This is a genomic window from Colwellia maritima, assembly GCF_022669015.1.
Classification (GTDB): Bacteria; Pseudomonadota; Gammaproteobacteria; order Enterobacterales; family Alteromonadaceae; genus Colwellia; species Colwellia maritima.
The window spans coordinates 229,115-286,785 of the sequence record NZ_JAKKSL010000004.1 but is presented as its reverse complement, the minus strand read 5'-3'; the positions used below and the strand labels follow the sequence as shown (position 1 = coordinate 286,785).

Below are 57,671 nucleotides of genomic sequence, written 5' to 3'. Positions count from 1 at the left end.
ATCATTGGCATCGGCCGTAAATGTTGAGGAGTCTATATTAATGATAAGAACGCCACCATCACCTGCAGCTGCAACTGCATAAGTACCCGTGGGATCTATTTTTATATCATAAAAAGTATCTTTTTTACTCGCCGTTATATTGCTTTTAACCGGCTGTAAATAGGTGAAGGCGTCGGTCAATATTTCTTGTTGACCTACCGTTTCTACACGAATGTCTGATAAGCCAAGCTGCCCTGGAGGGGTTATAAATTCTAGGGTTTGCTGATTAATAACTTTTATATTATGTGCTGAAACTTGCGTATTATTAACATACACTTGAGTCGATCCAACTCCCGCTTTAAAACCTCTACCTGTCAGTCGAACTGCTGTACCACCTACCACGCTGCCAACGACAGGAGATATATTTTCTAAAACAAGAGATTCTGTATATTGTACAGCCCCGAGCAGTGTTGCCTGTTTACCGTCAGGTTCAATAATGGATAAACTAGCCGAGCCTGCTAAATTCTCTGCCGGCTCTAAACTGTATTCAACTTTATTATCCGCTAAATTTGTTTGAGACAGAATCACCGGTGAATTAGCGACTAGAAAAGTCGGGTTTATACTATTCGATACAACGACGTTAACCAAGCCGCCATGAGTCTCAACAACATGAGGGATTACTGAATGAATAACAGGTTGCCCGCCAAAGCCACTACCTGTAGTAAAACTGATAACATGATCAAATAACCCCGTCGCTCGACGCCCGCCATCTGAAGGTTCACTTTTCAACACAATGCGATATGCGCTGTCACCCTCGAGATTTTCTGTAGGAATAATACTTACTTTGCGAGGGTTTTGTGAGTCGAGCACTACGTTGATATCAACTGATTTTCCGGTCTCACTAGAGTCATCATAAATTAGGGCAAGGTATCGCGACAAATATTGAGTGTCCGTTTGCCCGTCAGGAATAATAATTGCTTGAGAAAAGCTCAATTGCATTGAGCTATCTAAACTAATGCCTGCCTGTTGCTGTCTTGGGTAACTTGTTACCAAATCAAGCATGTGGGTATCAACAATGGTTAATGCGTCATAGCCATCATCGTATTGAGAAATAGTTACCACAAGACCGTCATCACTATAGACTAATGGTGCTTTATAAGTTGTTGGATATCCTTCATAAGTTATTTCTTCAAGCTTATTATTACACTCAGTTAACACCGACAAATCTTTAATACTGATATCTGCCTTTTGGCTAATATCAAATATGGCTAAATATCCTTTATGACAGAATAAACTACCATTTTTATTGATGTCTTCAATATTGAGATTAGCAACCAAAGACGTTAAACCAACTAATGCGTGCGGTTCTCCTTTTAAAGTAAAACCATTAGCCTTATAACTTCCTTCTATTAATGGATTTTGAACATTAGTATCATTTAATAAATTCACCCCGTCTTGATAAAAAGCAGTGCCTGTCTGTTGTTCAATACCTGCTAATACTCTTGTTCCTGCTAACGAATGATCTTGTACTTGGGGCAATCCAGGTTGGCTTAAGTCATAAATAATACGCATTGATTTTTCATCACTAGTTAAGACTGACAGAAAATTTTGCTGAATACTAATCGCTGCTACATTTAAATCACGCTCAATACCATTTTGGTTAAACTTTTTAACATGTTTAATCACGCTTGGTCGTTCTGACTCAGAAATACTGACAATCACAAGTCCCTCTGAACCTGCATGGGTAATTAATAACTGATCTTTTATCAATAACTCTGATGGCGGCAAATTAAACGGTAAAGGAATGCTAAATTGTATATCCCTATCTTTTGAACTATTTTGTGCATCTTGTCCGGTTAACTCACCTGGCAACCTGTCCTCTCTATCATAGGTTAGCAACCAAACCAAATCTTCATAAGGTGTATCTATATTAGGAAAATGCATGCCTTTGGCTGCTACATAAAGATGATTGTCGCCTAAAACTAAACCCGATGCATTTAAATCTTGAGGCAAGTCAAAGTACCCTAAACCAACCATTGGTGCCGTATCTTGCAAAACAGAGCGATCATAATGAATTAGCTCTAGCCGGCTAGGCGTGATGTACTGTCTAAACTGTTCTTGGTCAACGACATTTACGGGGTTTATGTCAGGCAAGCCAACAAGACCACTACCCCGACCTAACGCATAAACAAGACCTATTTCACTATCAACCGCTAAACCTACAATTTTACCCGCAGGTAATTTAGATGGATCTCGGCTAATCGTTGAGCTGACCCCACTCGCAATAGCAGATAATTCGTCTTTCATTTGTTCATATGAAAAAGGCGCTTCTAGATTGATATGAACATTAGCAGAGAGGTTTCCATAAAATAATGATTTAGGTGCATAATAGAATCGTCCTTGTTCATCGCTAATTTCTACATCAACATAACCACGGTAAATATTACCAAAATCTGGCACAGTCCAATACATTGATTGAGGTGTTAACAACGTTAACTGACCTTGACCAACGGATGAATACAAATAATTTTCATCCACAGTCGCAACAACCGCATTTTCTGGTTGGCCTACGGGGTAAGCTTTTAGAGTTATTTTTTGACTAAAACCGTAGCCAATAATTTCAACGTGATTATTTTCACCCTCTTGGTTAACGTCAACCACAGAGGGAGTAATATATGAAATTTTCAGTATATCTAGATAGGTATAAGCGCCAATAACTCTATCTTCTAATCCTTGTTCAGTAACAACTTGTACTGCTGCCGGACCCGCTTCATTAGGAATAGTGGTCGCTATAATTCTATCTAATTCACCTTCAGATTGTGCTAATTCAACGGAGTTAATCACCAAAGGCAAACCACCTAAAAACACTTTAGGATTACTGCCAAAATTATCTCCCTCAATTGTGATTTGATCTCCCCCAATTATCGAGCCAGAATCTGGTGATATCGCATGAATATTAGGCAGAGGTTGTGAACCCGCTAGAGAGGTATAAAAAGAATAAACATAATCACGACTAAGCGAATTACCTGATAATGGCGTTAGACCTCTTTTAACAACAACGACGTACTGTTGATTTGCCTGTAAATAATTATCCTTAATCTTTGGCTTTATATCAATAAATCGATAAGCCGGTTCACTGTTACGTTCTGCAAAAGAAAAAGTAAAACGTTCTGAAATATTTTCACCTACAGTATAAGAGCCTTCGCCATCTGCAAGTACAGCACCTTCATAAATCTCGACAAAATCAACTAAATTCGCATCATGAGAAATGACCGAAGACAACTCAATGGAAATATTACCTAAAGACGTACTAATAAAGTCTTCATCTACCGCCGGAGTGTGAGCAACCACAGTAAGTTCGGTTAATTCAATTCTATTGATACCTAATTTACCCGCAGCGACTTGAATAGCCCCTCGAGCAAGTGTCAAGTCACGAATAGCAAAGTTATCTTCTGACGCATGACGATTTATCACCACTGGAATACTTGCATCCACATGTGGTTTGTCGATCTGCTCAAGGTCTACTATTTCTACCACACTTTGAACTTGCTTATCTTCTTGATTAGAATAATGAACACTTAAATAAGCTTTATTTCCCGATACATGTACGTCATAAACACCATCACTTACAAAGTCTTCACGTGCCGGTTCAATCGCAATACTTCTTTCCATTTTTGGATGAAAAGGATCACTGACATTTACTATGTTTAATTGAGAAACCCTGCCAACGCCAGTCATATCGGTTACATATAGTTTACTGCCAACAATTTGTAATTTATTCGCTACGCCTTGGGTATCTAACACAGCAATTATAGGTAAATTAGGATCAGCAATATCTACTACAACAACTCCTTCATAGGAAGCAGCGATATAGGCATAATTACCACTAATTTTTACATCTCTCGCATAACCATTAGGTTTAACAAAACCAACCCTATAAGGAGCTTGAATATTAGAAATATTGATGACTTGAACTCCCCCTGCACCATTGGCAACAAAAACCAAGTCATCTTTTCTCGATAAACCAAAAACCTCTATGAAGGGTAAGTCAACACGGCCGGCCAATAAGTAAGGCAAACCGAATTGACCGTCACCATTTTGATTAGAAAACAATAACAATTCACCCGAATCATTATCGTAATAGGTATTCCCAGTATCCTCATCTTTCGCCATTTCTTCTTCAAGCAAATCTTTAAATAGATAATTTTGAAATCTGTCAACATCAAAAATTGGCATACCGTGTTTTGTCGTTAAAACAACATTTTCATCAGCATATATTTCTGATATCGTCCCTGAAAATATTTCACTCGAGCCGTTAAGTAGCTCAGAATAAAGTAGAATATCGCCAGAGTCTGATTGTTCCGAGGCAAAATCAGCTAAAAACAACCCCGTACACATTGAGCACTGTTCTGTCGTTTTATTTGCCGTAAATTTAGAGGCTACTGTTAAATTATCAAAACGAGCAGGATCGTGTGTTGACCAAGAGCCAACCATTGCTCCCTCTCGATCAGGACTAATAAACTGGGCAACAGATGAATAATAAACCGAATTTGCTACCTCTAGACCACTTATCTTTGTTGGCGCAAGAAAGCGTCGCTCGGAAATAGGCATTCCTACTTCATGTACTGTAGTATCTTTAATTATATGATTTGGCGTTTCAATACGTGTTTCAATACGTACTCTTTCTATATCGTGTGAGCCGCGTCGTAATATCGAGCCGTCAGAAAACCTAGCCCAATAAATATAAGAATACTGATCTGGTTCACTAACCGGAATATCTGGCCGTCCCGAGGGTGCGTCATTTCTAAATAATTCAATTTCCTGAGTATCAAGTGTTTGCCAAGTGCCGGTTTCATCCTGATACTCTCGTACCCATGTCATATATATACGACGCTCAGATTCGATACCAATATCAGTTACACTAACCGCAGCAACAAGCTGCTCACCGGTAGTTAAGATATCATTATCAAACGGTTTAATAATTGAAATTGTAGGTGCAACCGTATCGTCAATACGACCTATCTTAACTACGCTAGAGCTACCTGCTTGGTTAAGTACATCATAGGCAACCGCCTGTATAGAAAATCCATCTACACCTACTGGTGGTTCAATTAAGGCTGAAAAATAATTTTCATTTAATTCTGTATGTTGATATGCCGTATACACAGGTTTATTGTTAAGGTAAAAAACCACCCGGTCAATACCGCCCACACCAAGATCATCTAATGCCTCTACCTGAATATCGATACTTTGCCCATCGATAAAAACCGCATTATTAAGTGGCGTTTTTATTACTGCCGTCGGCGGTCTATCTTCAATAATGCTTAATGAGCGGATAAATGATAATTCAGAGCTATTACCATCGAGATCTAAAGCGATGGCACGGAAGCTTAATGTTTTACCCTCTTGATCTACTGGCGCTGATATATGAAATTGAAAGGGGGCAGAACCATCAGTTGAAACAGCTTGAAAGCCATCTTCACCACCGTCACCAACGGATTGATACAATGTTACACTGTCAACACCTACTTCGGGGTCATTTGCAACCACATCAACAACAAACTCTCTTCCTTGTGTTATTTCAGCAATTGAGCCAAGATTATTACCTCGTTGATCCAAAATTTTTATATCTGTTACTTCAGGGGGAGTTTTTAACCAAAATAACTGATTTTTTAACAAATGATTCATTACCTGCTCCATCTTGGGCATACATAACTAACTGCATATCCAGTTGGCTAGGTATATTGTCTATATGACCTTGGTAATAGTCTTTGATAGATTTGACATTAAAGCGGCCAACATACGGACTTGCAATCAATAATTGCTCACTTTCTTTTTCAGACGTGTCAAATTGACCATCACTATTACCATCGACAAAAAGCACTAACCTGACCGAAGAAACACTGACATTATCTGAGACATCAAATTGATAGGGAAAACTACGTTTTTCGGCTACGCTAGTGCCACCATCAGGGGGAAGCGCGACTTGAATGAATACAGGTGGTTCAACATCTTTGATAATATCTAGCTCAACAGAATTTGTAGCTGCTACTGTTCGTTTTGCACCACTAGCGCGCTGTTCAGTGGCGCTTGCGCTTAATGTTATAGTCTTTCCTGCTTGCCCGTAAGGAATATTCAAGAAAAACTCATAAGGATAACTAACGTCAGTAAAGGTACGATCGCCATTAATTAAGTTAGCTACATTTAATGTCACTCTATCTATAGCAACATCATCTATTGCATTAATTTGAACTAATACATTTGTACCTTCAATTACCGGATCATCACCATTTACAGGTTTAGATATAACCACTTCAGGTGGAACATCTTTTATGATCTCGACAATAATAGTTTCTAAAGCTGTATGTTTATCCAAATCACCAAAAGCGGCTCCATAGGTGTCGATAGCTTCAACCTTTAATACAACACGGTTTTTAGAGCTATCGTTCGTATTAAATGCCGGCATGGCAATGCTAAAATTATAAGGAGGTTGTCGCAATAAAACATTGTATATTTCAGTCTCATTCCCTAAAGAACCAGATAAGGCAACTAAACGGAGTGAATCAATACCAACATCATCATAAGCATTGGTATTAACTAATAAAGATGTTAATTCTACAACTTGGTTGCCATCCAGTGGTGACACAATATCAACTACGGGCCTTTCATCAATACGCACTGGAAAACTGAGTTCTCTACTGCGAATATTACCCGAAGGGTCACGAGCATCTATCTTAATCCAAATATCAAATCTCTCAGTATCCGCTAGTGGTAAATTATCAAATAAACCACCAATTTCAGCCAATTTTTCCACATGTACAATTTGTTTATAGATCAAGGTATCAATATTGTTAGTAGTAATAGGTTCATGATCAATAGCATTGATATCATTGATGGTACGTATCGGTAATTTATACCCCAATTTTTGATAGGTACCATCAGCAAGCTGAGCACCATAAGTGGTTGAAAATTCAAGCTGTTCAACTTTAACATTATCATATGCACGATACTCAACCGAAAAATCTGAGAACTCAGGTGGCCCGTAACCCACGACAGGTTTTATAATGGCAATTTCTGGCTTAATTTCATCCGCTGCACCAATAAAAGTAACCTCTGTTTTCCCTATTGAGTTATCAGAGTCTTTAACTTGTGCTGTTAGTACAATATTTTCATTAAATTTAATGAGCCCGCTCGGTACGTTGTATATCGCAACTAGGTTTAATAAGTTATCACTTGTTGAACGTGCATAGTCTTGCGCAACCTCTTCAGAATACTTGATTTCTAATGCATCATAAATAGAGTTTAACGCTCGTTCATTAGAGGCATCTGAATTACCTGTCACGCCTATATCTACAAATGTTAATGGCACCCCGTTTGCGTAAATCTCTATATCATTGATAGATATTTCGCGATCATCTGCAGCCAATAGCCCCACCTCTATTTGAAAGGTACCCGCTACAATAAATTGCCCTTCACTCGGAGAGGTTATTCTAATTTCCGGAGTTATATTATTGATAGGATGGATGATAAACCGTCGTGTTGAAACTTTTCCAGAGTTATCTTCAACTGATACTTCGTATTCTGTTGGCTCTACCTCATTAAATAATATCTCTGTTTTTTCAATACTGCTTAAGACGGGTAAAACTGGACACTGGTTAGCAAACTCATGTTCAAATTCAACACTAGTACTACCGTCACGGTTAAAGCGTATGATTTTGTAACGAATTAAAGCTGCATCATCAGATATCTCTGTTGATAATTCAAATTCTTCACCTGTGCGAAGCCAAAATTCGCCATAATTAACTCGCTCTGGCTCATCAACAATCTTGGTGAACTCATCACTATTCTTAGATTGGTTGAAAACTTTATAACTAGAAAATGATAATAACTTTAACTGAGGTGCTTGGTTTATTTCTATAGGTAGAGCAACACTAGCGGCACTACTTCGACCAGAAAAATCTTTTGCTGTTACACTTAAATGTATTTCACCACCAGGTTGATTCAATGGAGCAGTATATTGAAAAACGTACTCATCATTTTTTTGATATTCACCTGTCACTTTAGCTATATAACCAAGATTATCAGTCAAACTTAGATCGCTAATGGCTTGAGTATCATCAGTAACTTGAACTCTTACTTCAATGGTTTTTCCTGGCACCATGACAGAACCATCGACAGGAGATAAAATAGCTAAAGATGGGCTTTCTTCATCTGCCACATAGTTAAATGTACTTATAAGTGGCGTTATTTGCGCAGGTCGCTGAGCACTATACTTATCGCTCAATGCTGCAAACATAAAAATATCGCTATATGCAGGATCGGCTGAGGATGGAATAAAGTGGCTTAACTCTTCTTTTTTACTTTTTATACCAACTAAAGGTTCATGACTTAAAAAACCTCTTCCTTCTGTATTGTCAAAGTCTAAAATAGTTAATTTAATGACATTGTATGAGCGAACGGTTCGTTTAACTTCTTCGTCAGAATAGCTTAATATATCTGGTAGCTCTTGAAAACTCACGTGTATTTGCTTGAGAAATTGTTCTTCATCAGCCAAACCATCTATTATTGGTGTGACAATGACTCTTCCTGATGTTGGTTTGTAGGAATTGACATTAAGTACACCATTTTGAGCAATTAGATCTGCTGAAGCGACTTGGTATTGCAAGTATTGTGGGGAACACATATCGCGGAGTAAACATCTATTAGGTAGCTAACTGTATAACCGTCCACTGAAAACTGTAAAGATTCTACGTCTGAAATTTGGTTCGCTAAGAGCTCGCTTTTATCTTTAGTAAATAACCAATAATCTAGTTCATTAACTTGTAAACTACCTGATAGGTTACCGGCCTCAGGGTAGTTAAAGCTAAAACGGTTAAGTTCATCACTGGGGGTTACGATAATATCGTTAAGCAAATTACGCTTGTTAATATCATCTAGACCTTTCAGCGAGGTATATAACACAGATAGTTGGTTGGGATTATCAGAGGTAACATAATCATCAGTAACCTCTAAACGAGTATATTGTGTTGCACCATAAGTGAGATTACTTACAGGAAATCTACTTATCACCTTAACTATTGGTGGCTGATCTGGCATTAAACTTATTTGCAAGGTTTCCTTGGTTTTATTACCTGAGCTATCTTCTGCATGAGCAATAATACTGAACTTCATCCCTTCAAGAGGTAAAGGGTTATACCTCGACAAATCAATAACATCAGTGTTTGTTATAGAAATATCTTTTTTATCTAATCCTGTTTCTGATAACACTTCCCTCGATTCATTATCAACTAAATCTATACTATACTTAGCGACTGAAATATTATCCCTAATAGTTAAAGAGAGCGTAGATAACTGCCCTTCTACTAGGTTTTTATCAGGTGTGTTAAATTGTATTTCAGGTGCTTCATCATCTAACTTAAGCGTAATTTTTAAACTATTCGATTCAGAAATATTAATACCCTTATCTGAAGCCCGTAAAAGAAAGTCGAACGTTTCTCCTGCACGACTTTGCATTTCATCAGGAATACGAATACGACCACTGTAATCACTATAAAACCTCTCGGCAGCAACAACAGATCCAAAAGAATCTTGATTGTCTACTAGGATCTGTTCTAAACGATCTTCTCTGGTAAATACTTCCCAACTGAGTAGAATTTCTTCACTGCCTTTAATAAGTACTGGTGTGATTTTATCTATGTAATTATTATCATTAGCAATACCTGATAGTTTAAACGCCTCACCTGCATATATGGTTAGGTCATCAACTGGATTAGATAGATTAATATTAGGTTTTTCTGATCATCCATTATTTCTAAATCGAGTAATTTTTCTGTAACTAGACCTACACTATCTTGTGCTCGGACTCCGATTTTTAGCATTCCTGGAGCTGATTTATGAGGTACACGTAAATTTGCGCTGAAATATGCACCTTCATTAACAATATGTTCAGATTCGTATGTTGAAAAACGTTTTGAAAATGTTGAAATACCGTTTTCTTCTATAAAAATTTCAACCGATTGAATACTTCTATTATCGCTAACGAGTGCATTGATAGTAAAGCTCTCTCCTTCAACCAAGCGTGATCCTGCCGCAGGATGACGGATAGATATGTTAGGCTTTATATCAGTCGCAATTGTATAAGATTGATTTAATGTTGAGGAGTTTCCTAACACATCCGTCGAAATAATAGTTAAAACGAGAGAGTCAACATCTTGGGGAATATTATAATTAAAGACTTCATTAGCCTCTTTAGGTTGTTCACTAAAGTCAAAAACACTGACTTCTAAATCACCGTTCATGATCTTAATTTTCTGCAAACCGCTTCCATCACTAGCCCTGACAGAAAAAGTTACGTTATCTTCAGCATACAATATTGAGCCTGGCACAGGATTGGTAATCTTGGCAAGTGGGCCTTCGATATCCCCCGTTACTTTTATTTCAGACTCAAATATACCTGACTCTTGACCCAATTGATCAAATGCAACGACCTGAACAATTATCGTCTGTTTTTCGTTCAACAAAGGCAACTCCGATAAATTAAGTTTATCGTTTACCTGTAAAATTGGCATTGGCACTAAGCCACTTTCTTTACTAAAGATATGAGACGCAAGAATATCGCCATTAAGCTTATAAGAAGTTTCAACACGAGTGACTGCTCTATCGTCATTTGATAAAACTTGAATATCAACTGTGTCTTTGATGAAATATAGTGAGTTATTGGTGGTTACATCCGTTACAGTAGGTGGTTTATCTGGGTATACCCCAATGATAATACTAGCCGTAGAGCTATTTCCTGTTTCATCAAAAACGGTAACCGACACTGGATATTTGTCGTATTCTGCTGAGGTTTTATTTATATATTCTGGCGTTTTAGTTAGTTTTAATGCGCTATAAGCGTTTAATACGCCAGGAATTTTCTGAATAGGAAAATCATCTCCAGTTATAATATCTTCGGTATTCCCTGTTAATACAAATCCATTACCTTCGCTTTTAATACCTTTAACTTCTGCACGCTCAGCTCCAACATTATCAAAACCCGTCACTTTGAAGACAAACTCACTTTGAGCAATGACGCCTGCAATATCATCCCCTACATCAGAAGCAGAAATAAATGGTGAACTGATGTTAACAACAGGTGACTCTTCATCTTGTCCTAGTGTAACATCTACAGAGTTACTGACAGCTTCTTGTTCAGATGAATCATAAGCTATCGCGTGTATAGTCAACTTTTGTTCAACCAACAACTCTTTTTGCGTTTCATAATTATAGGCATAGGGTGGGATATGATCAGAGCCAACGAGTTGTGAGTTAACATAAAAGTCAACTCTGCTTATTTTTATGTCATCCACCGCATCAGCTCTTAATTGTATTGGCAACCCAGAAACAAATGAAGATCCAACCGATGGATTAGAGATAGCAATGGTCGGTGACTGATCACTTTTCACTGGGATGCGGACAATAGAAGATAGACTCGTTTCTTGATGAAAATCAGTTACTTTTGCTTGCAGTTTTAATGTTGACCCGACATCTTCTGCTAACACTTCATAAGAAAAATTTTGAAATGCTGACTGTGTCGTTAAGCTTTCAACATCAGGGGAGTCGTTATAATAACTTCTACTTGCAATAACCTTATCTTCTAGCAAAATCTCAATACTTGCACCTAGCATTAAGGAATCATCAATTACTTCTATCTTTATCGGTAATTTTTGACCTACGGTAACAATACCTCCGGTAACCGGAGTTACTATATTTACAATTGGTGCAATATTCTCTACCACTCGTATTATTTTCTTTGGTGCTAATTCCTGCCCCGAGTGGGTATAAATTATTGCACCAACAGCTATAGACGACTCATTTGTAGATATGGATGGAACATTTCCGCTCATACTCCATGTCTCAAACATTTCCTGATCTTCAGAACCTTCGACATCTCGTACCTCAATGCCAGGAAAACGTGCTTCACCAATTTTTTTACCATCAAAGAAAAACTCAACTCTTTTTATGCCACTAGCTCTAGCAGCATCTGGCAAAATACCTAACGAAGACTCAATTTGAATTTTCATAGGTGACGATTCAACAATACGCTGTCCATCAAAAGGTTTTACGAAGCTATATGCCGGAATTGTCGCTTCCGTTGGAGCGTTTACAGTAACCTCATAGTCAATGGATAACGTTTGTTGACCCGCAGTATCAGTGACTTTACTTGTCAGCTTTAAAACTCGCCCCTCCAATTGTGAAGATAGAGGTAACATCAATTCGTAAGGAGGTTTCAATACTGTACCGATACTCGCATCATCAAGAAAAAATTGTACCTGATTAATGCCAACATCGTCATTTACCACAGCACTAATAAGTAGATCGTTATCAGAAAAAATATTTGAAGGTACATCTAACTCTATTGAAGGAGCCTTATCTATAGCTTTTACACGGATATCAGCAAAAACGCCCGGCAACTCTTGCAAGCTAAGACGTAAGCCATAATCACTACCTTCAGTAATAATGACACTCGACTTTATTTGCTGATGAGTGTTCTTCTCTAAAAAAGCGCTCATTGAGGGATTCAGGCTGATAAGGGGAGTCCAGTGCCCGCTAAGACTAGTAGTACTTCCATCATCAAATACCCCCACCATTTCAGGTAAAGCATAATAAGTATTAAGGCTAGGAAGCGTCAGCGGGTTATTAACATCAACCCCTTCCAACGTTATACCCACCATTTCTTTAGAAAAATCCACTTCCACTGGTATAATGACACTTTCAAGCCCGGCATATGAAACAGTAATTGAAACCTGCTGCCCTGCAGTTTCTTTTAATGCATAAATAACACCTGCTGATGTTACATCAACGAGATCTGGGTGAGACGAAGCATATGAAATCCCATTTCCTGCACCAGGCAAACTAACCACCCCTCTAAACTGAAATTCTATAGCGGGTATAATGACAGGAGTCTGTAGCGCATTACTTATAACTATCTGTGTATTAGAAACAACTAAAGCATTAGCAGTTTCTTGAATGGAATCACCAGTAAAAGCCACTTTTGAAATGGAATCATGATTCCCAGAAGCATCAACTACAGTAATATCGGATAATATTAGAGTATCGAACGCTATTTGGTCCATCGATAGTGACTGATTTAACGGAATAGATAACTGGAATGTAGTTTGAGTATCGCTTATTGGATAAACACGCTGAGCCACAGTTGTACTAGCAAAAGAAGATTCTTTTGCTTCAGCGACAACACCTCCGGAATTCCTCAAAACTGCAGCACTTAGACCTACAACATCAAATGAGATGTAGGTTATATCTTGATTATCTGTAGCCTCAACTTCAATAATAAGACGCTGTTCGTTGGCCTCTCCGATTATACTGGCGCTATTAAAAGATAATTCAGGTGAAATATCTTCATAAGAAAATGATTCTGAATAACTTTCAGCATCTGAACCTTGGTATGTCAAACTTAAAACAGGGCTAAATCGACCGGCTCCTGACAATGAAAAATGGAGATAACATTGTGATGGTCGTGTCGGATTATAAACAATATCATCATGAGTATAATTGATTAACTTTGTCGATGTCCCGGCCTGGATTTGGGTTAAATCACCACACGAGGAAATACTTGCAACATAATCAACATCTACACCATTAGACAATGCTCTAACATCACTAACTCTAATATCAACATCTGCTTTAGAAAAGCTTGAAAAAAAAACAATAATAAAACTTAAAGCGATGAAAATTTTTCGCAAGTAAAAGCCGAACAACATTTGAGTTCCTTGATTGATCACTAAGATATTAATTAACAATAAAGAATGAATTACATAGTTAAAATTTATATGTAAATAGGCAGGTATTCGATGTTATGAAAAAATGAGGGTGCAAACCAAAATCCTTTTCGACAGCAAATAAAAAGCTTACAACTTATTATTAAATTTACAGTATATCCAATTACATACGGAAATATAGCACGGTAAATAGTCCAAGACAAGCTATTAGATCAGGACGCCTTCTAGGTCACTCTAGGATTATTATAAATTAAACTTGTTGAACATGTAGCAAACAGAACAAGGCATAATAACAACCTTCGTATACACAAATAAGCGCTCCTTCCTTGAAACACTTTGACTCAATCACAGCCCCTCGCATAGAACAATATAAAAAACATAATTTACTCGAACTTCAAACTTGAACACTTAAAAAGTGCAGTTCGTTTAAGCGAGCATTACATTCTGATGACACTATTACTCGTGTAATTTGTCGATTAATAGCAAATAAAATAATGGCACTTTATTAATGAAGCTTTGGTGTTAAAAAATTCTGTTCTGGATATTGGATTTAAATGGGAACCTAATTACTTTTATTGGTATAAAATGAGTAGTGAGTAATTTTTTAGATCAGCAAATAAATTAATATTTTATGTGACTTGATTTTACATCACACGACTCTAAATTAGAGAAAAATATGCATCTAAAATGATTGTTGTAAATTAATTTATAGAATATAACTTGTAGAATTTAAACAAGTAAAATTGGTTGCGGGAGCCAGATTTGAACTGACGACCTTCGGGTTATGAGCCCGACGAGCTACCAGGCTGCTCCATCCCGCGTCCGAATGAACTTCTTGAGAAACAAGAAGAAAGCCTCAATAGTTTTAATTCATATTGAAAGAATTGGTTGCGGGAGCCAGATTTGAACTGACGACCTTCGGGTTATGAGCCCGACGAGCTACCAGGCTGCTCCATCCCGCGTCCGAATGACCTCTATTGAGGTAAGCCACAATAATTTTACTTCATATTGCAAGAAGTTGGTTGCGGAAGCCAGATTTGAAACAAAAATGACGACCTTCGGCTATTCGTTTATATGAGCAGCCCGACGAGGTTGAACTTTTAGGCTGCTCCATCCCGCGTCAGAATGACCTTTAACATAAAGATAAAGGTAAGCCACAATAGTTTTATTTCATATTGTAAGAAGCTTCCAAAGATATTCTCCCTGAAATCGAGGCGTATAGTAAGGATAGAGCCTTAAGAAAGCAAGTGCTTTTTTAAAAAAAATACCTATTCGGTCAAATGTTCTGCGTTATGTGTTATTTGTAAGCTATTTAGCGACATTAGCTTTAACTTTTGTTTATGTGTGAGCGTACTTTCGTTATAATCGCGGCAATGTTTTTTCTGGAACCACACAATGACCTTGCCCATGCAACACTTTTTAGCCCTCACCTCTCCCGGTATTGAAGTTTTACTCGTAGAAGAATTAAAGAAACTTGGCGCTGATGCAGTAACTCAAAAGCCTGAAGGTGTTTATTTTTCTGCTTCTATGGCGCTCGGCTATAAAATTTGTTTATGGACGCGCCTCGCTACGCGCGTCATGTTAAAACTAGGTGAAGGCGAAGCAAAAAACAAAGATGAATTATTTAAAACGGCTAGTACAGTAAATTGGTTAGAACATTTTAATAGCGATACTACTTTCGCAATTGACTTTGTTGGTTACAGTGAAGAAATTCGCAATAGCCAATTTGGCGGTTTAACTATTAAAGATGCCATTGTTGATCAATTTAGAGAGCAAGGTTATGAACGACCGGATGTAGATAAAAAATCTCCACAAATTAGTTTTCAAGCTCGACTATTAAAAGACAACGTCAGCCTTTATTTAGATTTTTCTGGTCGAGGACTATTTCAACGGGGTTATCGTGAGCATTCTGGTGCGGCACCATTAAAAGAAAACTTAGCTGCCGCACTCATTTTACGGTCAAATTGGTTAGACGATACCAGTAAGCCATTAGTTGATCCTATGTGTGGCTCAGGCACTATTTTAATTGAAGCGGTTGCCATGGCAACGAAACAAGCACCTGGTATCACACGTGATCATTGGGGCTTTGATGCTTGGTTAAAGCATGATGAGGAATTGTGGCAGACTCAGTTAGAACAAGCTATAAGCAGTTCAACTACATCATTAGAACACGCCAGTATAAATAATCTTAAAGTGTTTGGTATTGATATAGACTCTCGTGTTATTAGTACTGCCCAACAAAACGCTAAAAATGCCAAATTACAGCGTTTTATTGAATTTAAATGCCAAAATACCAATGACATGAATAACGTTTATGGCTCTAGCGCTTCACCACAGGTAATGGTACCATTTTATTTAATCCCCCTTACGGTGAGCGTATTGGTGAACTGCCCGAGCTTGTAGAAAATTTTGTACTCTTTGGTCAAAAATTAAAAGCGCAATTTGTTAATTGGCGAGTTGCTATATTAACCGCCAATATTGATCTGCTTGCTATGCTTAAATTATCCGGCTTTAAACGCTATAAATTTAAAAATGGTCCTTTAGATTGTCAATTAGCACTTTACAATGTTGATGAAAAACAACTTGAAAAAGATGCGGTAAACCCACAGTCCTCCTTTGCAGAGCAAGACAGTGACTTTGCTAACCGATTAAAGAAAAACCGTAAAAGCTTAAAAGGTCAAGCTAAAATCCAATCAAATCGATTGTTATCGGCTGTACGATGCTGATATTCCTGAATATAACGTAGCTATCGATATATACGGCGATTACTTAGTTATTCAAGAGTATGCCGCGCCAAAAACGATAGACAGCGATAAAGCAACCAAACGTTTACAAGAAGTTATTTATTGGGCACCGAAAGTGCTCGGTGTGTCAACCGACAAAGTGGTACTTAAAACCAGAGCAAAACAAAAAGGCAGCAACCAATATCAACGCGTTGATAAATCAAAGCAATCCATTACCATCAACGAACATGGCGCCTTATTTAAAATTAATTTATGGGATTACCTTGATACTGGCTTATTTTTAGATCATCGTAAAACGCGTCAAATAATCGCGAAAAAAGCGAAAGATAAAACCTTATTAAACCTCTTCGCCTATACAGGTTCGGTGTCATTACAAGCTGCATTACATGGTGCTAGGTCCATTACCACAGTAGATATGTCAAACACTTACCTAAATTGGGCACAAGACAACTTTGCATTAAATAAGCTGAGTAGTCATAAGTATCAGTTTGTACAAGCAGATTGCTTAGATTGGTTAAAAAAGAACACCGAAAAGTATGATCTGATTTTTATTGATCCGCCCACTTTTTCAAATTCAAAACGCATGGAAGACAGCTTCGATGTTCAGCGAGATCATATTGCTTTGCTCGCTGATGCGTTAAAATCACTTAACCGTGGCGGCGAAATATTTTTTACCAACAATAAACGTAATTTCAAAATGGATTTTGAAGGATTAGACGCTTTAGGATTACAAGCAAAAAACATGTCTGATCTTACTCGAGACCAAGACTTTTCTCGGAACAAACATATTCATAATAGTTGGTCAGTTTCAAGAAAGGGATAGAAGAAAAATGATAAAAATAGAACAAATAAGAGTTAACCACCACCATGATAATGTATAATCTCTATGGCAGCGAAGGTTGCCATTTATGTGAGCAAGCATTAGCAATATGCTCTTTAGTATTATCTGAAAATCAACTGAACCAAATAGATATTGTTGATCAGGAAAGGGTCAGCCATGAAAGCCAAACGTTAGTTGAGCTTTATGGTGTACATATTCCGGTAATAGAAAAATTACACCCTGAAGACCCTACTTTGAACCAAAAATTATTTTGGCCGTTTACCTTAGAGCAACTTACCCAGTTAACACTGTGACAATTAACATATACCTAGTTAACTTAATCAGAGTTAACGCATAAGAGTTTAAAAACGAATGGAATTATTAAGAATAGCTAATGGCGAACTCGCTTTTGGTGAAGAGAAAATTTTAGATAAAGCAAATTTAAGCGTGCAAACTGGCGAACGTATTTGTTTAGTGGGTCGCAATGGTCTTGGCAAATCAACATTAATGAAAGTATTAATGGGGTTACAAAACTTAGATGATGGCCAAATATTAAAATCTAGCACCATGCAATTGGCCATGTTAGAGCAAGATCCACCAGAATCATCTGACCTTAGCGTATTTGATTATGTAGCCCAAGGCGTAAGTGAAAATGCTGACTTACTCAGCAGATATCATGCGTTGATTCATATAATTGGTGAAGATCCTAGTGAAAAAAATCTCAACAAATTAGCCAAAGTTCAAGATGAACTTGAACAAGCAGGAGCATGGCAAGACGAACAACGCATTGAACAAGCAATGAGCACTTTATCGCTAAATCCTGATGCTAAAATTTGCGATTTATCTGGTGGTTGGCTACGCAAATTAGCTTTAGCAAAAGCACTAGTAACTAACCCTGACATATTATTACTTGATGAACCAACAAACCATTTAGATATTGAAAGTGTGTTGTGGCTTGAAAAATTCTTAAAAGACTTCGGCGGCACTATTATTTTTATTAGCCATGACAGAGCTTTTATTCGCGGTTTATCAACCCGTATATTAGATCTTGATCGCGGCCAACTAAAAAGTTACCCCGGTGATTACGATTTATACATCGAACAAAAACAGCATGACTTACAAGTAGAAGAGCAGCAAAATGCACTATTTGATAAACGCCTAGCTGAAGAAGAAGTGTGGATTCGTCAAGGAATTAAAGCTCGTCGTACCCGTAACGAAGGACGTGTGAGATCATTAGAAAAACTGCGTTTAGAGCGTAAAGCACGCCGCGAAGTTCGTAACCAAAGCACCATGAATATTAGCCAAGGAGACCGCTCAGGAAAATTAGTGTTTGAAGCTGAAGATGTCACGGTGGCGTTTGACGAAAAAGTAGTGATTAACAAACTTAACTTACTGATCACCCGCAATGATAGGCGGCATTAATTGGGGCCAATGGTACGGGTAAATCTACGCTGATTAAGCTAATAATGGAAAAGTTAAAAGCGACTAGCGGTAAAATGCGTTCGGGTGTGAACTTAGAAATTGCATACTTTGACCAACATAGAGAAGCACTCGATATAAACAAAACCGTACAAGAAATTGTAGGTGAAGGAAAACAAGAAGTTGTGGTTAATGGTAAACCTCGTCATGTACTGGGTTACTTACAAGATTTTCTCTTCAGCCCTAAACGTGCGCGTACCCCTGTTCGAGCTTTATCAGGTGGTGAAAAAAATCGTTTGTTGCTTGCTAGGCTATTTTTACGTCCAAGTAATTTACTGATTCTCGATGAGCCAACCAATGATTTGGACATTGAAACCTTAGAGTTATTAGAAGAAGTTGTTGCAAATTATGCAGGAACCGTTATTTTAGTCAGCCATGATCGTGATTTTGTTAATAACTGTGTTAACACGTGCCTTTATTTTGATGGCACTGGTCACATTAATCAAATTGTGGGTGGTTATGATGATGTTGATGATTATTTAGCGTTAAAAGAAGAACAACGCCAACAACAGTTATCTGCAAGTAAGCCAAAAGAAATACCACAAAAATCTGTATCGACGGCTAAAAAAGAAGCAGCAATAACAGCGAAGAAAAAACTGTCGTTTAAAGAAAGTAAAGAGCTAGAAGAATTACCCAAGATAATAGATCATTTAGAAACTAACATTGCAGAATTACAAGAACAAGTTAATCAAAGCGATTTTTTTAGCCAAGATGAACAGCATACAAAAAATATATTGAACCGGACTTAGTGAAAATGAGTCAAAACTCGACATTGCCTACACAAGATGGCAAGAATTAGACGAAATGTAATTGCAGCAACCTAAAATTTATCCTAACAATTAATAAAGAGTTAAGTAGTAGAATGAGCAAAATAGTCAAAAATATTATCGCCCTAAGCATTAGCAGCGCTTTAAGTATCAGTACTGTCAGTAGTGTTAATGCCGCTACTTATCAACTGGTAGATAAAGGCGAAACAACTAATCAAAAGTATACTTATGCTCAACATCAGAATGAAAGTGGTGACATGGCCATTTCAGGTACGAGTAATTATAATTTTCCTGTTCAATTTCAGTATCTTGATGATGATGATTTTGTTTCTATTCAAATATTCGCGGCTAATAACTACCAAATTGTACATGAACTAGACAACATTGAAGATCCTGATGCCTTAAAAGCGGGTAATCCAACCGCTAATGATTTAGCTTGGGTTATTAAATGGTTGCAAAATACCAGTACTGGCAAAGGAATTAATATAGAGTATCAAAAAGTGGGTGATACTGTTGCTATGACAAACATCGGTAGTATTACCCAAGACTTTACTCTATGGGATACCACCTTTGAAGGAACTGATACATTAACACGATCAACCATTGACATCATTAGCGGTATTACAAATGATGGTATGTATTATGGTACGGCCACTGCCCCTTATTTACCAAGTGAAACCTTTACTGATACTAATGATATTGAACACATTTTTTGGCTTAGAGAGCATGGTTTAAGAGGTTTTTATTCTTATGACCAAGGTACACAAATCTATCAAATCCCCCCTTTTGAAACTGGATATGGCGGTGGAACCTCTTCCATAATGGATGTGAACGATGCAGGTATCGCTGTTGGTTTTAGCAGCTACAAACTCAACCAAACTTACAGCGACTTTATTGAGAATGAATCAAATGGTTGTGCTGATCCTGATATAGTGCCTGCAACAATGACCTTAGCTGCTTGTATAGCCAATGTACAATTGAGCTCTGGTATTACGCCATACCATACCATGGCACTTAAAGCGACATTAAACCCTAATGGTACTCCGGTAGTTGAACAATTGGGTTTATTGGTAACGCCTCACGAAGATGACGAACGGACCTATTCAAGTTATGCGTTAGCGATTAATAATAATGGTGTTGCTGTCGGTTATGCTGATGGTTTTTACGATGAAACGGTCACTGAGCCTGAGGAAGATGAAAGAAGGGTTTACTATAATGCTCTGGGTTCGTTAGAAAACTACAAATTTGCTGTCGTTTATAAAAACGGCGACGTAATAGATCTAACTGGCGACCATGCTGATAAAGGTAGCTCTATCGCCTATGATATCAACGATGCAGGCATAGCTGTGGGTTATATAGAGAAAACAGTATCAGGAAAGCTCGTGCAACAATTTTTTTATACAGATACTAATGCACCAAGCGAGCAAATTAATATGGTTACCCCTGATGGTTTCTTTGCCGGCTCAGACAGTTCAGCACACGCCATTAATAATAGTAATATCATTGTAGGTGAAGGGGAAATTGAAACCCATAATGAAAGCACTAGCAACCCTCGTAGAACGGCTGCCTTTGTTTACGATATGAATAACGATATTTTTACCAACCTCAACGAAACAATTCCTTGTTCAATACGTTTGACCTACGATATTATAGAAGCACGTGGTATTAACGATCTTGGCGTGATATCAGCAACGGCGGTTATAAAAGCAAATCGACGTGATGCACAAGGTAACGTTATGTTAGACAATAATGGTGAGCCGCTTACTGAAGATGTTGTCAGAGCAATCAGTCTAGAGCCGACCCCTGATGATAGTGAAGTCTGTAGCGCAGAGGAAGAAGAAGAAAAAGTAGAACGCAAAGGAGCTAGTGTTAGCTCTACAGGGCTACTGTGTATCATGGCATTATTTTCTTTACGACGTAGGTTCTTTAAAGTAAGTTACTTTAAATAAGCGTAATTTTACCTTTCGTTTTTGTTATACACTTATCGTTAACGCCTTTAAGCGTTGAAAAACTGCCGTTAATAAAAAAGCCCAAAGATTTGGCCGGGCTTACTTTTTAGACTCGGTATTAATCTTTTTTAGCTAATGGGTTAACTCGACCACCCGTTGTTTTATCCGCACGTCCTTCAAGTTTAGCTTTTTCAGCACGACGCTTCCTAACTTCTTTAGGGTCAGCAATTAAAGGCCGATAAATTTCAACTCTATCAAGATCTTCTACCACTGTAGACAACTTAACGGCCTTATTCCAAATACCTACTTTATTTTTACTTAAATCAATGTCAGGAAACAGTGTCAACATGCCAGATTCAATAATCGCTTGTTCGACTGTTATTCCCTCATCAACAGATAAAGATAACAACTTTTGTTTATGAGCAAGCCCATAAACCACCTCAATTTGAATAGTTTTACGATTAGGTTGTGCTTCCATCTAAACTGGCACTCCATAAACCTCTTTGGCTCGTTGTGTAAAAGCTTGAACCATGTTGTTGGTTAAATGATTAAATACTCGCCCAAAAGCGATATCAAACATTTTATTTGAAAATTCATATTCAAGTTCTAAACTCACTTTACAGGCTTCTTCTGACAAAGGGGTTAATAACCGTCCATATAACTTATTAAATGGTCCATCAACTAGTTCTAATTGCACTTGTTCATTAGAAATAAGTGTGTTCTTTGTTGTAAACCATTTTTTTAATCCCGCTTTAGACACAAGTAATGCTGCTGTTACTGAATGGTCATCCTCAGTAATAATTTTACTGTTACTGCAATCAGGTAAAAAAAGAGGATAGGCAAGTACGTCATTTATTAACTGAAACATTTGCTCAACACTGTACATAACGAGTGCACTACGACTTATAGATGGCATTCTTATTATTAACCCTTATTTTACGATGACGATATCATACCAAAACCAACAACCATTGGCATTTTAATCTGTCATTATTGCAAAATAGAACAACTTCCTCACTAGAAATATAGTTTACTAAATCAATTCACGTAGGGAGTAAATTATTCGTTAAAAACTGCTACGATCAACAAATGGTTTTGGTTGCTTATTTCTAGCTAAACCATTTTGCATCGCTATTCGTTGATTTTTTCTCCCTAGCAAACGCAACTGGGTAATGCGTTCCCAAAACAAGGCAGCACGAGTATCTTTTTTCCAGGTTTTCTTAAATAGATATTTCGCTGCCGATATCGCATCAGGGCTTTGTTGACATATTTTGGTGGCTAATGCCTGTGCTTGAATTAAAGGCGTTTCACTCACTTTAGAGACTAAACCATATTCCAATGCTTCAATGCCAGAAAAAAAGCGCCCCGTCATGGTAAGTTCTTGCGCTATATCAACGCGTGTTAATCTAGACAACGTTGCCATGCCACTCATGTCTGGAATCAAACCCCATTTCATTTCTAGAATCGATAAATTTGCGTCGGGCATAGCAATACGGTAATCACACCCTAAAATTATTTGCATGCCCGCACCAAAACAGTTGCCATGAACTACCGCAATTACGGGCACAGGCAAATCTCGCCAAACATGCGCGACACGCTGAAACATATTGTCCTTACGCCATGGCAGCTTTAAAAAAAACTGCGCAATCATACTCGGATTTTTAGCTACATAACTAAAATCTAACCCTGCACAAAATGAGGGTCCTTCACCTTGTAAAATAACACAACGTATTGATCTATCTTTTTTAATGTTTTTTGCTGCTTGTACTAAACCAACAATCAATTGCTTATCAAGGCCGTTGTGCTTATCAGGTCGATTTAACGAGACATAAGCAATACATTGTTCAACCTTATAAATTACACTGGAACTGCTCATAAAATTTACCCTATTTAATGAAATAAGAGCATCGAGTGTGCCACATTTTAACTGGTAGTACCACTTAACTTATCAGCAATGCTTTACATCTTTTGCTGTAAAGCAATCCAAAAGTTTTGCACTATGACATTATCTTGCGGACTCAATTCTGTTTTCGCAGCAATCAATTTTTGGGAAATCAGTTCAATAAGGGGTGTTGTTATAACTTCTTGTTCATCTGCTTTGTCACTCGCTGCTAATGAAATAAATCCTCGAAGATAACCACTTGCAAATAAAGTATCACTATCAACATTTTTCTCAAACAAGCTGTCTAAATAATGATAAACCTCGTTTAATGTGCTTAATTTTTCTAACATAGTAACCATTCAATTCGTTATGATAAGAATTGTATTATACCAAAAGATTAGACATTTTTAATTAACCATTTATCTGCTACATTACTTAAATAAGTTCAATATGCAGGGTTCAACAATCATTAAGGATCACTTATGCTTAAACAGGAAAATACAGGGCTTATTGTTATTGACATACAAGGTAAGCTTGCACGGTTAGTTCAAGATAGTGAAACCGTAATATCAAATTGTGAAAAACTCATTAGTGGTGCAAAGGTACTTGGATTGCCCATTATCTTTCTTGAGCAAAATCCAGATAAGCTTGGCGCCACAGTGCCTGAACTAAGCACGTTATTAGCACCTCAAACGCCAATCACTAAATTTACTTTTAATCTTTGGGGACGAACCTCAATTCATGGCTAAAGTTAATGCTGTAGAAGTAGATAATTGGCTTATTTGTGGTATTGAAGCCCATATTTGTGTTTATCAAACAGCTTTACATTTGCACCAGTCGGGCATAAATATTCAGCTTGTTTGTGATTGTATAGCTTCACGAACCCTTGAGAATAAAAATTTGGCTATCAATAAATTAGTTAATAAAGGAGTTGAGACCACGGGAGTGGAAATGTGCCTATATGAACTGGTTAAAGACTGTAGAAACACTGAGTTTAAAGAAATACTAAACTTAATTAAATAACCTCGGCTCAGGTTAAATAACAAAATTAATGAAATAACAGCATTAACTAGCTGACTACCGAGTTTAATAGCATATATGGAATAACTTCGCCTAACGTGGAGGATCAATATTATTTGCAATACTGTTATTTAAACGGAACCACCCTGCAATAGAATACCGATCACGTTTCTGCCGGTAGTACTTCATGCACAAACTCTTCACTTAAAAACACAACGATGGTGCCAAAACCCGGTATTACTGTCACTTTTTTATTATCAACAACGGGTGAGAAAGGTAATTTATTATCGTATATGACTAATTCACCACCATCAGCAGCAGACCAATTTTGATTAAGGTACACAACAACCGACAACACGCGGTTCCCTTCCCCCGTAAAAGCATCTTTATGTTTCTTATAAAAATCACCTTTAGCGTAATGAGCAAAATGGCTTTCAAAAGAAAACAAGCCAAGAAATAAGCGTCGATTTAAAAAAGCTTGCAGTGACTTTGCCCATGTTAACCAAGCATTACCTGCTTCACTATTACCCGTGATCCGGCAGATTTCATCAGTACGAATAAAATCATTTATATTATGATCTTTCGCTCTACCTACGCCGGCTCGTTTAAAATTACTCTCAGGCATTGCCGTAATATGCGCTAATATTGAAGCGCTTAGGTTTTCCGGTAAAGCATAAGGACAAATACTGTAACCCTTATTTATAATATCTTTGGATATTAATTCAAAAAGCGGTTCAAACGTAGAGGAGTCATTGTCTAAATGATATTGTTTAAGTAAGGTCATATATTATTATCGCTAACTGGCATTTGAGAAAGGAGTAAGCGCCTTGATAGGCAAAAGATAAAAAAGAAAAGTTTATTCATTGAGTTTCTCAGTGCTACTTGATAGATACAAATAGCTAAAATAGATCATCACGCTTGATTAGTGTAAAGCGCCAGTTCTTAAAATATAGATCGTAAGTAAAATAGCAATCTATTGATAGCAGATATTAACAGTAAACTCTTTGGATGTCTTTCTATTATTTAATATAAAAAATCACTATAATCAATTGAATTACAATAACTTTTTAACCATGAGTGGACGACTTATTATGCAAGAAAATAAAGTAGTGAAATTAACTAAGTCATCCCAATGTGCATCAGGGTACTATCAAGATGAAAAACTAGGGATATACGTTGGCGTAGGATCTGACATAACAATGATAGAAGCCGTAGTGTCCCATAGCTTTAATGCCTTTATTTATTTAATTAAAGGTGACGCCAAATTTGAAAATCAACAAATAGGCACAATTGAAACCGTTAAGGCGGATGATAGTTTTGTGATCCCCCAGGGCTATGACTGGCAAAAGTATTTACAAGGGAACTTGCAAAAGTTTTTAGTTATTTACCAACAAAATGCAGACATCCTGCCTGACGTTTCTACAAAAAAGCACATTATTTTTATTGATGAACAACATAAAATGCCTTGGCAAAAAACATCGGATGGTTTTCATAAAAAAGTGCAATACGAGAGCCACAACAAAAAATTTACCGGGGTATGGCAAGGTCAAAATTTTGAAACTGGTGTGATCAGGTTTCCTTATAATGAGTTTATTTTGCTAAAACAAGGTAGTCTTGTTTGTGTTGATGACCAAGGAAAAACGCATACAATAAACGTTTGGTGAAGCACTTTTTGTACCTCAAGGGGTATGTTGTTCTTGGCAAGTAAAAGGCAAAATCTGTATTCATTTTGTACAAATAAGATCCTAGCGAATGATGATTAATCTTCTTCGCGAAACGCCTCAGCCGTTAAATGATGACGATTTAATAATTTATAAAATTCAGTACGATTACGTTGCGCTATTCTTGCCGCTTGCGATACGTTACCCGCGGTAAGTTTCAATAGTTTAGCTAAATAATCTCGCTCAAATTCATCTTTAGCTTGTTGAAATGAGGGCAATGAGCTGCTTTCATCACGCAGGGCATTTTTAACTAAACTAGCGACAATAATATTTTCTCGAGACAAAGCAACACTTTGTTCAACCACGTTTTGTAATTGTCTGATATTTCCTGGCCAAGGTGCAGCAATAAGAATTTCCATCGCTTCTTGTGAAAAACCATTTATGTCTAAGCTTGATTGATGATTACTATGGTTAAGAAAATGCTGTGCAAGTAACGGAATATCTTCACGGCGTTGCGCCAGTGGTGGTAATTCAAGTTCGACAACATTTAATCGGTAGTAAAGATCTTCTCTGAAGGTTTTTTCTTTTATTGCCTCTTGCAAGTTCTTATGTGTGGCAGAAATAATTCTGACATCAACTTTCACAGCTTGTGTACTACCAACAGGACGCACTTCTTTTTCTTGTAATGCTCTTAATAACTTAACTTGAAAACTCATTGGCATATCGCCAACTTCATCCAAAAATAATGTGCCACCATCACTCGCTTGAAATAACCCTTGATGATTTTTCTCAGCGCCGGTAAATGCACCTTTGATATGACCAAAGAGTTCTGATTCAAGTAATTGTTCAGGGATGGCCGCACAGTTAATTGCCGTAAAGGGCTTGTCTGCCCTATGGGCGGCTTGATGAATTGCCTTAGCTAACAACTCTTTACCTGTACCACTTTCACTATGAATTAATAAGCTAAAATCGCTAACGGCTACTTGCTTAGTTTGCTGCAAAAGCGATTCCATAATGGCACTACGGCTTATTATTTTAGTTCGCCATAAATCTTGTTTATTCTTACTCTTGGCACCTAAAGGTTGTAATTGAATAGCTTTTTCTACTGTTTCGAGTAATTGCTGACTTTCAAAGGGTTTGGTTAAAAAGCTAAAAACACCTTGTTTAGTCGCATTAATTGCATCAGGAATAGTGCCATGGGCAGTCATAATAATCACGGGTAAATTAGGCGACTGTTGGCGGATTTGTTCAAATAATGCCATGCCATCCATTCCTTCCATGCGTAAATCGCTAATCACCAACTGTGGATGAAAGCTTTTCAACATACCAAGGGCAATTTTTGCATTGGCTGCCGATTCAACAACATAACCTGCAGCTGATAAACGAATACCCAATAATCTTAATAAGCTCGGGTCATCATCCACAATGAGAATTTTATCTTGCTCTAATGTTTCTTGAATGACACTCTGAGGAGTGATTGTCTTGGCCGATGGCGTTGATAATTTCATTATTTTATTGTCCGTGTTCGCTGATAGTTTGTTCAATGTTTTTAAGCTGAATTATTTTGTCAGTTAACTGTGCAACGGTTATTTCCAATGCGGCAATTTTATTAAGCAGTTTCTTCTCATTAATTCGATTCTTTGACATTTGCTCATCATGTTCGAGTTGTTGATTAATCACTTGCTGAAATAGATACAATTCTTTGGTTCAACTGATCTTTTAGCAACCGAATAAAAGCCTGATCATCCGAACTTAAATAGTAATTTTTATGTAGTTTAAGTTGCTCATTTAGCTGTGATTTGGCGCTATAAACATTATGCGTAGGTGAATTAGGTAAACTATGCAATAGTATTAAGTTAATCTCTGCCTCAATACTACCTTCCTCTTTTTTTAACCGTTGTTGTTTAATTTCAGTTTCTAGCTCAGTGTCTGATAAATTTTTCAGTGCTAAGTAATATTGACCAAAATTAACAGTATTTAACGCAACGACTTTGCTCGGTGAATTGGTCGTATTTTGACAGGCACCAAGGCATAAACTCGCACTGATAATTAAGACAGTATGAGCAAAATTAACACGACATATTCTATTGAATTTTTTGAGCATTAAACTCATTTTTGTTCTCCATTGACCATGCTTTTTAAACAAATCTTCATTGTTGTTCCACTGGGTTTTTTAGTTCTGCTAGCCAACGTAATATTACCATTAAGTCGCATTAGTAACTCTTTAACAATCGTTAAACCAAGCCCACTACTTTTAATGTTATAATCTTTTGCAGGCGTACCTTGATAGAAAGCATCAAAAACTTTGTCTTGTTGATCCATTTTAATACCAGTGCCTTCATCGGTAACCGAGAATACTAACTGATTTTCACCCACCTCCCCCGTCAAGGTAATCACACCATACTCTGGAGAATATTTAATGGCATTAGACAACAAATTATCGATAATTACATTGAGCTGTTTAGCATTACTTTCTATTGTTACATTAGGAAATTTCTTGGCTATCGTTAAACCTTTACGTTTAATATCTAATGTTCTTTCACTCAATACTTGCTCAACAATCTCTGGAAAATTAATGGTTTCTTTGTCTTGTAAACTCGTTGAGTCTAAAACGATATTAAAATTAAGTAATTCCTCAATCAATCGTTGTAAACGCGTTGTACTATTACGAATGATTTTCGTGACTTCTTGTTGATCACTATTAAGCGAGCCAACACTGTTGTCGTACATTAGTTCAGTGCCTTCTCTGATCGCTGCTAATGGTGTTTTTAATTCATGGGAAATATGCCTAATAAAACTCGACTTTTGTAACTCTAAAGCATGTAGTCGACCAATCATACGATTTAACGCATCATTGATTTCTTTAATTTCAATAAAGCCAAGACTAGGTTCTTCTTTTAAATCATAATCTTGCTGAAAATTACCTTGTTGTAATTGCTGAATTTTCAAAGTAAGTTGTTTCAATGGCTTTGTAATTAAAATAATAAAAAAACCGGCTATAAATAAAGAAATAGGAATGATAAATAAACTTTTTAACAGCGTATGACTTACTTGAGCTGTCGAATTTTTAATTGCTTGCGCTTGTTGGTTAATTAATTCGTTACTACGTGTATTAAGTTGCTCACTAATATTTATTAACTGTTTGAATTCTTTTTGCAAACCTTCTAATGAGGTACTCGTCACCTGGTTATCCGTAGTCGGCAACGCAGTTTCTGGTTTGACAATATCTTGATGCACCTGATGAATTGCCTCAGAAAATTGAGCTGTTAATTGTTTTATTTGAGTATCATTATATTGAGATAACTCCTCCGTACTTTCCAATAGCGCTCGCTGTTCAACAAAATATTTATCAATTAATTCAATTTCTTGCAACACAAAATATTGGCTAGCGTACCGTTCCATTTTTTTTAAGGTGTTATTAATTTTTTGATTTGTATTAATTAATTCGGCTACAGAAAAAATAGCGCTAGCCCCTTGCTTGGATAGTTGATTTACTTGGTTTGCGCTATACAGTAAACCCAAAACTAAAGGCAACGCGACAAGTGTGAACCCCAAAAAAGTCAGTTTTTTTATGGATAATGGTTTTACTTTATTTAGTGTATTTCCAAACTTTACCTGCAATTTATTTAGCCAAAGCACGTCGAGCTACCCCTTTTAATTAATTCAACGCCTTTTTAAGGCATTTTTATGGTAAACACAATGATGTCTCTAATTAGAGACAAGGCAACAATCAAAATACCACCATATTACCATTTGATTTATATAGCTTTATTTTAAAACATTACATTTTAACGCCTTAATTATTTATCTAACCTAATTACCTGTTGCCAATTGGAGACAGTCATAGTCTTCCAATAGGTCCAAAAATAAAATAATACACATAAAAAACAATGAGTTAAAACTTTGGCACAATGCATGCTATATCATAATCGGGCACATGATAAAGTTAAATGGTCTAACGTTGAATCTATATCAAATTAACGTAAGCCAAATTCATCCACTTTGTTATGTATTAATAATACCAAGTCTATTAAGTTATTTCTCGCTCAACGAGAGTAACAAATAAAGGATCTCAAATGAAAAATGTTAGTTTATTTAAAGTCTCTGCAATGGTAGTTTCTGTTGCCTTTGCTTCTAGCTTCGTTAATGCTGATGATAAAGTAAGCAAAACAATGGATAACGCTCAACTTGAAGCTGCAGAAGCAGTTGATGTTAGCAAACAACAGACTTTCCCAAGCTCTATTAGAAGCACTTGATACCGACAATGACGCTATGTTAAGTGAAGCTGAAGTATCAGTGGAGCACAGTCAATTCCTTCAAGATGAATTTGTTAAAATTGATGCTAATCAAGATAAAATGATTGATGAAGAAGAATTCAATAACTATTTAGCGGCAACTAAAGAGCAACCTATTAATGTTGCTAAACGAAAAATTTAGTTGTAAGCCTATAGAAATTTAAAAAAGGGTCCCCCTATTTTTTTGCCGGCTGCCTCCCAACTTTGCAGTCGGTTTTTTACCCAACTTTGTTTTTATTTTGTTTACACAACATTTAAAAACACTAGACGATAATTGGAATAGAAGAAGTCACCCTTGACCTTGTCTTAATAACAGTAAAGAGAAGCCCATGCACAACATTATTAATCAACATATTCAAATAGATAATTGGATTTTCGAAGTAAAAATGGTCAGAGCTTTGCGAGTAGAGAATTATGGAGAACCGTATAGCGCGATCGCTAATATCAAATTAAATGGAAGTAATGCGTACATTGATGGCATGATGCAAAAAGATTTAAAACAATTTAGCAATGAAGATGTACAGGTGATAAAAAAGTATTGTCAAAGAATGTCTATCCACGACATTAATATCGATTCAAACAATCGATTTTTACTCAACCAACCTACCGAACAACCTAATACCCTATTTAAAAGAGCTTAAATTTATAGTGACTTATATTGGTTAATAATAACTTACCTATTTATGCTAATAAATAGATTGAGTTGAACCACAAACCAATACACTAAAATTCAGCACAGCAGTACTATATGTTTCAAGTACTATAAGTTTCAAGTACTATAAGTTTCAAAAATAAAGTTACTATATTAGGCACTACGCATAGTAGTGCTCCATCCTTATTTTTTTGATGAATCTTCCGTAATTTTGCCAGGTATTCCTCTAAAAAAGCACATCACTTGTCTGATCAATCGACACAAGCACTACCCCATTTTTAACATCAACAGACACCTAATGAATTTCTAATAATTCAACTTCAAAAATAAGCAAAGCCCCTGGTTTTATTTTTCCTGCTGCCCTATTTCCGTAGCCTAGCGTTGAAGGAATGAAGAATTTGAATTTATCCCCAACAACCATTAGCTGAACGCCTTCAGTCCACCCTGATATCACTTGATTTAAACCAAAACTAATAGGGTCACCTCGTTCGACCGAGCTATCAAAAACAGTACCGTCTAATAAAGAACCATGATAATGCACTTTCACTTTCGAGCTCGCGTTTGGGTGTTCCGTGCCGTCACCATGATTCAAAACTTGATATTGCAAACCAGAAGCCGTTTCAACAACATTTTCTATCTTTTTATTTTCTTCTAAAAAGCTTTTACCTGCAGCAATATTTTCTATTGCGGCTTTTTTATTTCCTGAATTTCTCATAAAGAAGAAGACGACCAAGGCAATCACTATAATGATTAAGATAGTTCTCATGTTAACTATTTCTCTCTAATGTGGGGTGTATACTAAACTCACAAATATCTATCACGTGCAGAGTGTTATTTTTATCATGGGTTTAGCTTAATGTTTGGCTTGAGTGTATCACGATATTTATTGCGATATAAACCTAGAAAAAGCGGATAACAAAGTTTGTCATACGACTTACAACATTTAGCTAGGCAGTGCTTTTAATTTTGATTACACTTAATGTTAGCCAAACATAACAGCATATCATTATGGAAAAACATCAAGAGTTATTAATTGCACTACGAAAAGTTATTAGAGCGATAGATTTACATTCAAAACATCTCAGTAAAACATCAGGTTTAACAAGCCCACAATTGTTAATTTTACTTGAAATAGACAAAGCCTCTGGTGTCAATTCTAGTCAAGTAGCAAAAAGTGTTAACTTGAGTGCTGCAACGGTGACCAATATTCTAGATAGATTAGAAAATAAAGACCTTGTTTCCAGAATACGAAATACCCAAGACAAACGAAAAGTAGGATTATTTTTGACGGAAAAAGGTCAGGCGCTTTTACTTAACGCGCCACAGCCACTGCAAGAGCACTTTATAGATAAATTTTCTAATCTAGCTCAATGGGAGCAATCACAGCTTCTCTCTTCAATGGAGCGTCTTGCAGGCATGATGGATGCAAACGAATTAGATGCAGCCCCTTTATTAGAGCCGGACGCCATGATTTCCGACGAACAAAGACAATATTCCAAAAAACTAATTTATATACCCAAATTAGCGTAATAAATGTAAAAAGTGCAGATGTTTATGGTATTGATCAATAATATTATTAATCACTGCCACTTTTGACCACCCCATAATGTCATAGTCTTGCCCACCTTCCACTAAGTGAACTTCTGCCCGGTAATAACTTTGTTCATCTTCTTCAGCTTCTGTGTTTTCATGATTAAAATCAGGTTGTGAATATTTTCTCGCAAGTACTCTATATACAAATTTTTGCGACTCTCCGTGATCAACAACTAAGCTCAGTCCATTTTTATCTGAAATATTCACCTTTACCTGATTAGCCTGTAGTTCTTTTGCTACTGAATCAAAAGTTTGGCACTACCGTTTGACTAATAAATTTATTTACATTCGTTTTATTAGGAAAATCAACAACGTTTTTTAATCGTGTTTGCCAACTATCGTCATGTTCACTACTAGAATGTGGGATAGCGGTTATTAATTGGCTTTCCTGTTTACACGCTTCAACTCGTAAAGCCTTAATTAAACCAACAATGGCAAGTAATAAGACAATAGTAAAAGGTAAGGCACTGGCAATAGTCATGGTTTGTAATGCATTAAGCCCCCCGACCAACAAGAGTATTCCTGCCACGACCCCAATACCAATAGCCCAATAAATACGTTGCCAAAGTGGGGTGTCATTCTTACCATGTGAGCAAAGCATATCAACCACCATAGCGCCAGAATCACACGAGGTAACAAAAAATATGACGATCATTAGCACACTAAAAAATGATAATACGGCAGTAAAAGGAAAGCTTTCAAGAAACACAAATAACGCTACTGAGGAGTCTTTGCTTACCATTTCACCTAAGCCTACAACCCCTTGGTTATACACTAAATCAATTGCACTATTACCAAAAATTGTCATCCAAAATAAAGTAAATAAAGTCGGTATCAACATTACTCCTATAATGAATTCCCGTATCGTACGACCGCGAGAAATCCTGGCAATAAACAAGCCAACAAAAGGTGCCCAGGCAAGCCACCAACCCCAATAAAATATGGTCCAACCACCTATCCAATCTGTTTTCTTGTAGGCAAATAAATTAAATGTGTTATGCACAATGTCTGCTAAGTAATCTCCCATATTTTGCAAATAGGCTTGCAATAAAAATACCGTGGGGCCAAGCACAAAAATAAGCATTAATAAAATTACAGCGAGAACCATGTTTGTTTCAGAGAGTATTTTTATACCTTTATCTAATCCTGATGCGACAGAAATAACAGCGAGCCCAATAATCAAGCACATGATAATTATTTGGTTTGTACTAGATACATCAATATCAAATAAATATCCAAAACCGGCATTTACTTGAGAAGCGCCTAGGCCAAGGGAAGTAGCGACACCAAACACGGTACTTACTACCGCAAATATATCAACCAAATGTCCTGGCCATTGATAAATACGCTCTCCAATTAAAGGGTACAAAGCTGAACGTAAGGTCAGAGGTAAATTGTGCCGATAACTAAAGTACGCCGAAGACTAATGCCACAATGGCGTAAATAGCCCAAGCATGAAGGCCCCAATGAAAAAAGTCATTTTCATTGCTTCTTTAACCGCAGTAACGGTACCTGTTTCAGCTGTAGGGGGAGACAAAAAGTGCATTAAAGGCTCTGCGACACCAAAAAACATGAGCCCAATCCCCATACCGGCAGCAAATAACATGGAGAGCCATGAGGTCAACGAGTAATCAGGTGTTGCATGATCAGGGCCTAAACGAATGTCACCATAGCGGGACAGTCCGAGAAAAATAACAAAAAAGAAAATAAAGGCTACGCTAAGGACGTAAAACCAACTGCCATTTTCAATAATATTCGATTGAATAAGCGAGAATAAACTTTGCGCTTGCTTAGGTAGCACCGCTGTATAAAGTAAAAGTATTATGATAATTGACGAAGCACCAAAAAATACTTTCTTATTTAATTTACTTTCAACAGTCACAGACAATTTTCTTCCTAAAATTTAATTTGAATTGATATAATTTGAATTGATATTATATATGCTAAGCTTTGTTGTACACAAACAATACTCTAGCATCATAGCAAATAAACCCTAAGCAACTATAGTATTCCCTAAACAACCTTAATATTAGATAACTATTAACACACATCAATATTTGTTAAACTACCTCAAAAATAAAATATAGTTAGAACTCTAATCATATTATTTTAAAATATGATAAAAACACTAAGGGAAATAAATATGAAATTCACTAAGCTGCATATTGCTATGCTAGCAGCCATAACCACATCAGGCTCTCTCTATGCTGAAGAAGCTAAGAAGCAAGAAACAGGAAAAGTAGAAGTTATTGAAGTCACAGCAACTAAACGAACTGAATCAATTCAAGATGTGCCCGTTACAGTAACCGCATTAACTGGTGACAGCTTAGAAAAACTTGGTGTTGCTAATTTTGATCAATATGTAGAATTTCTACCTAACGTTGTTTTTCAAGGCACAGGCCCGGGTCAGAACGAAATCTATATTCGTGGCGCAGCAACCACACAAACCAATATTTCAGTTTCATCTGTTCAAGCACTACAACCTTCTGTTGCTTTTTATTTAGATGAACAACCGGTTTCCATGCAGGGGCGTAATTTAGATATTTATGCTACTGATGTTCAACGAATAGAAGTATTACCAGGGCCACAAGGTACGTTATTTGGCGCTAGCTCTCAGTCTGGCACAGTACGCTTAATTACCAACAAGCCAACACATGACGGATTTTCCGCAGGTTTTGATACCAGTACAAGTTCCACTCGTGGCGGCGATTTAAGTAACTCAGTTGAAGCATATTTTAATATGTCATTAACTGACTCACTTGCTGTACGTGTTGCTACTTACAATGATCACCAAGGTGGTTGGATAGATAATATTCTAAACACACCTGGTGAAGGCGGTTATATTGGTAGCGCTGAAGTTATCAGCCGAATTTCTGGCGGTGCACTCACCAATCCTGAAAGCGTACCCGTTACCATTCCAAAAAATGATGCCTTAGTTGAAGATAATTTCAATACTGCTGATTATGCCGGGTGCACGTTTTGGTTTATCTTACTTATTTAACGATGATTGGGAGCTTTTAGTTCAACATACCCAACAATCCTTAGATACTGAAGGTGTGTTCGCTTATGATCCGAACCTTGAGGGTGAAACATCAACCAACCGTTTTACACCAGAAAATAACAATGATGATTTTGGTTTAACCACGTGGACATTAGAAGGACGACTTGAGCATCTTGATTTAGTTTATACGGGTGGTTATCTTGACAGAGATATCAATTCGACTATCGATTACACCGGCTATACTAATGGTGGCTCTTTTGCCGCTTATTATGTTTGTAACTATGCAGGAATTCCTGAAACAGAACAAGAATGTCTTGACCCTACTAAGTTTTATAAAGAACAAACTAGTACTTCACGTATCACCCATGAATTTCGCATAAATACATCATCAGAGAATCGCGGCGTGTTACTGCAGGCGTGTTTTATGACTCGCAAGAATTATCAACAGTAGGTCAATTCAATATCGCTAATACTGAAAAATTTGATAATTTATCAACAACCCTTAAAGGCACAGAAGGTATCAACAGTAATGGTGGACCTTTTCCAAGAGAAGTGAGTTTTGTTAATGATATTACCCACACAATCGATCAAGTTGCTTTATTTGGCCAGATTGAATTTGATATCACTGATACCATTACTGCAAGTTTTGGCGCTCGTTGGTATGAAATAGAAGACTCTTATAAAGGCTCTACTTCAACCGTTGACGTGAGTGGTAGGTTACGAGCCTTTGGCGATGGTAGCGAAACGGCGTTAACTGAATTTTTCGGTGCTCAAGAGGCCGCCGCCATTCAAGCCGCTGTAGCCAGTGGCCAATTAGACACCAACTTACTTGATAATGATGGTAAGTTAACGGTTGACGATACTATTATTAAAGCGTCACTTGATTGGAAGATATCGGATGACGTTATGTTATTTGCCTCATATTCTGAAGGTTTTAGACCGCCGGTTACCAACCGAGTTGGCGGCGGTTTAGCCAAAAACCAAGAAGGTGCATTTGACGGTTTCCGTATACCGGTATATTCAACAACCGATAGTTTAGACAATATTGAAATTGGTTTTAAATCCACACTTTTTGACCAAAGTTTACGCTTTAATGCTACCGCATATTATTCAAAAATTTCAGATCTACAAACGTCACGATTTGATCCAACGAATATCAGTTTCTTAGTGTTTACTGATAATGTGGGTGATGCTGAAATAAAAGGTATTGATGGTGACTTTACTTGGGCAGCCACTGATAACTTAATTATTAGCGGTGCTTTTAGTTTTATCGATTCTGAATTAACGTCAATTAACAATGAACTTAAAGGTATAGCCCCTTCTGTTGGTAGTCAATTACCTTATTCAGCTGAATTCTCTGGTAACTTACAAGCCCAGTATTTCTATTCACTTGGAAAAGATTTAACAGGGTATATTAATGGCTCGGTCAGCTACACTGGTGATAGATTAGCCAGTATGACAATGGATGCATACGTACTTGAAGATACTACTAACTTAGTTTATGGAACGGGAACAGGCTTAAGTATTGAAAAAGAAGCGGACGTTTATTCAGGTGTTAATTACAAAGACAGTAACGGTGAAACCTTTGTCGGTGGTCGTTATGTGCAAGACAGCTACATCTTAGCTAATCTCAGCTTTGGGGTAACTAATGACTCATGGAAAGCTGAAGTTTTCATAGATAATTTAACTGATAAGAGCGCTGTATTATATATTGATTCACAACAATTTACACCAAAGGTTGTAACCAATAGACCACGTACTATCGGCTTTAGATTTTCATACGACTTTTATTAAATAGTTGTTTTTGATTAATCGCCGATAAATATAAATATCATGACTATATTCGTATTTATATTGAAGCCGTTTGATATGTATCAAACGGCTTTTTATTGATAGAGTATCAGCAATAATAATAGGGTCTGTTGACCTTTCATGTTTAAATTTTGTTCGAATTAAATGCTTTTTGATCGCGGCGCTAGGAATGCAGCATAGTTTTTCTATGTAAATTCCTTGCAGCAAAGATCAATAAACCCTAATTAAATACAAATTTTTCTGGAGAAAAATCGTTGAACCAAACCACTACTTCTACAATTGAAACTCAATTAAAAGCTATTCAACAATTAATCCAAAGAGCTAAATTTGACGACGCTATAGCACAAGGTCAGATATTGCGACAAAACACAATGGATACACAACACAAAATTCAATTGTGGTATTTAATTGCTGTCGCCCAACGCTACACTAAAAAATATGATAACGCGCTAGATAGTATTAACAATTTACATAAACTTGACAAAAAACACAGTAGAGCTCGTCAAGAACAAGGCTACAATTTTCTCGCTTTAAATCTACCTGAACAAGCCAAAAGTGCCTTTGAAAAAGCAGTACAGCTAAACCCGAGCTTAGTAGCCAGTTGGCAAGAGCTAATCGAGCTTTATAGAAGCTCAGGGCAGCAAGAAAAAGTGCAAAAAACAGCCAACCAATTAGAAAAACTAAAAAAATTCCCACCTGCTCTACTTGCAGTAACAGAATACATGCATGAGGGGAAACTCTTAAAAGCAGAACAAATTTGTCGACATTTTTTACAAAATAACAAGCACCACGTTGAGGGAATGTGTTTACTTGCTGAAATAGGCATGGAACTAAAAATATACGATGACGCCGAGTTTCTACTTGCCAGTGCGTTAGAATTAGCGCCAACACATATTTATGCCCGCTCTCAATACCTTAATTTACTTATTCAATTAGGTAAATATAAAGCGGCAGAGCAACAAGTTGACATGTTATTACTAAAGCAACCTAATAACCTCAGCTTTAACATAGCTAAAGCGAACACATTAACTGGCTTAGGTAAAACAGAGCAAGCCATTGCGTTATATGAACAAACGATAGCGCAAGCGGAAAATGACATGGCACCATTAAGCATGGAAAAAAATATCCAACTCGCACACGTTCAACTGCAACTTGGCCATGCGTTAAAAGCTAAAGGTGACATCACTAAAGCAATTACTTCTTACCAAAAAGCATATCAATTAAACCCAAGTTATGGTGATGCTTTTTGGAGTTTAGCGAATACCAAAACTTATCGGTTTAGTGATGAAGAAATTAGCCAAATGCAAAGTCAACAAACCAATATAGACTTACCCGCAACAGATAAAATACAGTTATTCTTCGCAACAGGGAAAGCTTTTGAAGACAGACAAGATTACAAGCAAGCTTTCCAGTCTTACCGGAAGGAAACAAGCTACAACATGATATTAGTGGCTTTGACATTACTAAAATAGAGCAACAAGTAGAAGAACAAATAAAATATTGTACTGCCGAGTTATTTGCAGCACGAGGAAATTTAGGACATAAAGCAAACGATCCTATTTTTATTGTTGGTTTACCCCGAGCAGGCTCGACCTTACTTGAACAGATACTTGCCTCACACAGCCAAGTTGATGGCACCATGGAATTGCATAATATTTTAGGTTTAGCCTCTCGATTAAAAGGGCGGCAACCATCAACAAAAGAAAGCCAGTATCCCAAAAATTTAAACGAGATTAATCCCGAATATTTTCAACGTTTTGGCCAACAATTTATCAATGAGACCCAAACATACAGAGAACAAGCTCCATTATTTATTGATAAAATGCCTAATAATTTTCTGCATATAGGATTAATCAAATTAATACTCCCTAATGCTAAAATTATTGATGCAAGACGTTCTCCCATGGCATGTTGCTTTAGTGGCTTTAAACAGCTATTTGCACAAGGACAAGACTTTAGTTACAACCTTGAAGATATTGGTCGTTATTATAACGCCTACTTAAAGTTGATGGCACATTGGGAGAAGGTATTACCAGGCTTTGTTTTAACAGTAAACCATGAAGATGTTGTGGAAAACTTAGAAACACAAGTGCGAAGAATGCTTGATTTTTGTGGTATTGATTTTGAACAATCTTGTCTTGATTTTCATAAAACCAAACGGACGATAAAAACACCAAGTTCAGAACAAGTTCGCCAACCTATTTATAAAAGTGCCACAGAACAATGGCGACACTTTGAGCAATATTTAACGCCCTTAAAAAAGTATTAAATGCTAGGGTCTGTTGACCTTTCGCGGTTAAATTTTGTTCGAGATAACAGCGTTTTAATCGCGGCGAGTAGTGTGTAGCCTAGTCATTATAAGCAAATACTGCTCAACAAAGAGTAAAACGCTTTTAGCCGAATCCTTCGGACAGCGTTTGTTGGTCATTAGTTGCTGAGATTGATAGTACGCCCTACATGATTTCGCTTACTACTCTACCTCATTCGCTTCAGCGATTCGTTGCAAGCGATCTTGTTCTTCAATAAAAGCGGCTTTTATTTCTTCAATAACGTTATCAACATCTGCTGAAACATCGCTTTCTTTAAACAAGCCAGTGAGTTTTGTTTCAAACGTTAATTCACCACGTTCATATAATGCCCACATTTCTTGCGCATATTTACTTAAAAGCAGCTCAGGCGCAAATTGGCCATAATATTGAGTCATATTATCAACATCACGAATTAACATGGCTTTCGCATTATTGTTAGCTGAAGCGTCTATCGCTTGTGGTAAATCAATAATAACGGGACCATATTCATCAACAAGCACATTAAATTCTGATAAATCGCCGTGAACAATGCCCGCACATAGCATACGTAACACATACAACATCACCAATTGATGATCTTCAATGGCTTGCTCTTTAGACATCACCACATCGTTTAGCCTAGGCGCAACATCACCCGATTCGTCAGTGATTAATTCCATTAACAAAACACCATCAAAACATCCGAATGGATGTGGTACTCTAACACCGACCTCGGCAAGTGTATAAAGTGCATCAACTTCTGCATTTTGCCATGCTTGCTCTTGTTGATTACGACCATATTTAGAGCCTTTTTCCATGGCTCTTGCACGTCGGCTATTTTTACTTTTTCTGCCTTCTTGATATTGCGCTGCTTTTTTGAAACTACGTTTATTGGCTTCTTTGTATACTTTAGCGCAACGAATTTCATCACCACAACGAACCATAAACACAGTCGCTTCTTTACCACTCATTAGTTGACTGATCACTTCATCAACTAATCCATCATCAACTAATGGTTGTATGCGTTTTGGGATTTTCATCGCAAGATCAAACTGTAATTTATCAAAGGGTGAAACATTTAAGCTCTCTGTTTTTCAATTTATTAAAAAGGTGACTTCGTAAATAACCTAACAACTTAGGCAACTTTCTTTGTATTAACTTGACTGGCAAGATATTCGTCTAATGACCCTTGGAAATCAACTAGTTTTTTCTCTTTAATATCAATAATACGTGTTGCTAAGCTAGAGACAAACTCACGGTCATGGCTAACAAAAATCAAGGTACCTTCAAATACTTTAAGTGCGTTATTTAAAGCATCTATCGCTTCAATATCCATATGGTTTGTTGGTTCATCCATAATCAATACATTTACATCTGCCATCATCAGCATACCAAATAATAGACGATTTTTCTCACCACCGGAGCAGTTTCTTGCTTTTTTATTCGCGTCGTCATCGGTAAATAGTAAGCGACCCAACATACCACGAACACTTAAGTCGTTGTGACAAGGTCTGCGCCATTGTGACATCCAATCCATCAACGTTAACTCATTATCAAAAAAGCTACCGCTGTCTTGTGGGCAGTAACCTAATGAGGCATTTTCAGACCACTTAACCACGCCCTCAGTTTGCACCAATTCGTTCATTAAACAACGTAGCAAAGTGCTTTTTCCGACACCATTTTCACCAATAATAGCTAACTTAGCACCTGCTTCTAATAACAAGTTACCTTTTTCAAATAGCATTTCACCATCAAAGCCGTGACTTAAATCTTCAAGCTCTAATGCTTGTCTGTGCATTTTTTTACCTGGTGCAAAGGTGATTTTAGGCGTAATACGACTTGATGATTTTACTTCATCTAATTTAATTTTATCCATTTTCTTGGCGCGAGAACTGGCTTGTTTAGCTTTTGAAGCATTGGCACCAAAACGGTTGACAAAATCTTGCAATTCTTCAATTTCGGCTGCCTTTTTAGCATTGCCTGATAATAACTGTTCACGTATTAAAGCAGACTGCGATAAGTAAAATTCATAATTACCAGGATAAATACGTAATTCTCCATAATCAATATCAGCCATATGAGTACAAACTGAATTAAGGAAATGTCTATCATGTGAAATAATAATCATAGTACATTTACGTTTATTCAATTCACCTTCTAACCAAGTAATGGTATGAATATCCAAGTTGTTAGTCGGTTCATCCAACAATAAAATATCAGGGTTTGCAAATAACGCTTGAGCAAGTAGTACACGTAATTTCCAACCCGGTGCCACTTGTTGCATTGAGCCGTAATGAAAAGACTCTTCTATTCCCGCTTCTAATAGTATTTCACCGGCACGACTTTCTGCGGTATAACCGTCCATTTCAGCAAATTGACTCTCTAAGTCACCCACTCGCATGCCATCGGCTTCACTCATTTCAGCTTGCGCGTAAATAGCATCACGCTCCTGCTTTACTTTCCATAATGCCATATCGCCCATGATGACAGTATCAACAACATTATGTTGTTCAAAAGCAAACTGATCTTGCCCCAAAGTGCTAACTTTATAACCACTACTAACAGACACATTACCTGAAGTTGGTGCTAAGTCACCACTGAGTATTTTCATAAAGGTAGATTTGCCACAGCCATTTGCACCGATCAAACCATAACGGTTGCCGTTGCCAAATTTAGCAGATATGTTTTCAAATAAAGGCTCAGCGCCAAATTGCATGGTGATGTTCGATGTAGTAATCAATTGATCTTCCTGGGTTTTTCAAACGAATATTGAATAATAACTTGTTAGAAAACCCCATTTACAAAAACGTAGGAAAACAACAAAAACACTCAAAATAATAAGGTCGCATATTATACAGGAATTAATCGCAAGCCTACACTTAATATTGAACTTTAGTGGTTATTTTTTCGCCTGCACGTAGCAAAATGGCAATATTGCTACGTTTATGGATGACATAATGCGGCAATAGTATTCATTGAGCATACTATGCATTAAGAATGTGGCTAATATCCGCTAATGTTGCAGAGTAATTTTGATAATTAATGGCAATAGAATGTCTAACACCATTATGTTCGAGTACCAGAGATGGAAAACCTTGCTGCGTTAGCTCTCTAGCAAAACGAATTTGCTGCATTAATGCTTGCTCAGTTTCCGTTGACGAGAGATCAGTAATAAAATGAGGTAGATCTAACGACAATTCTTTTGCCAAACCGGTAAGTACTTCATTATCCGATGGATTTAAAGCACGCAAATAATAAGCTTGTTGGATCGCCCCAACCATAGCGACTTGATAACCTTGATTATCAGCAGCAATAGCTGCTCGGCATGCATTATAAGTTGAGCGTCGTGGTGTATTTTTCTCCCAAAAGTCATAATTAAACTGCGTACCAAGCTTTTTTTCAATAGTATGCCAGTGTGCTTTTACCATGGCTTGCTGCTCAACTGGCATTGGACTATTTGAGTCTGGTGCTAAGCCTCCCGCAACATATTCTATTTGAATAGTATTAGGTAAGTTTAACTTCAAATCATCCCAAACTGGTCTATAGCCCCAAGACCAACTGCACATAGGATCGTGTATGTAATATAAAAAAGTGTTCATAAATATAAGCCACCTTAGCCAAATAGCTTTTTAAGCTTATCTTTGACTTTATCTTTCACTTTTTCTTTTAATTTATCTTTCGCTTCTGCACTGACATCAGGTCGTATTTTGATTTGATGAAATGGCCCAGAAATTTTAATTGGAATTTTAATACCAGAGCTAGCTTCTTGCGCGGCTTGTCCTTCAACTGAAGCCACCATTTCAGTAACAATTTGCATTTTCATTTTGGTTTGTGGTAAGTCAATATCCCCTGCCCCTGATACACGAATAAAAGGGTTCAGCAAAGAGATATTGTTAGTGTTAGCCAAGCCTTTAGTTATTTTAAACGTTCCTGTTAAAGCCGCAAAATCGGTTTTTTCTGCATTACTAAAATCACTGTCTAAACTGACCGCGGCTAAATTACCCGTCATGATATTATTAGCACTTTTAGCAACAGCCGCTAAGTTAACGCCTTTAATGGCACCATCAACAAAACTAAAACTCAGCTCACCATTAAGTTGTTCAATAAAACTTTTTTGGCTAAGACCAATGGTTGATAAATCCCACGCCAATTGACCTTTACCCATCAATTTGTCAAAACCTGCAGCATCAGTAAGTAGGGGTTCGGCATTGATATTTTCTAGCAAAAATTTACTGTTAACCTGATATGGTTTTTTATCAGCTAACACTTGTATAGTACCTGCTCCCTCGCCTTCGTATGCTTTAAAATTAAGTAAATCAATCGTAGCTTTTCCTTTTTGGAGCTTAATCGCTAAGTTATTCTCTCCTAGCTTTATTTCTCGTACGCGTAGTTCGCTTGATTTAATCGCCAAGTCGGCGTTGATTAATGCTAATGAAGAGAGATCTATTTCACTATCATCCCATACCAAAGGTTCATTCTTAGCTTCCTTTTCAACTTTAGCCTGCTCAGTTTCTGGTAAATATGGATTAAGGTTTAAAGCACCTAAATCAATATCCGCTTTAACCATTAAAGGCTCAGACAAAGTTATTGTTGATGAACCAGTAAAGGCTAGTTTATCTAACGCCATAGCGATGCCGTTCAATGATAATTTGCTATTAGCAAAATGCATGTTCGAAGCGAGTGAGAACTGGTTAAATGCTTCATCTTTAGCAACTAAAGGTATATTTTGCCAGGCTAATATATCTTTAGCAACTAAAGGTATATTTTGCCAGGCTAATATTTGTTTAACAGAATCACCTGAAATAGATAATGCTCCTTTAATATCCTGACCTTGTTTTTGTATTTCACCTTCATAATTCACATTTACTAACGCTGATAGTAACGATAATTCCACTTTAAATGGTCAAGTTATTAATAGCGTTCGGGTGTGGTTATGTTTGATTCGAGTTCAAAGACTTTATCCATATAACGAACGCTGCCTGAAACCGTAAGCGTTTGTCTAAGTGATGGTAATAAAACAGCCAAACTTAACTGATCGATAGCTTTTGTTGTTTTGTTTTTATGATCAATAATAGTCAGCTTACCGCCTTGTATTTCTACTTGGCCAAGCGCAATATCAAACCCTTCAGGTAGCACAACGTCTGAGTCCTTACCTGTGTTGTCACTAGGTTTAGTCGGTCGGGCAGTTTCATTATTATTTGCAACAGAAAATTGCCAATTAACATTACCTTCTGCTGTTGTTTCTAATAAAATATCAGGGTTAACAATGACAAATTTATCAATTGTTAATTCCCCAGAAAAAATAGACAGCCAAGGAATATGAATATTCAACTCATCCACAGTTGCCATATTAGGTCTTGAGCCGAATTGCGCATTAGCAAAACGTACTTTATTAAGTACGATAGATAAAGAAGGGAAAAAGCTCAGTTGCTTATCACCATCAACCGATAAGGTACGCCCAGTAGCTTGCTCGACTTTAGTGCTAACTTGATTAACAATATCATCTGTGGAGATTAATTGTGTTGCAGCCACAATAACGATAGCCATTAAGGCGATTATGATTATGAAGACTTTGAGGAATATTCGCATAATTGTATTTTATTTCACTTATAGTTCAGAAGATGACCGCAGTTTACGATAACGGCTTATGAGTAATACTATAGTAAACAAGTAGGTTCAAGTCAGTTAATATTACTAAAAAAAGATGTGTTAACGCCCCACTTAAAGACATCCCTTGCACACTACCATGACACGTCTTTTCTTAATTTGTAAATTTATATGTCAATTTACAACCAATTAACAGGATCAACTTGATAATACTGTTTTAGTTGCAAGTAGAGTTTGGGATGCTCATGGTAGAATTCGCGTGACTTTTCAAAAAAAACTTCACTAGCAACAGCAAAGAATTCAGCGGGGTTGGTTGCACCATAATAATCAAATATTGAAGGTTTTCCTGTTTTAGCTTGCTTTTTCAGTAATGCAAACTGTTTAGCAAACACCTCAGACCAACATTGATAACTTTGTCCTTTTTCTAATAAAGGTGCGCCATTTGCCCGACCACTTTCTTGATCTAATTGATGTGCAAATTCGTGTATTACTACATTGTGGCCATCGTCCGTAATTTTAGCTCCCGCTATTGTGTCTTGCCAAGATAAAACAACTTTACCAAAATCCCATGACTCTCCTGCCAATGCTATTTTTGTCGTAAACTGCACGCCCCCTGCATCTTTACTAAGTTGTGATTTAACAAAAGCGCTAGGATAAACCAATATGGTTTGTAATTTGGGGTAAAAATCTGTTTTACGATTGAGTAATAATAAACATGCTTGTGCCGCAACCGTTACTTTTATTTCATCAGTAATTTGAACGCCGTTACAACCAACAAAATTTTTCTCTGCCAAAAACACCTGAATATGCTGCTTAAGCTGTAACTGTAAGTCTGTTGGCATCTGCCGGAAGTAAGGCATTCGTTGTTGAATAATTTTGCGCCACTCTTTTTTAAATGGCTGACGTGTGATTTTACCCCGTTGATAGTTACGCCAATACGGTTTACCGACAGAATAACCAATGAGGATAACGCCGATTAGTATAGGTAATAGATAAGACAACATAATAAACTTTGTTAGTTAGGGTTTATTATGAAGTAGGTACAAACTTGTTAAATAACAAGCTGTTTTTGATATTAAAGGTAAACAGCTAGGTTAAACAACAAGTAAAAACATCATATAACGTATTTTAACTTGTTGTCTAACCTAGCAAATATAAACTGAGGTAAAAAATAACAAGGTTAACTATTTTTTTGTGCTGCTTCACAGGCTTGTGTTATTTTAGTCCACTCTTTATTCTCAACCCAAGATGGGTTAGCGATCCAAGTACCGCCGACAGCAAACACATTATTTAATGAAAGAAAGTCTTGCTGATTATTTTCATTAATACCACCTGTTGGGCAAAAAATAATATCCTTAAATACAGCCCCCATCGCTTTTAAAAATGGCGCACCTCCAGATAATGAAGGCGAAACAATTTAACCTCTTTGTAGCCAAATTCTTTTGCTAACAAAATATCAGATGCATTTGACACACCGGGAAGAACGGGTACTGTGCAATGAGATAAATGCGTTAACAATGCGGTTGATATAGTTGGGGTAATAATAAAATCACTTCCTGCATCTAATGCCTGCTTTAATATATCAGCATCCGTTACCGTACCTGCACCTACTTTTATCGTAGGTAACTCACGCTTAATCGCAGTGACAATATCAAGTGAGGCGTTAGTTCTTAACACCACTTCAACCAAATTTATACCCGCTGCCGACATAGCTTTCGCTATTTCAACACCATCGGTGACTGTGTTTGCTTGGATAATAGGTAGCAAAGTTTGCGTTCCCATTAAGTTAGAAAATAAATTCATTAAGATACCTTTAAATTAAGAGCGTGTTTGACGTTAAGAAAATAAAATATCGTTATTCTATTTTCTTTTGCTAGGTTGCAATGAGGCTTTTATCGATACACAAAACACTTTTAGCGCTCTTCGGACTCTATAAAAATCACCACACAATTGCATTTAACCAATTACCACAAGCATTGTCAACCAACAACCATTACCAATAAAGCATAGCACCAACTAAATTGGTAACAGAGAGCAGTAATAAAGCGACCTTAAGCAGCTCCTCACGCCTAGACCAAAATATAAAAAAAACAACGAAAGTTCACTTAATAATTTTGCTATAAGCATAAGAAAACGCTATGATGGTGACTAATAAACACCGTAGATAATTAAAAGATATTCGTTAAGGAAGTAATATGAGCAGCAACCGTAGGTTGTTTTGGGGCATCGTAGATAAAATAGAAGCCTTAATTGATTCTAGTATGTACTCACCCGGAAGCCGATTACCGCCCGAGAGAGAACTGGCTGAAACATTTAATGTCAGTAGACCCACTATACGTGAAGCAATCATTGCATTAGAAGTTAGGGGTAAGGTTGAAGTAAAAACAGGCTCAGGTGTTTACGTTCTAAAACCAGTTAATCAGTTAGACTTGCAAGAAAAGGTAAATGCCTTTGAAGTAACGCAAGCACGCGCATTAATTGAAGGTGAAGTTGCCGCTATTGCAGCTACAACGATTACTGAGGATGAATTAGCTCGCTTACATCAAACCCTGGTTGATATGGAAAATAGTAATTTTATTGCTGCTGCTGACAAAGAATTTCACCAAATCATTGCCAATGCAACACGCAACAATGCCATGATATTATCAGTAACAAACCTTTGGAATCTTCGTTCTTCAACGCCTGAAATAATCAAAGATTATGACAGTGTTTGTAGTAAGGATAATTCTAAAACACTCAGCGAACACAAAGCAATTTATCAAGCATTAAAATCTGGTGATGCTTCCCAGGCAAGAAGTGCTATGCACAGCCATTTCAATCGACTAATCAATGTCTTATTTGACGCTGTAGAGTCACGTGCTTTAGAAGAAATAACACGAAAAAACAATGAAAAACGTGGATTATACTCTATTCCTAACATTGCCAGTTAGCTTGATCTTTTTGATTTAACTATCACAGTTCAATTGCTATGCAACATGCAACACTTCAGTATTCTCGGTAGTTTATAACTAAGGTTTATGACTAAAAAGTAATTTAACTATAGAGAATACAAAGTACAGTGCCTACCTAGCAATAAAATCAGCTACGAAAAAAGTAAACCACCGTTAATATCAATGCAATTACCTGTCATGTATGATGAAGATGGACTTGCAAGAAAGGTAACAAGCTTAGCAACTTCTTCAGATTCACCTTCACGTTTCAATGCCGTTGCCCCGGAACAATTTCACGCACACTATCTTGTGTAAACGTATCATGAAAGCCTGTTGAAATCATACCTGGGCAAACACTATTCACTCGAATTTCTGGTCCTAATTCTTTTGCTAAACCACGCGTAAATGTCATTACTGCACCTTTAGATGCCGCATAAGCAACAGCACCTCCTCCTCCGCCATCACGCCCCGCTTGAGAAGCAAAAGTAATAATAGTACTACCTGTTTTCATATGCGGAATACAAGCGCGACACATCATAAAGAGTGACTTTAAATTAACGTCCATAACATTGTCCCAATGTTCATTAGTCATGTCAGCAATCTTCACTCGATTAATTAAGCCACCTGAAACATGCACAAGCGTATCAATTTGACCAAAAGCATCTACTGTCGTGTTAATAACGCTTTCCACACTTTCTGATTGGGTTAAATCTGCTTGTAAAGCTAAAGCTTTACAACCAAGCGCTTCAATCTCTTTAACCGCAGATATAGCTGTTTCACTACTTGCATGATACGTTAAAACAATGTTTGCCCCCTGTTTAGCTAAATCTATTGCACACGCTCTGCCTATATCTCTACCACCACCAAGAATAATTACCACTTTTCCATTCATAGTCATTATTTTCTCTCCTACGATAAGTTTCATCATTCAATAATAAATACCGAATGATGAAAAAAGTTTATTTAACCTGAACTCTATGTATAGACAAAAAAAAGAGCCTATAAATAGGCTCTTAATATTTTAGAACTTAGCGCGAACACCTATTGTGAATCTGCGATCTGCTTCGGTATACTGCCAAGCGCTACCTAACTCAGATTCAAATATAGACGCCTCACCAGTTAAGTTCGTTGCATTAGCAACAACCGTCATGTTTTCACTAACATCCCAACTTGCAGAGAAATCTAACTGTCCTCTATCTGCACGATAGTTGTCAGAAAAGTTTAAAACACGTTTTTCACTTTCTGTTGCTAAGAAACCATCGCGGTAGTTATATGCTAAACGAACCGCGTAATCTTCATACTCCCAAAAACCCTGTAAGTTATACGTGTTTTTAGAAATTTCTAACAATGGGTTACCGTTAGGTTGTTCACTATCAGCATACGTATAGTTTGCACTGATACCTAAACCAGAAAATGCACCCGGTAAGAAATCAAAATGTTGTTGATAGCCAATTTCAAAACCTTGAACTTTACCGTTTTCACCATTGGTATCTTTTTGTGTATCAATACCTGTAAGGCCAAGATCTCTTAATGTTTCAAGATGAGCTTGTCCTTCTGCATCATTAAATTCTGAACTGTTGGAGAATACCATATCAGTGTTATCAACACCTGCAGTGTTAAGCTGACATACCGCATACCATTCTGTAACATTTTGCCCTGCAGTAGATGAATCAGCAACACAAGTATTTACAGAACTTAAGAATGATTCAACATCTTTATAGAAGATAGCAAACGAAACCATGTTACCTTCACCAAAATAATGCTCTACCGACAAGTCAAATTGTGTTGCACGGTAAGGTTCTAATCCAATAGCACCTTGTGTCGCTTTAGTTGTATCATTATTCACATCAAATGCAGGACTTAATTCACCAAAATCTGCACGACGCATTACTTTAGCAGCAGCAAAACGAACAAGGGTCTCATCATTTAAAGTATAAGTTACGTTAACGCTAGGTAAAAAGTCACTGTAATCGTTTTTACCCGTTACTTTGGCATCATTAAGATATACAGCTGATTCAAGATCCGTTGTCACATAACGACCACCAACAATAGCGGTAATATCATCAAAGTCTAAGTAAGCTGAAAGATATATTGCTGCGGTATCTTCTGTTATTTCACGGAAAGCACCATTTTGAAATTCATAATTATCCGCTAAAGTACCTGTTGATGCTAAGCTAGTGCCGGCAAGTAATTGCTGAAGTTGGCTATACGTATTTGCAGGGTTTGATAAACCGTTATAAATCACAGATGTTAATAGATCATTTTGACCTGACAAGCCTATTTGATCAAAAGAGTTATCATATCTATTCGCGGCAAAACTACCAGGGAATGCTTCATTGTAGTCATCAATCCATAAAGTCGCTAAAGAACCATCTTCATTTTTTGCATTTTTGTAAATATCTTTTACTTCTACTTTATATTGCTCATAACCATATTCACGTTTGGTTGCACGAACACCCGCTTTTACTTGAGTAAGCCATTCTACGCCAAGCGGTTCATCCATCACAATATCAAAACGTGCTGCAGTTTCATCATTGGTAGTCTCTTTTAATTCGCTTTTAAAAGTACGTAATGCTAAGTTTTCAGCACTGGTAAATGCGCCAGGATCTGAATGAATAATACTTGGCAGTTTATCGCCTGACTGAGAGAATGTACCGTTATATAAATGAGTGCTTACACCATCTGATTGTTCAATAGGTCGTAAAGTAAATTCAGAATCAGGTCGAGTACTTTCTGAAGAGGCAACGGCAATTTCACCTGAAACTCTTACTGTATCAGAAAGTTCCCATTCAGCACCAAGTGCGTGAGAATAAGAGTCAGTGTCACGGAAATCACTATAAGTTTTAGGAATTGCGTATTCGCCTTCTAAACTATAATTATTAATTTGACCACCGCTGTCTTGTGTCGTGTTAGCGTCAGTTACTAACACACCACCAACACCAATAATTGAAGTACCCGCTTGTTTACCGCTACGCTGTGTACCATTTAAGTCAAGGTATACCATGCCACGACCAGACTCAGGAGCCCATTGAAGTGATAAGTTAACCGCTGTACGCTCACGATTTTCTACATATTGTTCAATTGTGTGCTGATCTCTAACAACAAAATCACCGTTCGGCGCATTACCTGTTAAACCTTCAATATCAATATCATTAAGCAAAGTTCGTTCTATATATTGATCTTGGCGAATTTCACGGTCTTGGTATGAAAGCATCGCAATAGCACCAAAAGTACCTGCATCACCTAAATCCCAGTTATTACCAATTGAGCCACTAAAGATAGGTGCCCAATTTTCAGTTTTATCAGCATACTCGGCGTCTATAGACATAGCACCAGTTAATTCATCTAACTCTAATGGTCTAACTGTTTTCATACTAACGGTACCACCTAAGGCACCTTCAATCATATCGGCTGTAGGAGATTTAACAACTTCAACTGTTTTTAAGAAGCTTGAGGGGAAATCTTGAAGACTGATACCATCACGAGAATCACCGATAGTAGATCGACCATTTAACTCCACACGGTTTTGGGGTAAACCACGGATAGAAACACTATCACCAATACCAAAATCGCTGTTGATTGATACGCCCGTAATACGTTGTAGAGCTTCAGCGATGTTGTTGTCTGGTAATTTACCAATATCTTCAGCAACAATGGCATCAACAATACGTCCATCAGTACGTTTCACTAGTGCTGCTGCTTTCATACTACCCGATACCTGTTACTTGAATCACTTCAATCTCTTGCTCTTTAGCTGTAGTCGCTTGCTCATCGGCAGCCAAAGCAGCAAAAGGTAGAGCTAAACCTAAACAGGCAACTGATAAATTATTACGAATACCTTTTGCCGTAAACATTTGCTGAACAGTAGTTGCCAGTCTTGTTTTCTTAGTAGTAATTGTTGTTTTCATATTCCCCACCATTAGTATGTAGTTTTTAAGTTTTAATAGTTATGTAACGTTTTTGATATGTGTTTTGTACATGAATCAATGACACCATAAGCTAACCAATGGAAAGCAACTTGTCAACAACATATTATTACCAATACCATTAACAAACCTTTACAGGAGCAATATAATTGGTAATAACACAGGGTAAAACAAATAAATATCATTAGCTTAACTATCAGTATTTTTTATATTTATTATCAAAATAAATTGTAAGCTAGTGATGAACATTGCACTAAGTGCAATGTTTAATGGTAGGATTGCTCGAAAGGTCTTAGTTTAGAAGGACCTATGGAATAAAAGTGATATTTGCATTAACGTGAACAAAACAAGTATGTAATTTAGGACTTTGCCAAAGGTTCATTGGGTAGGGCTTGCGTGAATTTGGCTTCTTTTTCTAACGCTTCTAGATCTTTAATGATCAATTGATTGCGCTTTTTATCAAGGGTGTCTTCTTTTTTCCAAAGCTGCAATTGCTTATTGATCACTTGTCTCACTGACCCCGCCATGCGCGCTAATACTTCATCATTTAATCCATTAACCAAATGATAGTGATGCTCTGCTTCCTTCGCTCCGCTATAAAACTTAATTTTATTAATATGATCTAAAATAATACGACTTAACCGTGTCGGTACATCATGTAGAATAAGGCTACTTGCTTGTTGCTCTTTTTCGCGCATCTTTTTTGCTAAATAAGGCATGAATTGTTGGTTGAATTCAGGGTACGTCCATAACCAATGACGCATGGTAGACAATTTAACCGAAAGTAACTTAACTGTTGTTAAGGGTGAAATAATAACGTCATGGGGTTGATCATCAAATAACACCATTAAATCAAAACAATCACCGGCATAGAGCATGTCTAAAGTAGCCTCTCGGCCCGTTTCAGGGTTACTTTGTTTAATTTCTAGTTGGCCATCAATTACCACAAAAAAACGCTTGGTTAGCACATCTGAATTTATATAATCTCCCTTGTGCCACTCATTAAGCTGAAACTCTTGTTGGAAATCTTCAATGAGCTTTGTCGGTAAATCAGCAAATAAGTTCGCTTGCTTTACTAACACAGGGTTTGCTTTTTGAGGTAAATTTACTGACTTTTGCGGCATAAATATCAAGTTAATGGGTCGTATCTACGAGTAGTTTTATTTTACCTAGTTGTTTGTATATAGCAAAACTAATACAACGAATACTGTTACAACTAATGTAAATAATATGAATAAAACTAAATTGCTAGAACTGTCATATTTATGACAGAGCGCTTATCTATTCTCCCTTATCATAGCTCCACTAACAAACAGCCTAGGTTGTTTATCTGGTCAAACTACTTCATTGGTAATAACCATAAAGCAGCAGGCCTTTTTATTAAATGCTTTTTAGTAAGCAATTTATTCAAGTAACAGGTGATTATTATGACTAAGATTATTGGTATTGATTTAGGAACAACAAATTCATGTGTAGCAGTTATGGAAGGTGGTAAAGCCAAAATAATCGACAATGCCGAAGGCAGTCGAACTACCCCCTCTGTTGTTGCTTACGCTAACAACGAAACATTAGCCGGTCAACCGGCCAAAAGACAAGCGGTGACAAACTCTGAAAATACACTTTTTGCAATTAAACGGTTAATTGGCCGTAAATTCGACGATAAAGAAGTGCAAAAAGATATTAAATTGGCGCCTTATAAAATTGTTAAAGCAAAAAATGGTGATGCGTGGGTTGAGGTTAATGGCAAAGCCATGTCACCACAAGAAGTATCGGCTCAAGTATTACGTAAATTGAAAAAAGATGCTGAAGCTTATTTAGGCGAAGCAGTAACAGAGGCCGTTATTACTGTGCCAAGATACTTTAATGACTCTCAACGACAAGCAACAAAAGACGCAGGAAAAATTGCAGGTCTTGATGTTAAACGTATTATTAACGAACCTACTGCAGCAGCATTAGCATATGGTGTTGATAAGAATAGTAAGTCTGACCAAAAAGTTGTGGTGTACGATTTAGGCGGCGGAACCTTTGATATTTCTATTATTGAAATATCCAATGTTGATGGTGAAAAACAATTTGAAGTATTAGCAACCAACGGTGATACATTTTTAGGTGGTGAAGATTTTGATTTACGCTTAATTAATTACCTTGCTGACGAATTCAAGAAAGACAGTGGTATTGACATTCATAACGACCCTTTAGCTTTACAACGTATTAAAGAGTCAGCTGAAAAAGCGAAAATTGAGTTATCATCTGCACTGCAAACTGATGTTAATTTACCGTATATTACTGCTGACGCCAATGGACCTAAACATTTAAATGTGCAAGTTACTCGAGCCAAACTGGAGTCATTGGTAGAAGATTTAGTTAAAAGTACTATCGCTCCGTGTAAACTCGCATTAAAAGATCTTGGTTTGAGTAAAGCAGATATTGACGAGGTTATTTTAGTGGGTGGTCAAACACGCATGCCAAAAGTACAAGAAGCAGTAAAAACCTTCTTTGGTAAAGAACCACGTAAAGATGTTAATCCAGATGAAGCTGTTGCCATGGGTGCAGCAATTCAATCAGGTGTGCTATCGGGAACAGTGAATGACGTTTTATTACTTGATGTAACACCATTGTCACTGGGTATTGAAACCTTAGGGGGTATTATGACTAAATTGATAGATAAAAATACCTCTATACCAACACGGGCTTCAGAATCGTTTTCAACCGCTGAAGATAATCAAGCGGCAGTGACTATACATGTATTGCAAGGACAGCGAGAAATGGCAACAGACAATAAATCGTTAGGGCAATTTAACTTAACGGATATTAACCCTGGTCCACGCGGTTCAGTACAAGTTGAGGTTACGTTTGATATAGATGCTAATGGTATTTTAAATGTGTCGGCAAAAGATAAAGCGACGGGCAAGGAGCAAAGCATTAAAATTACCGCATCAAGTGGTTTAACGGAAGATGAAATTAATAGCATGGTGCAAGATGCTGAAAAACACGCAAATGAAGATAAACAAAAGCGTGAGTTAGTTGAGCAGCGTAACCAAGCAGACCAATTAATTCATACCGTACAAACCTCAATGACGAGTATGGCACAAGAACAACAAGAAGCGCTTAAAACATTAATTGAGCAACTAAAAATGGCAGTTAATGGCAATGATAAAGCGGCGATTGAAATGCGACAAAAAGCATTGCAGGATGCTTATAGTCAACTAATGCAAGCTCAACAATCACCAAATCAAGGTAATACAGAGGATGTTCAAGCAGCAAACGATGCCAACAGTGATGATGACATTATTGATGCTGATTTTGAAGAAGTGAGTAACGGTTAACCCGTTCTGATTGATTAACGATAAAGCGTTAAATGCTAAAACCCCCTACATTTTGTGTTGGGGGTTTTCCTTTTTTTAACCAAAATTTAGGTTAAATTACTGCTTGTGACCCACCAGTATGCATCATATGATAAGCAGGAATTTACACCTACCCATAAATAATAAAGGAAAGATAAATGTTTAGTCATATCATGATCGGGGCCAACGATGTTAATGCATCTAAAGTTTTTTACGATGCTATTTTAGGTGAATTAGGCCATAAACCAGGTATTATGGACGATAAAGGCCGCTGCTTTTACTTTACTGACACAGGTATTTTTGCCCTCACACCACCGATCAATGGTGAACCTGCAAGCCATGGTAACGGTATAACAATAGGCTTTTCTGCTATTTCTGGCGAACAGGCTGATGCATGGCATGCCGCCGGCATTGCCAATGGTGGTATAAGTTGTGAAGATGCTCCGGGTGTACGTGAATCGGGAGGAAGACAACTTTATCTTGCCTACTTACGTGATCCATCGGGTAATAAAATTTGTGCACTGCATCGTAAGAATTAGGTTCATAACGCAGTAACGTAATTGAAATAGATTCCTCCCCAGATAAAAAACAAACCGCTTTTATGGGGAGTTAAATGATAAATAATATCAATTATTTATTGTGAAATCAGTGTTTCTCGTTTGGTAACAGCATGTTAAGTAAAATAGCTGATATAGCGGCCAAAGCAATTCCTTTTAACTGAAAACTACCAAAGCTAAAGTGCATTCCCCCCAAACCAAACACTAACACCACAGCAACAATAGCCAGATTTTTACTTTTTGATAAGTCAACCTGAGCTGTTACCAATGTTCTCAAACCAATCACCGCAATGGTACCAAACAATAGCACCATGATACCGCCCATTACAGGTACAGGTATGGTTGATAACACAGCACCGGTTTTTCCCATAAAAGACAAGGCAATAGCAAAAAAAGCGGCCCAAGTCATGATAACGGGATTAAAAGACTTGGTTAGCGCAACAGCGCCGGTCACTTCTGAATAGGTAGTATTGGGTGGGCCGCCAAGCATGGCAGCAGCTGATGTTGCTATACCATCACCTAATAAAGTTCTCTTTAAGCCAGGTTTTGATAAAAAATCTTTTCCCGTGATATGTGAAATAGCCGTTATATCACCAATGTGCTCAACGAGTGGCGCAATGGCGATAGGTAAAATAAATAACACGGCTTCCCAATGAAATACAGGTGTAACAAAATGGGGAATAGCAAACCAAGGGCTTTGGTCTACAATCGAAAAATCGACAATACCAAAAGCTAACGCTAACCCATAACCCACCACTAACCCTGCTAATATAGGTATTAACTTAAAAATGCCTTTCCCCAATAAAGACACTAAAATGGTTGTTGTTAAAGCAGCCATCGAAATAATTAAAGCAATTGTCGGGTCAACAAGTTGCAAAGCTCCGTCACCTGACTTTCCTAAAGCCATATTAACGCCAACGGGTGCTAAATTTAACCCAATAACCATAATAACTGGTGCGACTACAACAGGTGGCAGTAACCTATTAATAACACCGTCACCACGCCATGCAACAACAAAACTTAATAATACATAAAACAAACCCGCAGCAACCAAGCCTGACATGGTAGCAGCTATTCCCCAACTTGCTACACCATATGAAATAGGCGCAATAAAGGCAAAAGATGAAGCAAGAAATATAGGCACTTGTCGTTTTGTAACGAGTTGAAATAAAAGTGTACCTATGCCTGCGGTAAACAACGCTACGTTTGGATCTAGTCCAGTTAAAATAGGTACTAAAACTAACGCCCCAAAAGCAACAAATAGCATTTGAGCACCGAGCAAAGGTGTTTTTAAATCTATCATCTTCTATTTGGTTCCAAAGATTTTATCACCCGCATCACCTAAACCAGGCACGATATAGCCATTCTCATTAAGGTGATCATCAATGGATGCTACAAATATATCAACGTCATCATGCGCTGCTTGCAGTTTTTCTATTCCCTCTGGTGAAGCGACCAAAAACAAACCCATAATATCCTTACATCCCTTTGATTTTAGTAAGTCAATCGTTGCAATCAAGGTTCCGCCTGTTGCCAACATAGGATCAACAATTAATGCGGTTCTTTGCTCAATATCACTGACGACTT

General features: G+C 37.1%; 41 protein-coding genes, 2 tRNA genes and 6 pseudogenes (2 of these 49 running past the window's edge). 19 read left to right on the top strand and 30 right to left on the bottom strand.

The genetic code is table 11. From position 1 onward, the window contains the following. The 6 genes from L3081_RS19910 to L3081_RS19885 all read right to left on the bottom strand — a co-directional run. Nucleotides 1–5,667 carry the 5' portion of an IPT/TIG domain-containing protein gene (locus L3081_RS19910; RefSeq protein WP_242287996.1) on the bottom strand. The gene continues 1,683 nt to the left of window position 1, outside the view, so 5,667 of the gene's 7,350 nt are visible here — the first part of the coding sequence; the start codon lies at nt 5,665–5,667; its stop codon lies off the left edge, out of view. Further along, on the bottom strand, nt 5,618–8,662 hold the full coding sequence (locus L3081_RS19905; protein ID WP_242287994.1) for a hypothetical protein: 3,045 nt from the start codon (nt 8,660–8,662) through the stop codon (nt 5,618–5,620). The genes L3081_RS19910 and L3081_RS19905 overlap by 50 nt, the downstream gene beginning before the upstream one ends. Beyond that, a complete protein-coding gene (locus L3081_RS19900) occupies nt 8,614–9,492 on the bottom strand; it encodes a hypothetical protein (protein ID WP_242287992.1) in 879 nt (292 codons plus the stop codon). Before L3081_RS19900 ends, L3081_RS19905 begins: the two co-directional genes overlap by 49 nt. A gap of 239 nt (nt 9,493–9,731) precedes the next feature. Further along, nucleotides 9,732–13,739: an Ig-like domain-containing protein gene (locus L3081_RS19895; protein WP_242287990.1), complete on the bottom strand. Its 4,008-nt coding sequence runs from the start codon at nt 13,737–13,739 to the stop codon at nt 9,732–9,734. 762 nt (nt 13,740–14,501) lie between these two features. Next, nucleotides 14,502–14,578, bottom strand: a tRNA-Met gene (locus L3081_RS19890). A gap of 64 nt (nt 14,579–14,642) precedes the next feature. Next, a tRNA-Met gene (locus tag L3081_RS19885) sits at nt 14,643–14,719 on the bottom strand. A 433-nt stretch (nt 14,720–15,152) separates the two neighbouring features. Between L3081_RS19885 and L3081_RS28620 the strand changes: the two genes are divergently transcribed. From L3081_RS28620 to L3081_RS19865, 6 genes and pseudogenes are all read left to right on the top strand, one after another. Then, nucleotides 15,153–16,160: a THUMP domain-containing protein gene (locus L3081_RS28620; RefSeq protein WP_338027427.1), complete on the top strand. Its 1,008-nt coding sequence runs from the start codon at nt 15,153–15,155 to the stop codon at nt 16,158–16,160. Continuing rightward, nucleotides 16,106–16,483, top strand: coding sequence for a hypothetical protein (locus tag L3081_RS28615; protein ID WP_338027436.1), 378 nt, complete (start codon nt 16,106–16,108; stop codon nt 16,481–16,483). The genes L3081_RS28620 and L3081_RS28615 overlap by 55 nt, the downstream gene beginning before the upstream one ends. Next, on the top strand, nt 16,455–17,324 hold the full coding sequence (gene rlmKL / locus L3081_RS28610; RefSeq protein WP_338027435.1) for a bifunctional 23S rRNA (guanine(2069)-N(7))-methyltransferase RlmK/23S rRNA (guanine(2445)-N(2))-methyltransferase RlmL: 870 nt from the start codon (nt 16,455–16,457) through the stop codon (nt 17,322–17,324). The genes L3081_RS28615 and rlmKL overlap by 29 nt, the downstream gene beginning before the upstream one ends. Before the next feature lie 44 nt (nt 17,325–17,368). Further along, nucleotides 17,369–17,635 (top strand): glutaredoxin family protein, encoded by a 267-nt coding sequence (locus tag L3081_RS19875; RefSeq protein WP_242287988.1) that lies wholly within the window; start codon nt 17,369–17,371, stop codon nt 17,633–17,635. A gap of 58 nt (nt 17,636–17,693) precedes the next feature. Beyond that, nucleotides 17,694–19,610, top strand: a pseudogene (gene uup / locus L3081_RS19870) (ATP-binding cassette ATPase Uup). 52 nt (nt 19,611–19,662) lie between these two features. Next, nucleotides 19,663–21,516 carry a DUF3466 family protein gene (locus tag L3081_RS19865; protein ID WP_242287986.1) on the top strand — a complete coding sequence of 618 codons (1,854 nt, stop codon included), beginning with the start codon at nt 19,663–19,665 and terminating at the stop codon, nt 21,514–21,516. A gap of 118 nt (nt 21,517–21,634) precedes the next feature. Here L3081_RS19865 and L3081_RS19860 read toward each other — a convergent pair whose 3' ends face one another. The 4 genes from L3081_RS19860 to L3081_RS19845 form a co-directional block, all read right to left on the bottom strand. Next, nucleotides 21,635–21,994, bottom strand: a complete 360-nt coding sequence (locus tag L3081_RS19860; protein ID WP_242287985.1) for an RnfH family protein — start codon at nt 21,992–21,994, stop codon at nt 21,635–21,637. Further along, nucleotides 21,995–22,432 carry an SRPBCC family protein gene (locus tag L3081_RS19855; RefSeq protein WP_242287983.1) on the bottom strand — a complete coding sequence of 146 codons (438 nt, stop codon included), beginning with the start codon at nt 22,430–22,432 and terminating at the stop codon, nt 21,995–21,997. A 150-nt stretch (nt 22,433–22,582) separates the two neighbouring features. After that, on the bottom strand, nt 22,583–23,392 hold the full coding sequence (locus tag L3081_RS19850; RefSeq protein WP_242287981.1) for a crotonase/enoyl-CoA hydratase family protein: 810 nt from the start codon (nt 23,390–23,392) through the stop codon (nt 22,583–22,585). A gap of 83 nt (nt 23,393–23,475) precedes the next feature. Next, on the bottom strand, nt 23,476–23,748 hold the full coding sequence (locus tag L3081_RS19845; protein WP_242287979.1) for a YfcL family protein: 273 nt from the start codon (nt 23,746–23,748) through the stop codon (nt 23,476–23,478). Nucleotides 23,749–23,880: 132 nt separating this feature from the next. Here L3081_RS19845 and L3081_RS28605 point away from each other — a divergent pair, with 132 nt between their 5' ends. Both L3081_RS28605 and L3081_RS28600 read left to right on the top strand, forming a co-directional pair. After that, nucleotides 23,881–24,147 carry an isochorismatase family protein gene (locus L3081_RS28605; RefSeq protein ID WP_338027426.1) on the top strand — a complete coding sequence of 89 codons (267 nt, stop codon included), beginning with the start codon at nt 23,881–23,883 and terminating at the stop codon, nt 24,145–24,147. Then, the gene (locus L3081_RS28600) at nt 24,140–24,421 is read left to right on the top strand and encodes an isochorismatase family protein (RefSeq protein ID WP_338027425.1); all 282 of its coding nucleotides are present in this window, start codon (nt 24,140–24,142) and stop codon (nt 24,419–24,421) included. The genes L3081_RS28605 and L3081_RS28600 overlap by 8 nt, the downstream gene beginning before the upstream one ends. A gap of 90 nt (nt 24,422–24,511) precedes the next feature. Here L3081_RS28600 and L3081_RS19835 read toward each other — a convergent pair. Next, nucleotides 24,512–25,202, bottom strand: a pseudogene (locus L3081_RS19835) (2OG-Fe(II) oxygenase). A 289-nt stretch (nt 25,203–25,491) separates the two neighbouring features. On the opposite strand from L3081_RS19835, the gene L3081_RS19830 reads away from it, so the two are divergent. Beyond that, on the top strand, nt 25,492–26,082 hold the full coding sequence (locus L3081_RS19830) for a hypothetical protein (protein WP_242287977.1): 591 nt from the start codon (nt 25,492–25,494) through the stop codon (nt 26,080–26,082). Nucleotides 26,083–26,177: 95 nt separating this feature from the next. Here the strand turns inward: L3081_RS19830 and L3081_RS19825 are convergent, their stop codons facing one another. Genes L3081_RS19825 through L3081_RS19815 form a run of 4 tightly spaced genes read right to left on the bottom strand, consistent with a single transcriptional unit; the run spans nt 26,178 to nt 29,634 of the window. Continuing rightward, nucleotides 26,178–27,587, bottom strand: a complete 1,410-nt coding sequence (locus L3081_RS19825) for a sigma 54-interacting transcriptional regulator (protein ID WP_242287975.1) — start codon at nt 27,585–27,587, stop codon at nt 26,178–26,180. A gap of 4 nt (nt 27,588–27,591) precedes the next feature. Next, nucleotides 27,592–27,726 carry a hypothetical protein gene (locus L3081_RS27370; protein ID WP_274620668.1) on the bottom strand — a complete coding sequence of 45 codons (135 nt, stop codon included), beginning with the start codon at nt 27,724–27,726 and terminating at the stop codon, nt 27,592–27,594. A 25-nt stretch (nt 27,727–27,751) separates the two neighbouring features. Next, a complete protein-coding gene (locus tag L3081_RS19820; protein ID WP_242287973.1) occupies nt 27,752–28,192 on the bottom strand; it encodes a hypothetical protein in 441 nt (146 codons plus the stop codon). Next, on the bottom strand, nt 28,189–29,634 hold the full coding sequence (locus L3081_RS19815; RefSeq protein WP_242287971.1) for a sensor histidine kinase: 1,446 nt from the start codon (nt 29,632–29,634) through the stop codon (nt 28,189–28,191). Before L3081_RS19815 ends, L3081_RS19820 begins: the two co-directional genes overlap by 4 nt. 521 nt (nt 29,635–30,155) lie before the next feature. Here L3081_RS19815 and L3081_RS19810 point away from each other — a divergent pair. The 3 genes from L3081_RS19810 to L3081_RS19800 all read left to right on the top strand — a co-directional run bounded on the left by L3081_RS19810 (nt 30,156) and on the right by L3081_RS19800 (nt 31,015). Next, complete coding sequence (locus tag L3081_RS19810) at nt 30,156–30,335, top strand: hypothetical protein (RefSeq protein ID WP_242287969.1); 180 nt, start codon at nt 30,156–30,158, stop codon at nt 30,333–30,335. After that, on the top strand, nt 30,289–30,516 hold the full coding sequence (locus tag L3081_RS19805; protein WP_242287967.1) for an EF-hand domain-containing protein: 228 nt from the start codon (nt 30,289–30,291) through the stop codon (nt 30,514–30,516). The genes L3081_RS19810 and L3081_RS19805 overlap by 47 nt, the downstream gene beginning before the upstream one ends. A gap of 187 nt (nt 30,517–30,703) precedes the next feature. Next, nucleotides 30,704–31,015, top strand: a complete 312-nt coding sequence (locus L3081_RS19800; protein ID WP_242287965.1) for a hypothetical protein — start codon at nt 30,704–30,706, stop codon at nt 31,013–31,015. A gap of 306 nt (nt 31,016–31,321) precedes the next feature. Here the strand turns inward: L3081_RS19800 and L3081_RS19795 are convergent, their stop codons facing one another. Then, nucleotides 31,322–31,792, bottom strand: coding sequence for an FKBP-type peptidyl-prolyl cis-trans isomerase (locus L3081_RS19795; RefSeq protein WP_242287963.1), 471 nt, complete (start codon nt 31,790–31,792; stop codon nt 31,322–31,324). Between the two features lie 242 nt (nt 31,793–32,034). Between L3081_RS19795 and L3081_RS19790 the strand changes: the two genes are divergently transcribed. Continuing rightward, the gene (locus L3081_RS19790; RefSeq protein ID WP_242287961.1) at nt 32,035–32,556 is read left to right on the top strand and encodes a MarR family winged helix-turn-helix transcriptional regulator; all 522 of its coding nucleotides are present in this window, start codon (nt 32,035–32,037) and stop codon (nt 32,554–32,556) included. Here L3081_RS19790 and L3081_RS19785 read toward each other — a convergent pair. Continuing rightward, nucleotides 32,548–34,501 (bottom strand): annotated as a pseudogene (locus L3081_RS19785) (BCCT family transporter). The gene L3081_RS19790 and the pseudogene L3081_RS19785 sit on opposite strands and share 9 nt — an antisense overlap. A gap of 261 nt (nt 34,502–34,762) precedes the next feature. Here L3081_RS19785 and L3081_RS19780 point away from each other — a divergent pair. The 3 genes and pseudogenes from L3081_RS19780 to L3081_RS28590 all read left to right on the top strand — a co-directional run bounded on the left by L3081_RS19780 (nt 34,763) and on the right by L3081_RS28590 (nt 39,701). Further along, nucleotides 34,763–37,414 (top strand): annotated as a pseudogene (locus L3081_RS19780) (TonB-dependent receptor). Between the two features lie 272 nt (nt 37,415–37,686). After that, a complete protein-coding gene (locus L3081_RS28595) occupies nt 37,687–38,904 on the top strand; it encodes a tetratricopeptide repeat protein (protein WP_338027423.1) in 1,218 nt (405 codons plus the stop codon). After that, nucleotides 38,877–39,701 (top strand): sulfotransferase family protein, encoded by an 825-nt coding sequence (locus tag L3081_RS28590; protein WP_338027434.1) that lies wholly within the window; start codon nt 38,877–38,879, stop codon nt 39,699–39,701. Before L3081_RS28595 ends, L3081_RS28590 begins: the two co-directional genes overlap by 28 nt. A 201-nt stretch (nt 39,702–39,902) precedes the next feature. On the opposite strand, the gene L3081_RS19770 is transcribed toward L3081_RS28590, so the two are convergent. The 7 genes and pseudogenes from L3081_RS19770 to eda form a co-directional block, all read right to left on the bottom strand. Further along, nucleotides 39,903–40,760, bottom strand: coding sequence for a PA4780 family RIO1-like protein kinase (locus L3081_RS19770; RefSeq protein ID WP_242287959.1), 858 nt, complete (start codon nt 40,758–40,760; stop codon nt 39,903–39,905). A 95-nt stretch (nt 40,761–40,855) separates the two neighbouring features. After that, nucleotides 40,856–42,460: an ABC-F family ATPase gene (locus tag L3081_RS19765; RefSeq protein WP_242287957.1), complete on the bottom strand. Its 1,605-nt coding sequence runs from the start codon at nt 42,458–42,460 to the stop codon at nt 40,856–40,858. 244 nt (nt 42,461–42,704) lie between these two features. Beyond that, nucleotides 42,705–43,319, bottom strand: a complete 615-nt coding sequence (locus tag L3081_RS19760; RefSeq protein ID WP_242287955.1) for a DsbA family protein — start codon at nt 43,317–43,319, stop codon at nt 42,705–42,707. 14 nt (nt 43,320–43,333) lie between these two features. Next, nucleotides 43,334–44,614: an AsmA family protein gene (locus L3081_RS19755; protein ID WP_242287953.1), complete on the bottom strand. Its 1,281-nt coding sequence runs from the start codon at nt 44,612–44,614 to the stop codon at nt 43,334–43,336. Nucleotides 44,615–44,631: 17 nt separating this feature from the next. Next, nucleotides 44,632–45,309 (bottom strand): AsmA family protein, encoded by a 678-nt coding sequence (locus tag L3081_RS19750; RefSeq protein ID WP_274620667.1) that lies wholly within the window; start codon nt 45,307–45,309, stop codon nt 44,632–44,634. A 197-nt stretch (nt 45,310–45,506) separates the two neighbouring features. Continuing rightward, a complete protein-coding gene (locus L3081_RS19745; protein ID WP_242287949.1) occupies nt 45,507–46,331 on the bottom strand; it encodes a M90 family metallopeptidase in 825 nt (274 codons plus the stop codon). A 176-nt stretch (nt 46,332–46,507) separates the two neighbouring features. Continuing rightward, nucleotides 46,508–47,130 (bottom strand): annotated as a pseudogene (gene eda, locus L3081_RS19740) (bifunctional 4-hydroxy-2-oxoglutarate aldolase/2-dehydro-3-deoxy-phosphogluconate aldolase). Between the two features lie 392 nt (nt 47,131–47,522). On the opposite strand from eda, the gene L3081_RS19735 reads away from it, so the two are divergent. Beyond that, nucleotides 47,523–48,257, top strand: coding sequence for a FadR/GntR family transcriptional regulator (locus L3081_RS19735; protein ID WP_242287948.1), 735 nt, complete (start codon nt 47,523–47,525; stop codon nt 48,255–48,257). Nucleotides 48,258–48,409: 152 nt separating this feature from the next. Here L3081_RS19735 and L3081_RS27365 read toward each other — a convergent pair whose 3' ends face one another. From L3081_RS27365 to L3081_RS19715, 4 genes and pseudogenes are all read right to left on the bottom strand, one after another. Next, nucleotides 48,410–48,529, bottom strand: a complete 120-nt coding sequence (locus tag L3081_RS27365) for an SDR family oxidoreductase (protein WP_274620666.1) — start codon at nt 48,527–48,529, stop codon at nt 48,410–48,412. Beyond that, entirely contained in the window at nt 48,526–49,155 is a 630-nt protein-coding gene (locus L3081_RS19730) for an SDR family NAD(P)-dependent oxidoreductase (RefSeq protein ID WP_274620665.1), read from the bottom strand. Before L3081_RS19730 ends, L3081_RS27365 begins: the two co-directional genes overlap by 4 nt. A gap of 123 nt (nt 49,156–49,278) precedes the next feature. After that, nucleotides 49,279–52,111 (bottom strand): annotated as a pseudogene (locus L3081_RS19725) (TonB-dependent receptor). Between the two features lie 431 nt (nt 52,112–52,542). Further along, nucleotides 52,543–53,307 (bottom strand): Crp/Fnr family transcriptional regulator, encoded by a 765-nt coding sequence (locus tag L3081_RS19715; protein ID WP_242287943.1) that lies wholly within the window; start codon nt 53,305–53,307, stop codon nt 52,543–52,545. Nucleotides 53,308–53,610: 303 nt separating this feature from the next. On the opposite strand from L3081_RS19715, the gene dnaK reads away from it, so the two are divergent. Both dnaK and L3081_RS19705 read left to right on the top strand, forming a co-directional pair. Then, the gene (gene dnaK, locus L3081_RS19710; RefSeq protein ID WP_242287941.1) at nt 53,611–55,509 is read left to right on the top strand and encodes a molecular chaperone DnaK; all 1,899 of its coding nucleotides are present in this window, start codon (nt 53,611–53,613) and stop codon (nt 55,507–55,509) included. Nucleotides 55,510–55,685: 176 nt separating this feature from the next. Beyond that, on the top strand, nt 55,686–56,066 hold the full coding sequence (locus tag L3081_RS19705) for a VOC family protein (RefSeq protein WP_242287939.1): 381 nt from the start codon (nt 55,686–55,688) through the stop codon (nt 56,064–56,066). 106 nt (nt 56,067–56,172) lie between these two features. Here the strand turns inward: L3081_RS19705 and L3081_RS19700 are convergent, their stop codons facing one another. After that, a complete protein-coding gene (locus L3081_RS19700) occupies nt 56,173–57,387 on the bottom strand; it encodes a uracil-xanthine permease family protein (protein WP_242287937.1) in 1,215 nt (404 codons plus the stop codon). A gap of 3 nt (nt 57,388–57,390) precedes the next feature. After that, nucleotides 57,391–57,671 carry the 3' portion of a uracil phosphoribosyltransferase gene (upp, locus tag L3081_RS19695; RefSeq protein WP_242287935.1) on the bottom strand. The gene runs 349 nt beyond the window's last position, so the window shows 281 of its 630 coding nt (coding positions 350–630); the start codon falls outside the window, past its right edge — the gene reads right to left on this strand; the stop codon is at nt 57,391–57,393.

Excerpts from the sequence above, each read along its gene's own strand:
- L3081_RS19905 (WP_242287994.1), bottom strand. The coding sequence starts at position 8,662 with ATGTGTTCCCCACAATACTTGCAATACCAAGTCGCTTCAGCAGATCTA.
- L3081_RS19900 (WP_242287992.1), bottom strand. The coding sequence starts at position 9,492 with ATGCAAAGTCGTGCAGGAGAAACGTTCGACTTTCTTTTACGGGCTTCA.
- L3081_RS19895 (WP_242287990.1), bottom strand. The coding sequence starts at position 13,739 with ATGTTGTTCGGCTTTTACTTGCGAAAAATTTTCATCGCTTTAAGTTTT.
- L3081_RS28620 (WP_338027427.1), top strand. The coding sequence starts at position 15,153 with ATGACCTTGCCCATGCAACACTTTTTAGCCCTCACCTCTCCCGGTATT.
- L3081_RS19875 (WP_242287988.1), top strand. The coding sequence starts at position 17,369 with ATGATAATGTATAATCTCTATGGCAGCGAAGGTTGCCATTTATGTGAG.
- L3081_RS19865 (WP_242287986.1), top strand. The coding sequence starts at position 19,663 with ATGAGCAAAATAGTCAAAAATATTATCGCCCTAAGCATTAGCAGCGCT.
- L3081_RS19860 (WP_242287985.1), bottom strand. The coding sequence starts at position 21,994 with ATGGAAGCACAACCTAATCGTAAAACTATTCAAATTGAGGTGGTTTAT.
- L3081_RS19855 (WP_242287983.1), bottom strand. The coding sequence starts at position 22,432 with ATGCCATCTATAAGTCGTAGTGCACTCGTTATGTACAGTGTTGAGCAA.
- L3081_RS19850 (WP_242287981.1), bottom strand. The coding sequence starts at position 23,392 with ATGAGCAGTTCCAGTGTAATTTATAAGGTTGAACAATGTATTGCTTAT.
- L3081_RS19845 (WP_242287979.1), bottom strand. The coding sequence starts at position 23,748 with ATGTTAGAAAAATTAAGCACATTAAACGAGGTTTATCATTATTTAGAC.
- L3081_RS28605 (WP_338027426.1), top strand. The coding sequence starts at position 23,881 with ATGCTTAAACAGGAAAATACAGGGCTTATTGTTATTGACATACAAGGT.
- L3081_RS28600 (WP_338027425.1), top strand. The coding sequence starts at position 24,140 with ATGGCTAAAGTTAATGCTGTAGAAGTAGATAATTGGCTTATTTGTGGT.
- L3081_RS19830 (WP_242287977.1), top strand. The coding sequence starts at position 25,492 with ATGAGTGGACGACTTATTATGCAAGAAAATAAAGTAGTGAAATTAACT.
- L3081_RS19825 (WP_242287975.1), bottom strand. The coding sequence starts at position 27,587 with ATGAAATTATCAACGCCATCGGCCAAGACAATCACTCCTCAGAGTGTC.
- L3081_RS27370 (WP_274620668.1), bottom strand. The coding sequence starts at position 27,726 with ATGTCAAAGAATCGAATTAATGAGAAGAAACTGCTTAATAAAATTGCC.
- L3081_RS19820 (WP_242287973.1), bottom strand. The coding sequence starts at position 28,192 with ATGAGTTTAATGCTCAAAAAATTCAATAGAATATGTCGTGTTAATTTT.
- L3081_RS19810 (WP_242287969.1), top strand. The coding sequence starts at position 30,156 with ATGAAAAATGTTAGTTTATTTAAAGTCTCTGCAATGGTAGTTTCTGTT.
- L3081_RS19805 (WP_242287967.1), top strand. The coding sequence starts at position 30,289 with ATGTTAGCAAACAACAGACTTTCCCAAGCTCTATTAGAAGCACTTGAT.
- L3081_RS19800 (WP_242287965.1), top strand. The coding sequence starts at position 30,704 with ATGCACAACATTATTAATCAACATATTCAAATAGATAATTGGATTTTC.
- L3081_RS19795 (WP_242287963.1), bottom strand. The coding sequence starts at position 31,792 with ATGAGAACTATCTTAATCATTATAGTGATTGCCTTGGTCGTCTTCTTC.
- L3081_RS19790 (WP_242287961.1), top strand. The coding sequence starts at position 32,035 with ATGGAAAAACATCAAGAGTTATTAATTGCACTACGAAAAGTTATTAGA.
- L3081_RS19770 (WP_242287959.1), bottom strand. The coding sequence starts at position 40,760 with ATGAAAATCCCAAAACGCATACAACCATTAGTTGATGATGGATTAGTT.
- L3081_RS19760 (WP_242287955.1), bottom strand. The coding sequence starts at position 43,319 with ATGAACACTTTTTTATATTACATACACGATCCTATGTGCAGTTGGTCT.
- L3081_RS19750 (WP_274620667.1), bottom strand. The coding sequence starts at position 45,309 with ATGCGAATATTCCTCAAAGTCTTCATAATCATAATCGCCTTAATGGCT.
- L3081_RS19745 (WP_242287949.1), bottom strand. The coding sequence starts at position 46,331 with ATGTTGTCTTATCTATTACCTATACTAATCGGCGTTATCCTCATTGGT.
- L3081_RS19735 (WP_242287948.1), top strand. The coding sequence starts at position 47,523 with ATGAGCAGCAACCGTAGGTTGTTTTGGGGCATCGTAGATAAAATAGAA.
- L3081_RS19730 (WP_274620665.1), bottom strand. The coding sequence starts at position 49,155 with ATGACTATGAATGGAAAAGTGGTAATTATTCTTGGTGGTGGTAGAGAT.
- L3081_RS19715 (WP_242287943.1), bottom strand. The coding sequence starts at position 53,307 with ATGCCGCAAAAGTCAGTAAATTTACCTCAAAAAGCAAACCCTGTGTTA.
- dnaK (WP_242287941.1), top strand. The coding sequence starts at position 53,611 with ATGACTAAGATTATTGGTATTGATTTAGGAACAACAAATTCATGTGTA.
- L3081_RS19705 (WP_242287939.1), top strand. The coding sequence starts at position 55,686 with ATGTTTAGTCATATCATGATCGGGGCCAACGATGTTAATGCATCTAAA.
- L3081_RS19700 (WP_242287937.1), bottom strand. The coding sequence starts at position 57,387 with ATGATAGATTTAAAAACACCTTTGCTCGGTGCTCAAATGCTATTTGTT.